This window comes from Pseudomonas mandelii, assembly GCF_024138395.1.
GTDB lineage: Bacteria > Pseudomonadota > Gammaproteobacteria > Pseudomonadales > Pseudomonadaceae > Aquipseudomonas > Aquipseudomonas mandelii_E.
The window spans coordinates 1-57,671 of the sequence record NZ_JAMYDU010000024.1; the positions used below are offsets into that span (position 1 = coordinate 1).

Annotated in this window: 50 protein-coding genes and 1 pseudogene (1 of these 51 running past the window's edge); 30 read left to right on the forward strand and 21 right to left on the reverse strand. The window is 58.7% G+C overall.

The annotated features are described in order from the left end of the window. The 3 genes from NHU87_RS23915 to NHU87_RS23925 form a co-directional block, all read left to right on the forward strand. Positions 1-317 (forward strand): hypothetical protein (locus NHU87_RS23915; protein WP_253552969.1); only part of this gene is annotated, 317 nt, incomplete at its 5' end. Positions 318-387: 70 nt separating this feature from the next. Next, a complete protein-coding gene (locus NHU87_RS23920) occupies positions 388-2,322 on the forward strand; it encodes an alkaline phosphatase D family protein (RefSeq protein ID WP_253552970.1) in 1,935 nt (644 codons plus the stop codon). A gap of 16 nt (positions 2,323-2,338) precedes the next feature. Further along, positions 2,339-2,866 (forward strand): adenylate kinase, encoded by a 528-nt coding sequence (locus NHU87_RS23925; protein WP_253552971.1) that lies wholly within the window; start codon positions 2,339-2,341, stop codon positions 2,864-2,866. Positions 2,867-3,024: 158 nt separating this feature from the next. On the opposite strand, the gene NHU87_RS23930 is transcribed toward NHU87_RS23925, so the two are convergent. Continuing rightward, positions 3,025-4,200 (reverse strand): aspartate aminotransferase family protein, encoded by a 1,176-nt coding sequence (locus NHU87_RS23930; protein ID WP_253552972.1) that lies wholly within the window; start codon positions 4,198-4,200, stop codon positions 3,025-3,027. 102 nt (positions 4,201-4,302) lie between these two features. Here NHU87_RS23930 and NHU87_RS23935 point away from each other — a divergent pair, with 102 nt between their 5' ends. The 3 genes and pseudogenes from NHU87_RS23935 to NHU87_RS23945 all read left to right on the forward strand — a co-directional run bounded on the left by NHU87_RS23935 (position 4,303) and on the right by NHU87_RS23945 (position 6,697). Beyond that, positions 4,303-5,208 (forward strand): LysR family transcriptional regulator, encoded by a 906-nt coding sequence (locus tag NHU87_RS23935; RefSeq protein ID WP_253552973.1) that lies wholly within the window; start codon positions 4,303-4,305, stop codon positions 5,206-5,208. 75 nt (positions 5,209-5,283) lie between these two features. Next, positions 5,284-6,296 (forward strand): annotated as a pseudogene (locus NHU87_RS23940) (sensor domain-containing diguanylate cyclase). After that, positions 6,293-6,697, forward strand: coding sequence for a GNAT family N-acetyltransferase (locus NHU87_RS23945; protein ID WP_253552974.1), 405 nt, complete (start codon positions 6,293-6,295; stop codon positions 6,695-6,697). Before NHU87_RS23940 ends, NHU87_RS23945 begins: the two are co-directional and overlap by 4 nt. A gap of 7 nt (positions 6,698-6,704) precedes the next feature. On the opposite strand, the gene msrA is transcribed toward NHU87_RS23945, so the two are convergent. From msrA to msrB, 3 genes are read right to left on the reverse strand one after another with little or no spacing between them, the layout of a single operon-like run. Beyond that, positions 6,705-7,412: a peptide-methionine (S)-S-oxide reductase MsrA gene (msrA, locus tag NHU87_RS23950; protein WP_253552976.1), complete on the reverse strand. Its 708-nt coding sequence runs from the start codon at positions 7,410-7,412 to the stop codon at positions 6,705-6,707. A gap of 25 nt (positions 7,413-7,437) precedes the next feature. Beyond that, positions 7,438-9,225, reverse strand: coding sequence for a cytochrome c biogenesis protein DipZ (locus tag NHU87_RS23955; RefSeq protein ID WP_253552978.1), 1,788 nt, complete (start codon positions 9,223-9,225; stop codon positions 7,438-7,440). A gap of 43 nt (positions 9,226-9,268) precedes the next feature. Next, on the reverse strand, positions 9,269-9,784 hold the full coding sequence (gene msrB, locus NHU87_RS23960; protein WP_253552980.1) for a peptide-methionine (R)-S-oxide reductase MsrB: 516 nt from the start codon (positions 9,782-9,784) through the stop codon (positions 9,269-9,271). A gap of 153 nt (positions 9,785-9,937) precedes the next feature. Here msrB and NHU87_RS23965 point away from each other — a divergent pair, with 153 nt between their 5' ends. The 3 genes from NHU87_RS23965 (at position 9,938) to NHU87_RS23975 (ending at position 13,014) form a co-directional block, all read left to right on the forward strand. Beyond that, a complete protein-coding gene (locus NHU87_RS23965) occupies positions 9,938-10,654 on the forward strand; it encodes a response regulator transcription factor (protein ID WP_253552982.1) in 717 nt (238 codons plus the stop codon). Then, positions 10,651-12,171: a sensor histidine kinase gene (locus tag NHU87_RS23970; protein WP_253552985.1), complete on the forward strand. Its 1,521-nt coding sequence runs from the start codon at positions 10,651-10,653 to the stop codon at positions 12,169-12,171. Before NHU87_RS23965 ends, NHU87_RS23970 begins: the two co-directional genes overlap by 4 nt. A 138-nt stretch (positions 12,172-12,309) precedes the next feature. Continuing rightward, a complete protein-coding gene (locus NHU87_RS23975; protein WP_253552987.1) occupies positions 12,310-13,014 on the forward strand; it encodes a hypothetical protein in 705 nt (234 codons plus the stop codon). A 78-nt stretch (positions 13,015-13,092) separates the two neighbouring features. Here the strand turns inward: NHU87_RS23975 and cyoE are convergent, their stop codons facing one another. The 11 genes from cyoE to NHU87_RS24030 form a co-directional block, all read right to left on the reverse strand. Then, the gene (gene cyoE, locus NHU87_RS23980; RefSeq protein ID WP_253552988.1) at positions 13,093-13,980 is read right to left on the reverse strand and encodes a heme o synthase; all 888 of its coding nucleotides are present in this window, start codon (positions 13,978-13,980) and stop codon (positions 13,093-13,095) included. A gap of 11 nt (positions 13,981-13,991) precedes the next feature. After that, entirely contained in the window at positions 13,992-14,327 is a 336-nt protein-coding gene (gene cyoD / locus NHU87_RS23985) for a cytochrome o ubiquinol oxidase subunit IV (protein ID WP_048396513.1), read from the reverse strand. Further along, on the reverse strand, positions 14,328-14,954 hold the full coding sequence (locus NHU87_RS23990; protein WP_253552989.1) for a cytochrome o ubiquinol oxidase subunit III: 627 nt from the start codon (positions 14,952-14,954) through the stop codon (positions 14,328-14,330). Positions 14,955-14,957: 3 nt separating this feature from the next. Beyond that, entirely contained in the window at positions 14,958-16,988 is a 2,031-nt protein-coding gene (gene cyoB, locus NHU87_RS23995; RefSeq protein ID WP_253552990.1) for a cytochrome o ubiquinol oxidase subunit I, read from the reverse strand. A gap of 3 nt (positions 16,989-16,991) precedes the next feature. Continuing rightward, the gene (cyoA, locus tag NHU87_RS24000; protein ID WP_253552991.1) at positions 16,992-17,936 is read right to left on the reverse strand and encodes a ubiquinol oxidase subunit II; all 945 of its coding nucleotides are present in this window, start codon (positions 17,934-17,936) and stop codon (positions 16,992-16,994) included. 828 nt (positions 17,937-18,764) lie between these two features. After that, the gene (locus tag NHU87_RS24005) at positions 18,765-19,274 is read right to left on the reverse strand and encodes a disulfide bond formation protein B (protein WP_253552992.1); all 510 of its coding nucleotides are present in this window, start codon (positions 19,272-19,274) and stop codon (positions 18,765-18,767) included. A 324-nt stretch (positions 19,275-19,598) separates the two neighbouring features. Then, complete coding sequence (gene moaE / locus NHU87_RS24010; RefSeq protein ID WP_253552994.1) at positions 19,599-20,051, reverse strand: molybdopterin synthase catalytic subunit MoaE; 453 nt, start codon at positions 20,049-20,051, stop codon at positions 19,599-19,601. A gap of 3 nt (positions 20,052-20,054) precedes the next feature. Continuing rightward, positions 20,055-20,297: a molybdopterin converting factor subunit 1 gene (gene moaD / locus NHU87_RS24015; RefSeq protein WP_253552996.1), complete on the reverse strand. Its 243-nt coding sequence runs from the start codon at positions 20,295-20,297 to the stop codon at positions 20,055-20,057. Beyond that, the gene (gene moaC / locus NHU87_RS24020; RefSeq protein ID WP_059406245.1) at positions 20,294-20,767 is read right to left on the reverse strand and encodes a cyclic pyranopterin monophosphate synthase MoaC; all 474 of its coding nucleotides are present in this window, start codon (positions 20,765-20,767) and stop codon (positions 20,294-20,296) included. The genes moaD and moaC overlap by 4 nt, the downstream gene beginning before the upstream one ends. Positions 20,768-21,001: 234 nt before the next feature. After that, the gene (locus NHU87_RS24025; RefSeq protein ID WP_095633365.1) at positions 21,002-22,396 is read right to left on the reverse strand and encodes a PhoH family protein; all 1,395 of its coding nucleotides are present in this window, start codon (positions 22,394-22,396) and stop codon (positions 21,002-21,004) included. A 350-nt stretch (positions 22,397-22,746) separates the two neighbouring features. Further along, a complete protein-coding gene (locus NHU87_RS24030; protein WP_253552998.1) occupies positions 22,747-23,871 on the reverse strand; it encodes a polysaccharide deacetylase family protein in 1,125 nt (374 codons plus the stop codon). A 180-nt stretch (positions 23,872-24,051) separates the two neighbouring features. Between NHU87_RS24030 and yaaA the strand changes: the two genes are divergently transcribed. The 13 genes from yaaA to NHU87_RS24095 all read left to right on the forward strand — a co-directional run bounded on the left by yaaA (position 24,052) and on the right by NHU87_RS24095 (position 42,446). Next, positions 24,052-24,831: a peroxide stress protein YaaA gene (yaaA, locus tag NHU87_RS24035; RefSeq protein WP_253553000.1), complete on the forward strand. Its 780-nt coding sequence runs from the start codon at positions 24,052-24,054 to the stop codon at positions 24,829-24,831. A gap of 821 nt (positions 24,832-25,652) precedes the next feature. Then, on the forward strand, positions 25,653-26,969 hold the full coding sequence (locus tag NHU87_RS24040; protein ID WP_253553002.1) for a nucleotide sugar dehydrogenase: 1,317 nt from the start codon (positions 25,653-25,655) through the stop codon (positions 26,967-26,969). 222 nt (positions 26,970-27,191) lie between these two features. Then, complete coding sequence (gene alg8, locus NHU87_RS24045) at positions 27,192-28,673, forward strand: mannuronan synthase (protein ID WP_437180856.1); 1,482 nt, start codon at positions 27,192-27,194, stop codon at positions 28,671-28,673. 35 nt (positions 28,674-28,708) lie between these two features. After that, positions 28,709-29,878 carry an alginate biosynthesis protein Alg44 gene (locus NHU87_RS24050; protein ID WP_253553004.1) on the forward strand — a complete coding sequence of 390 codons (1,170 nt, stop codon included), beginning with the start codon at positions 28,709-28,711 and terminating at the stop codon, positions 29,876-29,878. Positions 29,879-29,887: 9 nt separating this feature from the next. Further along, positions 29,888-31,399, forward strand: a complete 1,512-nt coding sequence (gene algK / locus NHU87_RS24055; RefSeq protein ID WP_253553006.1) for an alginate biosynthesis TPR repeat lipoprotein AlgK — start codon at positions 29,888-29,890, stop codon at positions 31,397-31,399. Continuing rightward, on the forward strand, positions 31,396-32,883 hold the full coding sequence (locus NHU87_RS24060) for an alginate export family protein (RefSeq protein WP_253553008.1): 1,488 nt from the start codon (positions 31,396-31,398) through the stop codon (positions 32,881-32,883). Before algK ends, NHU87_RS24060 begins: the two co-directional genes overlap by 4 nt. Positions 32,884-32,909: 26 nt before the next feature. Then, positions 32,910-34,499 (forward strand): mannuronan 5-epimerase AlgG, encoded by a 1,590-nt coding sequence (gene algG, locus NHU87_RS24065; protein ID WP_253553010.1) that lies wholly within the window; start codon positions 32,910-32,912, stop codon positions 34,497-34,499. Positions 34,500-34,509: 10 nt separating this feature from the next. Then, positions 34,510-35,961 carry an alginate O-acetyltransferase gene (locus NHU87_RS24070; protein ID WP_253553012.1) on the forward strand — a complete coding sequence of 484 codons (1,452 nt, stop codon included), beginning with the start codon at positions 34,510-34,512 and terminating at the stop codon, positions 35,959-35,961. 11 nt (positions 35,962-35,972) lie between these two features. Continuing rightward, positions 35,973-37,106 (forward strand): mannuronate-specific alginate lyase, encoded by a 1,134-nt coding sequence (locus NHU87_RS24075; RefSeq protein ID WP_253553014.1) that lies wholly within the window; start codon positions 35,973-35,975, stop codon positions 37,104-37,106. 196 nt (positions 37,107-37,302) lie between these two features. Next, on the forward strand, positions 37,303-38,868 hold the full coding sequence (locus tag NHU87_RS24080; protein WP_253553016.1) for an MBOAT family O-acyltransferase: 1,566 nt from the start codon (positions 37,303-37,305) through the stop codon (positions 38,866-38,868). An 11-nt stretch (positions 38,869-38,879) separates the two neighbouring features. Beyond that, positions 38,880-40,055: an alginate O-acetyltransferase gene (locus tag NHU87_RS24085; protein ID WP_253553018.1), complete on the forward strand. Its 1,176-nt coding sequence runs from the start codon at positions 38,880-38,882 to the stop codon at positions 40,053-40,055. A gap of 14 nt (positions 40,056-40,069) precedes the next feature. Then, positions 40,070-40,735, forward strand: a complete 666-nt coding sequence (locus tag NHU87_RS24090; protein WP_237884800.1) for an alginate O-acetyltransferase AlgF — start codon at positions 40,070-40,072, stop codon at positions 40,733-40,735. Positions 40,736-40,994: 259 nt separating this feature from the next. After that, positions 40,995-42,446, forward strand: coding sequence for a mannose-1-phosphate guanylyltransferase/mannose-6-phosphate isomerase (locus tag NHU87_RS24095; protein ID WP_253553021.1), 1,452 nt, complete (start codon positions 40,995-40,997; stop codon positions 42,444-42,446). 84 nt (positions 42,447-42,530) lie between these two features. Here the strand turns inward: NHU87_RS24095 and NHU87_RS24100 are convergent, their stop codons facing one another. After that, positions 42,531-45,377, reverse strand: coding sequence for an RHS repeat domain-containing protein (locus NHU87_RS24100; RefSeq protein ID WP_253553057.1), 2,847 nt, complete (start codon positions 45,375-45,377; stop codon positions 42,531-42,533). A 180-nt stretch (positions 45,378-45,557) separates the two neighbouring features. Between NHU87_RS24100 and NHU87_RS24105 the strand changes: the two genes are divergently transcribed. The 3 genes from NHU87_RS24105 (at position 45,558) to NHU87_RS24115 (ending at position 47,393) form a co-directional block, all read left to right on the forward strand. Beyond that, on the forward strand, positions 45,558-46,022 hold the full coding sequence (locus tag NHU87_RS24105) for a multidrug transporter (protein ID WP_253553023.1): 465 nt from the start codon (positions 45,558-45,560) through the stop codon (positions 46,020-46,022). A gap of 32 nt (positions 46,023-46,054) precedes the next feature. Continuing rightward, complete coding sequence (locus tag NHU87_RS24110) at positions 46,055-46,879, forward strand: SDR family oxidoreductase (protein WP_253553024.1); 825 nt, start codon at positions 46,055-46,057, stop codon at positions 46,877-46,879. Between the two features lie 163 nt (positions 46,880-47,042). Next, the gene (locus NHU87_RS24115; protein WP_253553058.1) at positions 47,043-47,393 is read left to right on the forward strand and encodes a DUF4440 domain-containing protein; all 351 of its coding nucleotides are present in this window, start codon (positions 47,043-47,045) and stop codon (positions 47,391-47,393) included. 94 nt (positions 47,394-47,487) lie between these two features. On the opposite strand, the gene NHU87_RS24120 is transcribed toward NHU87_RS24115, so the two are convergent. The 4 genes from NHU87_RS24120 to NHU87_RS24135 form a co-directional block, all read right to left on the reverse strand. Then, positions 47,488-48,339 carry an efflux RND transporter periplasmic adaptor subunit gene (locus tag NHU87_RS24120; RefSeq protein WP_301271554.1) on the reverse strand — a complete coding sequence of 284 codons (852 nt, stop codon included), beginning with the start codon at positions 48,337-48,339 and terminating at the stop codon, positions 47,488-47,490. 10 nt (positions 48,340-48,349) lie between these two features. After that, positions 48,350-48,550, reverse strand: coding sequence for a DUF1656 domain-containing protein (locus tag NHU87_RS24125; protein WP_253553025.1), 201 nt, complete (start codon positions 48,548-48,550; stop codon positions 48,350-48,352). Then, a complete protein-coding gene (locus tag NHU87_RS24130) occupies positions 48,540-50,744 on the reverse strand; it encodes an FUSC family protein (protein ID WP_253553026.1) in 2,205 nt (734 codons plus the stop codon). The genes NHU87_RS24125 and NHU87_RS24130 overlap by 11 nt, the downstream gene beginning before the upstream one ends. A 154-nt stretch (positions 50,745-50,898) precedes the next feature. After that, a complete protein-coding gene (locus NHU87_RS24135) occupies positions 50,899-52,410 on the reverse strand; it encodes an efflux transporter outer membrane subunit (protein ID WP_253553027.1) in 1,512 nt (503 codons plus the stop codon). Positions 52,411-52,695: 285 nt separating this feature from the next. Here NHU87_RS24135 and NHU87_RS24140 point away from each other — a divergent pair, with 285 nt between their 5' ends. The 4 genes from NHU87_RS24140 (at position 52,696) to NHU87_RS24155 (ending at position 56,106) form a co-directional block, all read left to right on the forward strand. Then, a complete protein-coding gene (locus tag NHU87_RS24140) occupies positions 52,696-53,664 on the forward strand; it encodes a LysR family transcriptional regulator (RefSeq protein WP_253553029.1) in 969 nt (322 codons plus the stop codon). Positions 53,665-53,998: 334 nt separating this feature from the next. Continuing rightward, positions 53,999-54,253 (forward strand): DUF6124 family protein, encoded by a 255-nt coding sequence (locus NHU87_RS24145; protein WP_253553031.1) that lies wholly within the window; start codon positions 53,999-54,001, stop codon positions 54,251-54,253. A 228-nt stretch (positions 54,254-54,481) separates the two neighbouring features. Continuing rightward, the gene (locus NHU87_RS24150) at positions 54,482-55,456 is read left to right on the forward strand and encodes a 2-hydroxyacid dehydrogenase (RefSeq protein WP_253553033.1); all 975 of its coding nucleotides are present in this window, start codon (positions 54,482-54,484) and stop codon (positions 55,454-55,456) included. Between the two features lie 140 nt (positions 55,457-55,596). Further along, positions 55,597-56,106 (forward strand): DUF2165 family protein, encoded by a 510-nt coding sequence (locus NHU87_RS24155; RefSeq protein ID WP_253553035.1) that lies wholly within the window; start codon positions 55,597-55,599, stop codon positions 56,104-56,106. A gap of 25 nt (positions 56,107-56,131) precedes the next feature. Here the strand turns inward: NHU87_RS24155 and NHU87_RS24160 are convergent, their stop codons facing one another. Then, positions 56,132-57,034 carry a DMT family transporter gene (locus tag NHU87_RS24160; RefSeq protein ID WP_253553037.1) on the reverse strand — a complete coding sequence of 301 codons (903 nt, stop codon included), beginning with the start codon at positions 57,032-57,034 and terminating at the stop codon, positions 56,132-56,134. Positions 57,035-57,289: 255 nt separating this feature from the next. Here NHU87_RS24160 and NHU87_RS24165 point away from each other — a divergent pair, with 255 nt between their 5' ends. Then, a protein-coding gene (locus NHU87_RS24165; protein ID WP_253553038.1) for a helix-turn-helix transcriptional regulator crosses the window boundary here: on the forward strand, positions 57,290-57,671 show its 5' end (the start). It continues 536 nt past the right edge of the window; the window shows 382 of its 918 coding nt (coding positions 1-382); its start codon is at positions 57,290-57,292; its stop codon lies off the right edge, out of view.

Below are 57,671 nucleotides of genomic sequence, written 5' to 3' on the forward strand. Positions count from 1 at the left end.
CTACAGCGTTACTCGCTGCTGTCAACACCTCTTTTTCTCCGCTTTCGACCGAGATGATCGAACCGTCAATAAGGCGACAACACACTGCCTTACCAACTCCTTCGGGCCTCGATGAACTGAAGCGTAACCGCTGCCGAAAACTGCATAACTCTTTGTTTACCAAGGAATTTTCCGTTTCGACTGCGCCGGAAGTGGGGCGAATTATAGGCTTTCAAAATCTGCCGTCAATCCCTGATTACGCTTTTCTATCAATAACTTGGGGAAAGCCGGAAAACAGCGCATTTCCCTTCTATATGGGAGAATTCGCCAAAATATAACGCTGCCCGGGCTTGCCTTCCCACTGCGCTATCATCGCCCGCTTCTCTGCACCAAGAGTCTTGAACCCGGATGTCCGTATCTCTGCCATTGTCTATCGATCACTCCCCGTTGCCACCAGTCCTCGTCGGCCCACTATTACGACGCCTGGAACCCACGCGACTGCTGCTGTGGCTGGTGGGGTCGCGTGCGCTAACACTGACGCTGCGTCTGCAAAGAATCGATATCCGTCTCGACGCGGGGCAATGCACGATCATCCCGGTCGGTACTCATGCCTTCGTTCATTTGATTGATGTGCCACTGGATGCCGCCCTGCCCTGCGACACGTTGATCGAGTACGACCTGCTAATCACCGATGATGGAGCTCAGTCGGGCATCCCCGAATGGGCACCTCATCTACTATATGGCGAAGCGCATTGCCCGAATTTCGTGTTGCGCTCGCGGATCGATCAATTGCTGCATGGCTCCTGCCGTAAACCCCACCATCCGGCGGCCGATGGTTTGTTGTGCGTCGATCGGTTGCTGGAGTCCGAGCCGGACGCTTGCAAGCGTCCCGCGCTATTAATGATGAGCGGCGATCAGGTGTATGCGGACGATGTCGCGGGGCCGATGTTGCGGGCAATTCATGCCTTGATCGAGCGTCTGGGGCTGTTCGACGAACACCTCGACGGTGCAGTGGTCAGCGACAGCGCCAAACTCTACGAGCATCCTGCCAGCTACTACCATCGTGCGGATTTGTTACCGGCGCTTGAGAGCAACGAGACCCTGCGCGAACGATTTTTCGGTGGAGCGCGTAAGCCGATTTTTACCAGTAGCAGCGCCGACAATCATTTGGTGACCTTTGCCGAGGTCATGGCCATGTACCTATTAGTATGGTCGCCAACTTCCTGGACACTGATCGCGCCGCACCCACCGGCACTGACGCCCGAACGACGCAAGCGTTATGCCCTGGAGCAAACGCGCATTGATGAGTTCAAGAAAGGACTAGGGGGTGTTGGGCGCGCGATGGCGCATCTGCCTTGCCTGATGATTTTCGACGACCACGATATTACCGATGACTGGAATCTTTCCGCGCAATGGGAGGAAACGGCCTACGGCCATCCGTTCTCCAAGCGCATCATCGGCAACGCGCTGCTCGCTTATATGTTGTGTCAGGGTTGGGGCAACAACCCGGACGCATTTGCCGGCATGCTGGAAAAAACCCGTCTATTGAGTGCCACTGGGCACGACCATTACCTCGACAGCGATGTTCAGGATGGCTTGATCGATGAGCTGCTGAGCTTTCAGAAGTGGCATTACGTGCTGCCCACCCGCCCTGCGCTGGTGGTGCTCGACACCCGCACTCGGCGCTGGCGCAGCGAGATGACGCTCAAGCAACCGTCCGGTCTGCTGGATTGGGAAGCGCTCAGCGAGTTGCAGCAGGAATTGCTCGATCACCCCTCGGCGATCATCGTTTCGCCGGCACCGATCTTCGGCGTCAAACTGATCGAAACCGTGCAACGGGTATTTAGCTGGTGCGGTTATCCATTGTTGGTGGACGCTGAAAACTGGATGGCCCATCGCGGTGCGGCGCAAGTGATCCTGAACATTTTCCGACACTCCCGCACACCCGGTAACTACGTGGTGCTGTCCGGTGATGTGCATTATTCCTTCGTCTACGAAGTATTGATCCGACACCGCAAGGCCGGCCCAAGAATCTGGCAAATCACCAGTAGCGGCATTAAAAACGAATTCCCGCCCGCACTGCTTGAATGGTTCGACCGCCTCAACCGCTGGCTCTACTCGCCCCGCTCGCCCCTCAATTGGCTAACCAAGCGCCGGCGCATGCGCATCGTTCCGCACATTCCCGAACACGCCGAAGCGGGCGAACGGCTGTGGAACTCGGCAGGAATCGGCCAAGTGTTCTTCAATGAAAAGGGCCAGCCGCAGGATATTTATCAATTCAATGCGGATGGATCGCCGAAGACGCGGATGATTGCGCCTGAAATTTCCGAAATGGTTGACTGACTTCGCCCGAGTTGCCATGAGCACACATCACCCGCTCACCATGAACCTCACCCGAACTCTGATCATCGGCAATTCAGGTTCGGGAAAAAGTTGGCTGGCCAAACGACTGGCCGAGCATCTGCAAGTACCCTGGATCGATCTCGACCTGATTCACTGGATATCCGATGAACACAGCATCGCTCGTCCTCGTGCCGAAGCATTGGGAATGGCACGGGTGGCGGCAAGTAAAGAGCGCTGGGTGATCGAGGGTGTGTATGGCTGGATGGTCAGTGAACTGGTGAAACAGGCGACGGCGCTGATCTGGCTATGCCTGGAGGACGAAGACTGCGTCAGTCATATTCGCCAGCGAGAAGCGAAGCGGGACGATAGCGACGAGTTACTGATAGCGCTACAGGACTGGGCGGGTAGTTACCGTACTCGCGAAGGGTCCAGTGGATTTGCCGCGCATCAGTGTTTGTTCGAAGGGTTTAGTGCTTTGAAATTTCAACTGATGAACCGGGATGAAGTCACGGCGTTCGTCAGTACGATGCAACAGGCTGACTGATCGTCCCCAATGCAACTGACACAGACACCGCTTCTGTAGGAGCTGCCGAAGGCTGCGATCTTTTGATCTTCAGCGAATCAAGTTCTGTCGAAAATCAAGATCAAAAGATCGCAGCCTTCGACAGCTCCTACAGGGGAACGGCATATATCCAGAAAATGTCAGGCCACCTTCACCGCCCGCGCCAGCCCTCTGACAATCATTTCCACTTCCCGCTCATCGATCGTCAGCGGCGGCAGCAGGCGAATGGTTTTGCCCCGTGTCACGTTGATCAGCAAGCCGTGATCGCGGGCTGCAATCAGGGTCAGGTCGCGGATCGGCTGAGCGAGTTCGATGCCGATCATCAAGCCTTGGCCACGAATCGCCAGGACGCTCGGATTGTCAGCCAGTTCCATGCGCAACCTGGCGAGTAAGCGTTCCCCCTGAAGTCTGGCGTTTTCCAGCAGGTCTTGTTCTTCAATAATCTCCAACACAGTGCAACCCACCCGACATGCCAACGGATTGCCGCCGAACGTGCTGCCGTGACTGCCTGGGGTGAACAGGTCGGCTGCTTTGCCCCGGGCCAGGCAAGCACCAATGGGAATTCCGTTACCCAGGCCTTTGGCCAAAGTCATGACGTCCGGGATGATGTCTTCGTGCTGGAACGCAAACCACTGGCCAGTGCGGCCGATGCCGGTCTGAATCTCGTCGAGCATCAACAGCCAGGCGCGCCGGTTGCACAGTTCGCGCACCGCTTTGAGATAACCGGGCGGCGCCATTTGCACACCGCTTTCGCCCTGAATCGGCTCCATCAGGATCGCCACGATGCGCGGGCCATGGGCGTGTTGCACCGTCTCCAGCGCCGCGAGGTCGCCGAATGGCACTTTAATGAAGTCCCCCGGCAACTCGTTAAACCCCAGGCGCACCGCAGGGCCGTCACTGGCGGACAAGGTGCCAAGAGTACGACCGTGAAAGGCCTTTTCCATGACCACTACCAGCGGTTGCTCGATGCCTTTATGCCAGCCGTACAGCCGCGCGAGTTTCAGCGCGGTTTCGTTGGCTTCGGCTCCAGAGTTGTTGAAGAACGCCCGCTCCATGCCCGACAGCCGAGCCAGTTTCTGCGCCAACCGCTGTTGCCAGTCGATGCTGTACAGGTTGGAGGTGTGCAACAGCAGCCCGGCCTGCTCGCTGATGGCCGCCACAATTCGCGGATGGGAATGGCCGACGTTGGTCACCGCCACACCCGCCACCGCGTCCAGATATTCACGACCGGCCTGATCCCACAAGCGCGTGCCCAAGCCTTTGCTGAAACTCAGGGCCAAGGGTTGGTAAGTGCTCATCAGGCAGGCGGCGGTCATGACATCAAACTCCATTAATTATCGGTGTTTTTGCAGTATGGTTAGCCACCTGAGCTGGATAAACACCGCAACACTTCAATCATTTTAAAGCCGAGCTTGATAATGGATTTGTTCCAGGCAATGACCGTTTACGTAAGAGTGGTGGAAGCCGGCAGCATGACCGCCGCCGCTTTGCAGTGCGAAATGTCCACGACCATGGTCAGCAATCATCTTCGAGCCCTGGAGCAACGTCTGGGCGTGCGTCTGCTCAACCGTACGACACGACGCCAACGGCTGACGGAATTCGGCACGGCGTACTATCAACGTTGTCTCGAGGTGCTGGGGCTGGTGGCCGATTCCGAACGTCTGGCCGAACAGACCCTCGACGAGCCGAGCGGCACCCTGCGCATCACTGCACCGCTGACCTTCGGCACCGAACGGCTGGCGCCTGCCTTGAGCGAATTCACCCTGCGCTGTCCGCAAGTCAAACTCGACGTCGTCTTGACCAATCAACGCCTGGATCTGCTCGACAACGGTTTCGATGTGGCGATTCGCTTGGGCACTACCGAGCTGTCCCGCATGATCGCCCGCCCGCTCATCGACTACACGATGACCCTGTGCGCATCGAAGGACTATCTGGCGCGCCGAGGAACCCCGGAAAAGCCTGCCGACCTGCAACACCATGACTGCCTGGCCTTCGCCTATCCGGCCGGAGATGACTGGCACTCGGTAGCCAAACAATGGCGCCTGAGAGGACCCGAAGGTGAAGTCATGGTGGCGGTCAGCGGGCCAATGCTGATCAATAGCTCGGCGGGGCTGCATCAAGCGGCGCGTACCGGCATGGGTATCGTGATGGTGCCCGATGCATTGGTGGAGCAGGATCTTCAGGACGGAAAACTGGTGGCCTTGATGCAAGACTACCAATTACCAAGTCGGCCGATGAACCTGGTGTACGCCCAGGACCGCTACCGTCTGCCAAAATTGCGCAGCTTTGTCGACTTTGCGCTGCAGAGGTGGGGCAAGCACTAGCCGGGGCAATACGCCATGAACTAATCTTCTCGACTGGCGAGTCACGTTGATATCAGTTCGGCAGGGAGACCGATGATGGGTGAGGCATCGAATATCGAGCCGTTGAAGTTCAATCTGTCAGATTTTAACGAAGACATGCTGCACACCATTCTGGAACTGGTCAGCGATGGCATCTGGGACTGGAATGCCAACACCGGGTTCGTTTATCGCAATCCCGGGTGGTACGAGATGCTCGGCTATACACCTCATTCCCTGGATAACAACGTGCTGACCTGGGAAAACGTGATCCATCCCGACGATTATTCACGGGTCATGGCGCTGTTCGATGACTACCTGAACCAGCGCGCTCCCGGTTATCAGGCCGAGTATCGCTGCCGCATGCAGAATGGCACTTACACCTGGATCGAAGATCGCGGCTACGTGCTGGCACGTAATGCCGACGGTTCAGTGGCACGAATGGTCGGCGCGCACCGCAGTATCGAAGACAAGAAACGCCTGTTCGAAGAAATGGAACGGCGCAATCAATCCCTCGAAGCCATCGTCGAAGAACGCACCCGGGAGTTGTCTCGGGTCAATCAGCAGTTGCAGATTCAACTCGAAGAGAATCGCAAACTGGCGGAAACCGATGTGCTGACCTCCATCGCCAATCGCTATCGACTGGAAAAAGCCCTGCCTCAGGAATGCGACCGCGCCCAACGCTTTCGCCAACCCCTGTCGCTGATCGCCATGGACATCGAGACTTCAAAAACATCAACGATCACTACGGCCACGCGCTGGGTGATGCGGCGCTGGTACAGGTGATCGAGAGCGTTAAGCACTGCGTGCGCGAAGGCGATCTGTTGGCGCGCTGGGGTGGTGACGAGTTCATCATGATTCTGCCCAATACTTCGTTGGCCGACGCCAGGGCACTTGCTGAAAGAATCCGTCACGGCCTGTCGAGTCTGCTGCCGGTCGGGGACTATCAAGTCACCATGAGTTTTGGCGTAGTGCAACGTTTTGAAGAAGAACAACAAACCGGATTGCTGGCCAGGGCCGATCAGGCGCTGTATCGATCGAAGATTGCGGGTAAGAATGTGATTTCGGGATGAATACTCCCGTGCTTATCCGTGATGTACAGCCCTCGGACGTGGAGTCCGTGCGACTTTTTCTTGGCGAGAATGGCTGGGCTCATCGTACCGGCTCATCTGAGCATTTCGCGCAGTTGATCGCTAACTCCCAACGTACAGCTCTGGCAATAAAGGACTCCCACATCGTGGGGTTTGCCCGAGGTGTCACCGATGGTTTATCCAACGGTTATCTGTCGATGGTTGTCGTGTGCGGACAAACTCGACGTGAAGGCGTCGGTCGCGCGCTGGTTGAGCATGTCATGGGCGACAACACCGCCATTACCTGGCTCCTGCGAGCAGGCCGTGAAGGCGCTTCGGATTTCTTTTCAAAGCTGGGCTTTGAAACATCGACCATCGCGATGGAACGATCGCGCTCGAAGTAGCCAGGCACTATTGACCAGCCTTCACCAACACCGGTTTCTCCTGATACCGATCCGGATACAGCTGCTTCAACTGCGCCACTTTCGGCAGGTCGTTGATCACGATGTAGGGATACGTCGGGTGCTCGGTCAAGAAGTCCTGATGTTCCTCCTCCGCCGGGTAGAAGCCGTTGTAGGTTTCCAGTTTGGTCACGATGGGTTTACTGAACGAATGGGCGGCGTCGAGTTGCGCGATGTAGGCCTGGGCGACGCGTTGCTGTTCAGCGCTTTTCAGGAAAAGTGCTGATCGATACTGGGTGCCGCGGTCCGGCCCCTGGCGGTTGAGTTCGGTGGGGTTATGGGCCACCGAGAAATAGATCTGCAACAGGCTGCCATAACTGACTTGAGCCGGATCGTAGGTGACTTCGACGGCCTCCGCATGACCGGTATCGCCATTGCTGACCCGCTCGTATTGAGCGGTGTCGGCTGTGCCGCCGGCGTAACCGGAGACGGCGTTCTTCACTCCTTTGACGTGTTGAAATACCCCTTGGACGCCCCAGAAGCAACCGCCCGCAAAAATTGCCGTTTCACTGCGCGCCTGGGTGTTCTCGTCGAGGGTTGGTGGCGGAATGATGACCGCCTCTTCGGCGCCTCCGAAAGAGAACGCTGCGCACTGACCGATAACACTGGCAGCGGCCAATCCCAGCAGGGTGCGACGCCAGTTATATAGGGTTTTCATGGCTTGTCTCCTGAGGAATGGGCTATCAACCAAACGTAAATGCATACGCCGATACACCGGGATCGAGAAACTCAATGCTGAATGTCCGGTCCTTTACGCCTGCGGTCTGGCGTACCAATTGATACAACCGCTGCTCGGTAACGCTGCCGCTGCCATCGGGCGCCACGTCGACACCATGGGCATCACCTGGGGGCTTGCCGTCAATCAACACTTTGAAACGCACCGGTTTGCCGTCAGCACCGGGGCCCAATACCAGATGCAGATCGCGAGCGTGAAAGCGGTAGACGATACGACTGGCCGGTGCGTTTGAAACGGCCCGCTCCGGACCGACAGTCCATTGACCCTCCAGGCTCCAGTCATTGAGGGCCAGTTGTGACGGCGGGCTATAGGCCGCCACCTTGTCTGGCGCCAGATCGGTTTCAGCAACGAAATGCTCCGCCCGTCGGTAGCCGACATAGGTTTCCGGCGATCGCACTTCATTCATGTTCGGGGCGAGGTGGACACCCTCGGCACGCGCATTGATCAGCCCATCCGCGACCTTCGCGGCGCCCGCCTCACGCAGCAGTTGCTGAATCACTCGCTCCGATTCGGCGTATTTGCCTTCACCAAAATGGTGATAACGAATGCGCCCCTGAGCATCGGCAAAATAGTGGGCTGGCCAGTATTGGTTTTTGAAAGCACGCCAGACCTTGTAGTCGTTATCGATTGCCACCGGATAAGTGATGCCCAGGTCTTTCATGGCTTTGGTGACATTGCCTACATCACGTTCGAAGGCAAACTCAGGCGTATGGACGCCGATCACCACCAAGCCCTGATCCCGATACTTCTCAGCCCAGGCCTTCACATACGGCAGGGTGCGCAGGCAGTTGATGCAGGAGTAAGTCCAGAAATCCACCAGCACAACCTTGCCCTTCAAGGCTTGAGCAGTGAGAGGGGGTGAATTGAGCCATTGCACAGCGCCGTCCAGCGATGGAAGGTTGCCTTCAATTGGCAGTTCGCCCGGTATCCTGGCGGTCATTTTCATGCTGCCGGTGGGTTGATTGCCGTCCCGTGGAATCTGCGACATCATCGCCCCACTGTCGGTGGGCAACCTACCGGCCAATCGGTTTACCAACGCCTGCTCGATATCGCCAGTGGATGCTGTCGAGACCCGCGCCAGAATCCCGGTATCCAGTCCCAAGGCGATCGCCACTACACCTGCCAGCATCGCGCCCCCCAAGCCTCTACGGAGCCACTCACCGGCGCCTATCGAACGCTTCATCGCGGCGAAGACTTTACCGCCCAGCAGCAGTGCCGCGGCGAGAGAGGTGGCGGCACCGGCCGCGTAAGCCAGTAGCAACAAGGTGGTGGCGACATTTGCTCCTTGCAGCGCCGCGCCAGTCAGTAACAAGCCCAGAATCGGCCCGGCGCAGGGCGCCCAGAGCAGGCCTGTGGCAACACCGATCAGCAACGAAGCGCCGGGGCGCGGCCGGGTATCGGCAGCCGCGGCTTCCGACAGCCGACCGCCGGCCGCCACCAGTGGACGCGTCAGGCGCTCGGCCAATCGAGGTAGCAACAGCGTCAGCCCGAACAGTGCAACGAACAGTAACGCGAGCCAGCGACCGTACTGATTGACTTGCACCACCCAACCGCCGCCCACCGCCGCCAATGAGGCGACGAGCGCGAAGGTCAGGGCCATCCCTCCCAGCAGCGGCAAGCCACTCTTCATAAACGGCTGCCCGGTGCGAGCGAAGACAAAGGGCAATACCGGCAGAATGCACGGGCTGACGATCGTCAGCACACCACCGAGATAAGCGAGGACCAGAAGCCACATATCGTCGACCTGCGTGAAGTAAGTGAAAGGAAATGCCCATGGATTAAGCCTGTGGCTTGAAAGTCAGCGCCAGGCCATTCATGCAGTAGCGCAGACCGGTGGGCTTCGGCCCGTCCTCGAAAACATGACCCAAGTGACCACCGCAACGACGGCAGTGAACCTCTTCACGCAGCACGCCGAAGGAGCGGTCCTGGCGGGTTGCCACCGCGTTGTCCAGTGGGGCCCAGAAGCTCGGCCATCCCGTGCGGCTGTCGAACTTGGTGTCGGAAGAAAACAACGGCAGATCACAACCGGCGCAGGCAAAAATGCCCTTGCGGTGCTCGTTGTTCAGCGGGCTGCTGTAGGCCCGTTCAGTGCCCTCTTCGCGCAAGATCTCGTACTGTTCGGCGCTGAGCATGGCGCGCCATTCGCTGTCGCTGTGGGTCACCTCGAAAACCTCTGCCGCGTGAGCCTCATCGGTCAGCGCGACGCTTGCAGAAAATTTTGGCAATACACCAATCACCAAGGCTGCAGCCCCCAGCCCGCCGCTCGCTACAAGAAACTGTCGCCGTGAAAACATGGGCCTTCTCCAAAATTTCAGATGCCTTGCATGGAACACAGCCTAGGCTTGAGTTGATCGCCAAATCCTCACGAGAAGTAAAACAATTCGTGATAACTCAGCCTCAGGAAAACCCGCACAATGTGTTCATTGCGTCACAAAGGATTGAGCTTCATGGAACAGACCAAACGCGTCCTGGTGGTCGAGGACGACCTGCATATTGCCGACCTTATCTGCCTGCATCTTCGCGATGAGCAGTTCGAGGTGGTGCACTGCGCCGACGGCGATGAGGGCATGCGACTGCTGCAGCAAGGAAGCTGGGATGCACTGATTCTCGACCTGATGCTGCCCGGCGTCGATGGCCTGGAAATCTGCCGCCGCGCCCGGGCCATGGCCCGCTATACACCGATCATCATCACCAGTGCGCGCTCCAGCGAAGTCCATCGGATTCTGGGGCTGGAACTCGGCGCCGACGATTACCTGGCCAAACCCTTTTCCATGCTCGAACTGGTGGCGCGGGTCAAAGCGTTACTGCGACGGGTCGACGCCATGGCCCGCAACCTGAAAATGGACGCTGGCAGTCTGATCAGCGATGGTCTGTCCATCGACCCGATTACCCGTGAAGTTTCCCTCGATGGCCGTCGTCTTGACCTCACGCCGCGGGAGTTCGACCTGCTGTACTTCTTCGTTCGTCAACCCGGCAAGGTCTTCTCGCGCATGGACCTGCTCAATGCGGTGTGGGGCTACAGCCATGAAGGCTACGAGCACACGGTCAACACCCACATCAACCGCCTGCGGGCCAAGATCGAAACCGATCCGGCGCAACCGGCGCGCATCCTCACAGTGTGGGGTCGTGGTTACAAATTCGCCACGAGCGGAGAGCAGCCATGAGCCTGACCCTGACCCAACGCCTGTCCCTAGTGTTCGCCGTGCTGTTGCTGGTGTGCTGCGGCACTTCGGCATGGATGCAGGTGCGCTCCAATCACATGCATGAACTGGAAGTGGTGCAGGGGTTATCGCGGGATCTGGCACAACACATCGCCCGAGACACGGTGCTGATGGACCGCAATGGCCCGATGCCCAATGCCGTACACGAACTATTCAGTCAGTTGATGCTGGTCAATCCGAGTGTGGAGGTCTATCTGCTCGACACCGGAGGCCGAATTGTCGGCAGCGCCGCGCCCGAGGGCCGGATACGTCGGGAACGGGTCGATCTGGCGCCGATCCAGCGTTTGCTCAAAGGCGAGTCCCTGCCGATTCTCGGCGACGATCCACGCAGCGTCGATGGCAGCAAGGTGTTCAGCGCCGCGCCATTGCGAGTCAACGGTCAGCCGGCCGGTTATCTCTATGTGGTGTTGCTCAGCGAAGAGCACGACCGCTTCGCCGAACGGGGCGCCACCAGCGCAGCGCTCAATACCGCATTGTTGTCCATTGGGCTGGTGGCGTTGCTGTGCCTGATTGCCGGCCTCACGGCATTTGCCCTGATCACCCGGCCATTGCGCCGTTTAACCGAGAAAGTCAGTCAGTTCGATATCAATGGCGTTCCGCCCGCACCGCCCACCTCGCCCGAGCAGGTAGAAAAAGCCGCCAGCCACGATGAAATTGCCGTACTCGACGCAGCCTTCCGGCAGATGCAAGCGCGCCTTGGCGAACAATGGCGCTCGCTGACCCGTCAGGATCAGGAACGTCGCGAATTGGTGGCGAATATCTCCCACGACCTGCGCACACCACTGGCCTCGCTGCACGGTTACCTTGAAACCCTGTCGCTCAAGGACGCCACGTTGTCACCTGCCGACCGCCGCCGCTATCTGGGAATCGCCCTGGATCAAAGCCGCAAGGTCGGCGGCTTGGCACAATCGCTGCTGGAACTGGTGCGGCTGGAGCACGGTTTCGTGCAACCGGTGCTGGAGCGCTTCTCCCTGACCGATCTGGTGCAGGACATCTTTCAGAAATTCGAACTCAGCGCGGAAGCACGCCAGATCGAGCTCAAGGCCACCTTCGCCCCCAACGTCGTGGTGGCCTGCGCCGATCTGGGGCTGATCGAACGGGTGCTGACCAACCTGTTCGACAACGCCCTGCGTCACACCCCTCAAGGCGGAGAAATCGAACTCAGCCTACGCCCTCAGGGGGCATTTATCGAAGTGACCGTCAGCGACACTGGCCCTGGCATCGCCCCCGAATTGCGCGAGGGTCTGTTCCTGCGTCCGTTCAACATTGGCGGCGCACGACGCGATGGCGGGCTGGGGCTGCGGATCGTGCATCGGATTCTGCAATTGCATGGTCGCGAGATCGAGCTGATCGATATGCCCGGACGCGGCGCGACCTTTCGCTTCTCCTTGCCGGTGGATGAGCAAACAGCGGAACAATGTGTGGTTCGTTCGATGACTATAAATTCGATGGGGAAATAATCGACAGCATTGCCAAAAATGCTGACCAGCCGCCTGTTCATCCGTGACAACGTCGCCTCGGTCCAATAGATTAGGCGGCCTGAAAAGGCCCCGTGCTTTCTCGCCTCAATCCAAGCTAAAAGAAGTAGTGAAATTTCAATGTCCGATTCCAATACCGCTGAATCCGTAGTCACCTTGTCGTCCAAAGCGGAATACGAAAACTCCATCAATCTTTCACAGCATGTGCCTCAGGCCAAGACCATCAGCGAGATGGTTCTGGACGCTTTTCAATCCACCCGGGAAAGCGACCAGATCCGCGAGTTGCGCACCGCGATTCGCCAGGCTCACGACAGCTTCGACGACGATAAAGCCTACGAATTGATGGGCGAACTCAAGCAGTTGAAAGACGCCGAAGCGGCCGACATCGCTGCCCTGGAAGACCTGAGCAGCAAATTCCCGATCAGCCGCATTCTGTCCAGCTTCAAGGACGACCCGGCGTTCCAGGAAATCGTCTATGGCTTGGCGCTGAAGGTTTTGAACCAAACTCACCAGGCCATCAGCAACCCTAGCAGCAGCAAAAGCAAGGCGGCTCGCGCCAAGAAAGAAGTCGAAGTATTTACCATCAGCAAAGACGGCATCAGCGTCACCCTCCCCCTGCGCACCCCGCGCTCGCGCCTGAACGTTGACCGTGAAGCGCTGGAGTTCCTGGGCTTCACTTTCGTCGGCGAAGGCGATGAAGCCGAGCTGGAAAGCGAAACGTTCCTGGACAATGCCGGGGCTGAGCAAGCGGTCAACCGTAAGAACATCATCACCGCGCTTCAGCAGCAAACCGCGTTCGACGGCTACAGCATCGCCGCGCAGTAACGCTAAACGCTAAACGCTAAACAAAAAAACCCCGCCATTCTCTCGAAAGGCGGGGCTTTTATTTACAGCATCCGAAGCTTAAGGCGCGTACGTCAGCAACAGCTCACTCGGCACTTTAAAATCCAGCGACATCATCACGCTCAATGCAGTGATGGTGAAGATCGAGAACACGAACAGCTTACGTGCCCAGACCGTGTCATCCACTGCCTTGTAACCTGTCCAGGCCATGTACAGCCAGTACATGCCCATGGCTGCGGCGACGGCGAGGTAGCTCATGCCGGCGTAGCCGCTGAAGGTCAGCATCAAGGTCGCCACGAGGAACGCCAGGATGTAGAGCAGGATGTGCTTCTTGGCCACCTGGATCCCGCGCTTCACCGGCAACACCGGAATCGATGCGGCCAGGTAATCGTTGAAGCGGAAAATTGCGATGGCGTAGGAATGCGGCATCTGCCACAAGCTGAACATCACCAGCAACGTCAGTGCGGCCATGTCGAAGCTGTTAGTCACAGCCACGTAACCGATCACCGGCGGCATCGCCCCCGACAGACTGCCCACCAGCGTGCCGTGAACCGACTTGCGCTTGAGGTACAGGCTGTAGAAACCGACATAGATGACAAAACCGATTACCGCGAACAGAGCGGCCAACGGGTTGGCCACCTTGTACAGCAACGCCACCCCGGCCACGCCCAGCACCGTAGCGAACGCCAAGGCCAATTTCACCGAAATCAGGCCCTGGACCAGCGCACGGTTTTTGGTGCGCTCCATCTTCAGGTCGATATCGCGGTCGATGCAGTTGTTGAACACGCAACCGGAAGCCACCACCAGGGACGTGCCGATCATCGCAGCCAGGAAAATGGCCAGATCGACATGCCCTTTGGAGGCCAGGAAAAATCCGCCTGCCACTGAAAGCACGTTACCGAAAATGATCCCCGGTTTGGTGATTTGGATAAAGTGCTTCAAGGACATCCGGACTTACCTCACTTCGCCATCATGTTGGTGTGGATGCTGAACATGATCCACAACGACAGGCCAACCAACAGGACGATGACCAGTGCAGCGAAGACAAATGCGATCACGTTGTTACGCTGGGCGGCGGAACGGTCCAGGTGGAGGAAGTACACCAGGTGCACCAGCACCTGGATAACCGCGAACGCCAGCACGATCCACAGGGTGATCGATTTCGGCAGCGACGGGTACATCACCAGACCGAATGGAATGACGGTCAGGATCACCGACAGGATGAAGCCGATGGCGTAGGACTTTACGCTGCCGTGGTTGGCTTCGTGGCCATCGTGGGAATGAGCGTTAGCCATTTACATAGTCCCCATCAGATAAACAACCGTGAATACGCAGATCCACACAACGTCCAGGAAGTGCCAGAACAGGCTCAGGCAGCTCAGGCGGGTCTTGTTGGTCGATGTCAGGCCGTTCTTCTGCACCTGATACATCATGATCGCCATCCAGATCAGACCGCTGGTCACGTGCAGACCGTGGGTACCGACCAGGGTGAAGAACCCGGACAGGAAGCCGCTGCGGCTAGGGCCGTAGCCTTCGGCGATCAACACGTGGAACTCGTTGATTTCCATGGCGATGAAGCCGGCGCCGAGCAGGAAGGTCATTCCCAGCCAGACCAACACCTGGTTTTTCTTGCCCTTGAACAACGCCAGCATGGCGAAGCCGTAGGTGATCGAACTGAACAGCAGCAGAGCGGTTTCGCCCAGTACGTAAGGCAGTTCGAAGATGTCGTGGCCCGACGGGCCACCCGCTACGTTGTTAACCAGTACCGCGTACACCGCGAAGATCGACGCAAACAGAATGCAGTCGGTCATCAGGTAGAGCCAGAAACCGAATACGGTCATCTCGCCCGAGTCGTGGTGATGGTCATCATGCCCATGTCCATCGACATGGGTGTGTCCAGCATTGGTCACTAAGTTCGACATGGTTTAAGCCTGTTCCAACGAGGTTTCAACACGGGTGGTGGTGGCTGGAACTTTCCCGGCCGCTACCAGACGCTTGTGCTGCTCGGCTTCGATGCGCTCGATCACGTCGACCGGCACCATATAGCCTTGATCATCACGTGCAGCGTGGATCACGAAGTACGCCACGGTGCCAACCAGGCTAGCGATTGCCAGCCACCAGATGTGCCAGATCATCGCGAAACCGAACACCGTCAACAGAGCACCCATGACCACACCGGTCGCGGTGTTGTTTGGCATGTGGATCGGCTCGTACCGGGCCGGGGCCTTGTACGCGGTGCCGTTTTCCTTGGCTTCGGTGAACGGGTCGATGCTTTCTGCTTTCGGCAGCACGGCAAAGTTGTAGAACGGTGGTGGCGACGAGGTCGACCACTCCAGCGTGTGGGCATTCCACGGGTCGCCGTGTTCGCACATGTTCTCTGGCTTGTTGCGATCACGCACGCTGACATACAGCTGGATCAACTGGCAGGCGATACCGACAGCGATCATCACCGCACCGAACATGGCAACGTACAGGTACGGTACCCACTCAGGGTTGGTGGTGGCGTTCAGGCGACGGGTCATACCCATGAAGCCCAGTGCATAGAGCGGCATGAACGCGACGAAGAAGCCCGAGATCCAGAACCAGAATGCAGCCTTGCCCCAACCTTCATGCAGCTTGAAGCCGAACGCTTTCGGGAAGTAGAAGGCGAAACCTGCGATGTAGCCGAATACCGCGCCGCCGATGATCACGTTATGGAAGTGCGCGATCACGAACAGGCTGTTGTGCAGTACGAAGTCAGCACCCGGGATGGCCAGCAGTACGCCGGTCATGCCGCCAATGGCGAACGTCACCATGAAGCCCAGGGTCCAGAGAACCTGGCTGGTGAAACGCAGACGGCCCTGGTAGATGGTGAACAGCCAGTTGAATAGCTTCACCCCCGTCGGGATCGAAATCAGCATCGTCGCCAGACCGAAGAAGGCGTTGACGCTGGCACCCGAACCCATGGTGAAGAAGTGGTGCAGCCAAACCATGAAGCCCAGGATCGAGATCGCGCCCGATGCGTAGATCATCGAGTGGTGGCCGAACAGTTTCTTGCCCGAGAACGTCGAGATGACTTCGGAGAAGATCCCGAACGCCGGCAGAATCAGGATGTAAACCTCAGGGTGACCCCAGGCCCAGAACAGGTTGACGTACATCATCGGATTGCCACCAAGTTCATTGGTGAAAATGTGGAAATCCATGTAACGGTCAAGCGTCAGCAGTGCCAGGGTAGCGGTCAGGATCGGGAACGAAGCCACGATCAGGACGTTGGCCCAGGTGCAAGTCCAGGTGAAGATCGGCATGTCCATCAGCTTCATGCCCGGGGTACGCATTTTCAGCACAGTGGCCAGGAAGTTGACCCCCGTCAGCGTCGTACCTAGCCCGGATAGCTGTAGCGCCCAGATGTAGTAATCCATCCCCACGCCCGGACTGTATTGCAGCCCCGACAACGGCGGATAGGCAACCCAACCGGTCTTGGCGAATTCGCCAACGCCCAGGGACAGGTTGATCAGCACCACGCCGGAAACCAGCAGCCAGAAGCTCAGGGAGTTCAGGAACGGGTAAGCAACGTCACGGGCGCCGATCTGCAGCGGCACTGCAAGGTTCATCAGGCCGGTGAAGAATGGCATCGCCATGAAGATGATCATGATCACACCGTGAGCGGTGAAGATCTGGTCATAGTGTTCAGGTGGCAAGTAGCCAGGCGAACCCTCGGTGGCCATGGCCAACTGGGTACGCATCATGATGGCGTCGGCAAAACCACGCAGCAGCATGACCATGGCGACGATGATGTACATCACGCCGATTTTCTTGTGGTCGACCGAGGTGAGCCATTCGGTCCACAGGTAGGTCCACTTCTTGAAGTAAGTGATTGCAGCGAACAGCGCCAGACCACCGAGCGCGATCATGGCGATGGTCACCATCACGATCGGTTCGTGGAACGGGACCGCTTCCCAACTTAATTTACCAAACATCGTTTACTCCTCTGCCCCGGCAGCTGAATGCGAGTTCATGTCCATTCCTTGCGTAGCGGCCACTTCTTTCTCTTTCTTCTCGTGCTTCACCTTCGGACCCGGTTTCATGCCTTCGTACTTGTCGACGATGATCTGGAACAGGTTTGGCGTCACCGAGGAGTAGAGCTCGACTGGGTTGTTCTGGCTCTGCTTGGAAAGGGCTGCGTATTCAGCTTGTTCAAGCTGTTTAGGTGCCTTTTTGACTTCACTTACCCAGGCGTCGAAATCTTCCTGAGTCGTTGCGATCGCTTTGAATTTCATACCGGTGAAACCCGCGCCGCTGTAGTTGGCGGAGATACCGTCCATTTCAGCGTTCTCGTTGGCGATCAGGTGCAGTTTGGTCTGCATGCCCGCCATCGCGTAGATCTGGCCGCCCAGAGCTGGGATGAAGAATGAGTTCATCACGGCGTCGGAAGTGACCTTGAAGTTGATCGGGGTGTGCGCCGGGAACACGATCTTGTTGACCGTGGCGATGCCTTGTTCCGGGTAGATGAACAGCCACTTCCAGTCCAGCGCGACCACTTCGATGGTGATCGGCTTGACGTCGGATTCCAGCGGTTTATACGGATCCAGGGCATGGGTCGACTTGTAGGTGATGTAACCCAGGGCAATGATGATCAGTACTGGAATCGTCCACACCGCGATTTCGATCTTGGTGGAGTGCGACCACTTAGGCGTGTAGACGGCGTCAGTATTGGAGGCGCGGTACTTCCAGGCGAACAGGAAAGTCATGACGATGACCGGCACGACGACCAACAGCATCAGCAGCGTTGCGGTGATGATCAGGTTTCGCTCATCCAGGCCGACCTGGCCCTTGGGATCGAGCAAGGTCATGTTGCAGCCTCCCAGCAACAACGTGCCGAGCAGCGGCAATAAGCCTAGTAGTCTGGGGTACCTGTTTTTACTCATCTCACGACCTCTAAAGCAGCTTGCGCAATGCAGTTGGGTTTTGATCGCCAACACTTCACCCTGCCAAGGGTTGGCATTTTTCTTGGATTGAATAAGGGCCTGCCCGCCGCGCGTCAGACGCTGTTCGACAATTGCTGGGCCTGCGGTGAGTTCTTATTCGAATTCGTGGTCAAGGGCCTTGTTACAGACCAATTCCATTTGGTGCGGATAGTCGGAAGGCACCGACACCTGGGGGTCGCATGAAGCCATCAGGCCTCTCGACACCCTAATTCTGCTCATGCACCTGAGTAAGGGTGAGCAGTGCCGGGAATTCAGTGCGGGCGATTGTAGATATGTAGCGATTCATAAACCATGTCTCATCCCGAAATAATTTATATCCGATCCGGCAACAATCATTAACGGCTTTTGCAAAAGTGCGCCATGGTATCGAAATTCATTCTCAACAAAAACACCAAAAAATGTAGGTCTACCACGCCAAGTTCAGACAGCTTCCAAGGCTCTGCGCTCGCCTTCGACCCTGCTCTACCCCCCATGGACAAGGGCTTTGGCAATTTGTCAGGCACTGTTAAAACTGCCTGTTTCGACTGACGGGCGCTGAAACCGGCAACGCCGGGAAGAGCGGGTTTTTGGTGCGAAGCGATGCCCTGAATCAGCGAATTGAAATGCTTTGCGACACTCAAGCTGTGACAACATGTCGCACACGTGTCGCACCCTTCCCTGTCGAGCTTCAAGGTCTGTTTACCTGACCTGCGAATATGCAAAACGCCCCGGCCTCTCAACGAGAACCGGGGCGTTGTTTGCTTCCTGCAACGGTACGGCGAAAAAGTCTCAGCGCAGCGTTTTGCGGTTACGCAAAGTGAGTAGCGGCACCAGCACCACGATCAGCACGAACGCCAGCAGCGCCCACTGTGCCAGGGACAAGCCGAGGATCGGCGGGTATGGCGTAGCGCAAAACCCGTCGACCTGAAAGCCCAGCGGGAAGATCTTCGCCAGCGGCAGGCCGTCGACGATCGGTTGCAGCACATCGATGCCGCAACTGACCGCAGGATAAAACTGAGTATAGACGTGATGCCCGGCCACTCCGGCGCCCGCGATGGCGCAGATCACCACCAGCGCTTCGAACAGCGTGATGCTGCGGCGGGTGCGCGTCGCCGCGCCGATAAAGGCGAACAGCGCAATCAGCAACAGCGCGTAGCGTTGCAGGATGCACAGCGGGCACGGTGCCTCGCCCAGAGCCACTTGCATGTACAGCGCACCACCGATCAGCGCCAGGCAAATAATGCCCAGCACCACCAGATAGCGCCGTTCACGTCCCAACCGCATCGTTTCCTCGCTCATCGCGTTTCCCTTTTGTGTCCGTGGATCAGCTCGTCGGCGGCTGCGCTTGCAGCTGCGGCGTCAGGCTGATGCTGTCTTCGATATGCCAACTGGCGGTAATGCGACCTTGTCGATCTGATATCGGTTGCCCGGAAGTCTACACGCTGACCCAGTCCTTGAGAGCCTTGAACGGCCCCTGATCCGGCCTTCGGGCGGGGTCTTGTCGATGAACCGTTTTGACAAGACCACCTTGGCCAACGTCGGGAATAAACGATAAACCGGTTAAGAACGGATTAACTTTCAGAGGTTTTTCCAGAGTCGAGCCCGTGAAGACGGTTCGATTGCTTACTGCTTCCAGCGATCCGCCGCCGCATGATCGCTGTCACGCCCTTGCACCCAACGCGGCCCATCACGGGTGTTTTCTTTCTTCCAGAACGGCGCGCGGGTTTTCAGGTAGTCCATGACAAAGGCACAGGCATCGAACGCCGCCTGACGGTGGGCGCTGGCGGCACCGACGAAAACGATCGGCTCGCCCGGCTCCAGTGCGCCGATGCGGTGCAACACTTCCAGCTTCAACAGCGGCCAGCGCTGCTCGGCCTCCGCGGCAATCTTGCCCAAGGCTTTTTCGGTCATGCCCGGGTAGTGCTCCAGAAACATCCCGGCGACGTCGAGGCCGTCATTGAAGTCGCGCACGTAGCCGACAAAACTCACCACCGCACCGACGCCTACATTGGCCGCGTGCATGGCGTTGACCTCTGCACCTGGATCGAACGGCGTGGACTGCACGCGAATGGCCATGGCTCAGCCTCCGGTCACGGTTGGAAAAAACGCCACTTCATCGCCATCGCTCACCGGCTCGTCGAGCTGGCAGAGGTCTTCATTGCGGGCGCACATCAGGTTCTGCTCGCTCAGCACCTCGGCACCGTCGCGTTGGGCCAGCAGCGCGCGCACATCGTCGAGCGTGGCGAAATCACCTTCGACCTTCACCGAGTCCACGCCGAGCGCTTCACGGTAACGGGCGAAAAACTTCACAGTCACGTTCATGGCTGATCCGCCTGGAAATGGCCGCTCTTGCCGCCGAGTTTCTCCAGCAGCCGCACGCTCTCGATGGTCATGCCGCGATCCACGGCCTTGCACATGTCATAGATGGTCAGCGCCGCGACGCTGGCGGCCGTCAGTGCTTCCATTTCGACGCCGGTCTGCCCGGACAACTTGCAGCGCGCCACGATGCGCACGGTATCGTCGCCTTCGGCACTGAGTTCGACCTTGACGCCGGTAAGCATCAACGGGTGGCACAGAGGAATCAGATCGCTGGTTTTCTTCGCAGCCTGGATGCCGGCAATCCGCGCCACGGCGAACACGTCACCCTTGGGATGGCCGCCACTGACGATCATTTGCAGGGTTTCGGGCAGCATGCGCACCAGCGCTTGGGCTGTTGCTTCGCGAAACGTCACGGCTTTTTCAGTGACGTCGACCATATTGGCGCGACCTTGGGAATCGAGATGAGTCAGCACAGGGTTACTCCTGATCAGGAGCATCGATTGTAAACCTGTGGGTCAATTTTTCGCACGTTTGATTATCGGATCGACATGCTCCTGTAGGAGCGAGGCTTGCCCGCGAAAGGAACGATGCGGTCTGTCAGGCGAACTGCGTTATCGTTCTTCGCGGGCAAGCCTCGCTCCTACAAGGGATTTGTGTCGGGAATAAAAAACCGGGCGGCTTTGGGCCGCCCGGTTCTATTGAAGCGATTACAAATGCGATTCGGCGTATTCGGCCAGAATCGAGCGTGGCACCCCTTGCAGGGTGATGTGCACACCGTTGGGGAAGTCCTTGAAGCGTTCGGTCAAGTACGTCAGCCCGGAGCTGGTCGCGGACAGGTAAGGGGTATCGATCTGCGCCAGGTTGCCCAGGCACACCACTTTGGAACCGGCGCCGGCCCGGGTGATGATGGTTTTCATCTGGTGCGGCGTGAGGTTCTGGCACTCATCGATCAGGATCAAACTCTGCTGGAAGCTGCGGCCTCGAATGTAGTTGAGGGATTTGAACTGCAACGGCACTTTGCTGAGGATGTAGTCGACGCTGCCATGGGTGCTTTCGTCGTCCATGTGCAGAGCTTCAAGGTTGTCGGTGATGGCGCCGAGCCAAGGCTCCATTTTTTCCGCTTCGGTGCCGGGCAGGAAGCCGATTTCCTGGTCCAGCCCCTGCACGCTACGGGTAGCGATGATGCGCCGGTAGCGTTTGCTGACCATGGTCTGCTCGATGGCCGCCGCCAGGGCCAGGATGGTTTTACCGGAACCGGCAGCACCAGACAGGTTGACCAGGTGAATGTCCGGATCAAGCAACGCGTACAGCGCCAGGCTTTGATAGATGTCACGCGGTTTCAGGCCCCAGGCTTCCTGGTGCAACAGAGGCTCCTGATGCAAATCGAGGATCAGCAACTTGTCGACCTGGATTTCCTTGATCCAGCCGACAAAGCCCTGTTCGTCGATGATGAACTCGTTGACGTGTACGGCCGGCAGGTTGTCGATCAGCTGCACCTGGTGCCAGGTGCGGCCATGATCCTGCCGGGTTTCGACTTTGCTCACCCGATCCCAGAACGAACCGGTCATGTTGTGATAACCGTTGGGCAGCAACGAAACGTCGTCGACCAACTGGTCGGTGCTGTAGTCCTCGGCCGCAATCCCGCAAGCCCGGGCCTTGAGGCGCATGTTGATATCTTTTGTGACCAGCACCACGGGCAGTTTTGCATCGCGCGCGCGCAGGTCGATCAACTGGTTGATGATGATGTTGTCGTTCAGATGCTCGGGCAGAATGATGTTCGGCTCAGTGCGCTTGCTCATCAGAATTGACAGCAAACCCTTGGGCCCACTCTTGCCGCGCTGGATCGGGACGCCGAGTTCGACGTCTTCGGGGCTGGCATCGCCCAAAGTTTTGTCGATCAGGCGAATCGCCTGGCGGCATTCCGCGGCAACGCTGTGATGCCCGCTCTTGAGCTTGTCCAGCTCTTCAAGCACGGTCATCGGGATGGCGACGTGGTGTTCTTCGAAGTTAAGCAGGGCGTTTGGATCGTGAATCAATACGTTGGTATCGAGTACATAAAGGATTGGCTGGTTGGAAGAAGGGCTACGTCCGTGATCATCCATACTCGGTCACCTTTGTGGGAGCCAGTCGACGCAGTACCATGACAGTGCTGCGCCTCGAAGTGGCCACCGAATTCACCCCGCCCTACCTACAAAGAGCGGACGCAAGTGAACTGCACCAAGCTGGGTCTTGGAAGACGCCACCTGTGTTGCAGGTTTCGGCGGTCTGTCTTCGTAATACTCCAAAACCTGTGACAGAAAAAAGCACTTTGACGTTTTTTTGAAGTTTATTTTTCAGAGTGACGAATAGCCCTTGGCGTGCAGGCAATGTGCCGTTAAAGTCGGAAGTCCGCCTGCACCGATTTATCTGCAAAAACCGCCCCTCACCCAATGTTTACGGCCTTCTGCCGTTTTCAGCGAAACACGTCCTGACAGTCTGCCCAACCGATCCCGCTTGGCGCCGTTTGCGTAATGAGCCAAGGCATCGCCGTTTTCAGCGCATCCTGCTTCACATTGAAGTTGATCACCCCATGCCGCCACAGCAGCATCAGGGTTAACACCCGTTGTGCGCTCTGGCTGCCCTTGAGCTTGCCGGCGCCGTCCTGGGCATCGATATCCCACAATGCCACCTGCAAGCCCTGAGACGTAAAGAAGCCCTCGGCATCGGATCGCCGCTGACCCTCGGGCGGGCGAAACAGCGGTACGTAATTCTCCGGCAGCTTGCCTTTGACCAGCTCGACGCTGCGTCGCACCGAGCCCTGCCAGTCTTGCCAATGGCTGTGGGAGCGGAACTCCCAGCCTTGCACGCCAACGCATTGCTGCGAATAAGTCCCTTGCAGACTGGCCACCGAACGTTCGGCCAAACGGGCCTGAATGTCCTTACCGAGGACGAAGAACGTAGCGCTCATGTTCGATTTGCGCAGGTACTCGGTGGCCCAGGCGGTGTTATCTGGCGTGACCTTGGCGGCGCTGTCGAAGGTCAGCAGGAACAGACGATCATTCATGGTCTCGCCATTGCGCTCATAGTCGCCAAAACGATCGACTTCACTACTGGTCTGCGGAAACAGCGCGGCCTTGCGCAACTGCTCGTCCAGGTACTGGGCGTGGAACAAGCGGCTCGGCTCGGCCCACTTGATGTAATAGCTGTCGTCGCTCACCTGAAACTTCGCCGCTTGCTCACGCAAGGTGGGCATGTCCTCGACCAGGAAACAGAAGGAAGCATCCTGATCGCAACTCTGCTGGGCGAAGTTGTAATTGGTCAGCAAACGCTGCCACATGCGCTGGCGCAGCTGGTTGACCGACTCCAGATTGAGGGTGCGCAGGCCCAGGCGTTGAGCCAGGCTCGCTTCATCCAGCGATTCACTGGCCAGCAGAACGCGAGCAAACATGAGGATTTCGGCCCGCGAGGCAACGTCAAACAGCGTCGGGCTGCTGAGCTGCTCAGGCCAGGTGCTGCGATCAAGCGTCGCCACATCGCCCGGCGCCGCCATGGCGCCAAAGCTCAAGAGCCAGGCCGAGAAAAGAAAAACGATACGCAATGGGATGTCTCCATAACAAAACCCGCGCGGCACTATAGCCGATCGCCGGCCCCCTGATCGTTCCCACGCTCTGCGTGGGAACGATCAGGGGGCCCACCATCGATCACCTATGGGCTTGATAGCTGGAGTCAACACAGACAACCCCCTAGAATCGCCGCCACGATTAAAGGAGACGACTTCATGCTGATGGTGATTTCCCCCGCCAAGACCCTCGATTACGAAACACCGCCGGCGACCCAGCGTTTCACTCAGCCGCAATACCTCGATCATTCCCAGGAGCTGATCCTGCAACTGCGCGACCTGACGCCGGCGCAGATCAGCGAGCTGATGCACGTCTCCGACAAAATCGGCGGCCTTAATGCCGCGCGTTTCGGCAGCTGGACCCCAGCCTTCACCCCTGACAATGCCAAGCAGGCCTTGCTGGCATTCAAGGGCGATGTGTACACCGGCCTGAATGCCCAAACGTTCAGCGAAGCCGACTTCGATTACGCCCAGCAGCACTTGCGCATGCTCTCCGGCCTGTATGGCCTGCTGCGCCCCTTGGACCTGATGCAGCCCTATCGGCTGGAGATGGGCACCAAACTGGCCAATGCCCGTGGCAAGGACTTGTACGCCTTCTGGGGCACACGGATCAGCGAATGGCTGAACGAAGCCCTGGCCGATCAAGGCGATGACGTGCTGCTGAACCTGGCTTCCAACGAGTACTTCTCGGCGGTCAAACGCAGTGCCTTGAACGCACGCATCATCAATACCGAGTTCAAGGATCTGAAAAACGGCCAGTACAAAATCATCAGCTTCTACGCGAAAAAGGCCCGCGGGATGATGAGTCGCTTCGTCATCGAAGAACGCATCAATGACCCGGTCGCACTCAAGCAGTTCGACGTTCAGGGTTATCGCTACAGCGCCGAACAGTCTAAACCGGACAATCTGGTGTTCCTGCGCGATCACGCGCCGGAGTAAAAGAGCCTGCACTCAATCAGCGCACGACATCGATAACTTCGTCGTGCGCCACTTCCCTTGTTCCTCAAAAATCCCCCGCCTTTTCGTCGCCTTGTTGACGCCAAAAAACCAGCACTTCATTTTCTAACTTTTGTTTCACTCGACAGCTAGCAAATTTTTCGGTAGTGGCACTGAAAATTTTTATTCGTAGTGGCAAAAAAATATCCTGAGCAACAATAAGCCCATATATAAAGGGCGAAACGGCAAGTGCTATCACTATGAAAGCAGTGCCATCTTTTTCAATATTTCAAGAAATTTCAGCATTCGCGATGGGCGGACAGGAACTATGTCCAAATGCGCCGCTCATACCACCGGTAACGATTCTCTCGGTGATTGTGCGAGATAACTTACACAGACAAGAGATTCATGTAGCGAAGTTGTCATACATACTTGGGCTTACTGATCGCTTATTTGGGCAACACATGAAGGACAGGAGATAAAGCAGCATTTGTATCCCCTACAAGGCCACGGCTGCGCCCCTATAAACGTGCTCACCTGAGCACCCAACCGCTTGATCTACGGGCTTTCGGGCCTGGCATTGAGCGCGCAAGACCTTTGCACGGAAGTCTTCAGAAAAGAGGATCGGCTGCATAACAGGGCACGTCATAACAATAAGGCCTGGCTGCGCACATCTTGAGTGCACTTATTTAGACACTCGGAACTTAGTATGCCTGCACACGGCATTGTGGCGCCTTTAAGTCGCACTTGCGAGTGCACTATGACCGCTGAACACCATTAACTCCGGCCATGTAATGGCTTGAATAAATACAGAGGTAATTGCGATGCGCATCAGCATATTTGGTTTGGGTTACGTCGGCGCAGTATGTGCCGGTTGCCTGTCTGCACGGGGCCATGACGTCGTTGGCGTCGATGTTGCCAAAGACAAAATCGATATGATCAACGCCGGCCGTTCGCCGATCGTTGAACCGGGTTTGGGCGAACTTCTGAAGAAGGGTATCGAGACGGGCAAATTGCGCGGCACGACCAACTTCGCCGAAGCGATTCGCGACACCGACCTGTCGATGATCTGCGTCGGTACGCCGAGCAAGAAGAACGGCGATCTGGAACTGAACTACATCGAAGCCGTGTGCCGCGAGATCGGTTTTGTCCTGCGTGACAAGACCACCCGCCACACCATCGTGGTTCGCAGTACCGTCCTGCCGGGCACCGTGGCAAACGTGGTGATCCCGATCCTCGAAGACTGCTCCGGCAAAAAAGCCGGTATCGATTTCGGCGTAGCGGTCAACCCTGAGTTCCTGCGTGAAAGCACCGCGATCGCCGATTACGATCTGCCGCCAATGACCGTTATCGGCGAGTTCGACAAGGCTTCGGGTGACGTTCTGCAGTCGCTGTATGAAGAACTGGACGCGCCGATCATCCGCAAGGACATCGCCGTTGCCGAGATGATCAAGTACACCTGCAACGTGTGGCACGCCACCAAGGTGACCTTCGCCAACGAGATCGGCAACATCGCCAAGGCCGTCGGTGTCGATGGTCGCGAAGTGATGGAAGTGGTCTGCCAGGACAAGACACTGAACCTGTCCCAGTACTACATGCGCCCAGGCTTTGCGTTCGGCGGCTCTTGCCTGCCTAAAGACGTCCGCGCCCTGACCTACCGCGCCGGTTCCCTGGACGTGGAAGCACCACTGCTCAACTCGCTGATGCGCAGTAATGAGTCCCAGGTGCAGAACGCGTTCGACATCGTCTCCAGCCACGACAAGCGCAAAGTCGCCCTGCTGGGTCTGAGCTTCAAGGCCGGCACCGATGACCTGCGCGAAAGCCCACTGGTTGATCTGGCGGAAATGCTGATCGGCAAGGGTTACGACCTGAGCATCTACGACAGCAACGTCGAATACGCCCGTGTCCACGGTGCGAACAAGGATTACATCGAGTCGAAGATCCCTCACGTCTCGTCCTTGCTCAACTCCGACTTCGACGATGTGATCGCAAACTCCGACGTGATCATCCTCGGCAACCGTGACGAGAAATTCCGCGCCCTGGCGCTGGAAGCTCCACACGGCAAGCAAGTGGTCGATCTGGTTGGCTTCATGTCTCAAGCCACCAGCGTCAGCAAGCGCACCGAAGGTATCTGCTGGTAACACGCCTGTAGGAGCTGTCGAGTGAAACGAGGCTGCGATCTTTCCTGGGGCACTTGAGTCCTGAGTGAACCCAAAGACAAAGATCAAAAGATCGCAGCCTGCGGCAGCTCCTACCGGGATTTCTGGCGTCATCCAGAGCGGGTGTCGCCAGTTTTCACAGGCCTGCCTTAACCCCATCGGGCCACCCCACAGGCTCGCCCGAGATCGAGACGGATGCAGATTATGCACAGGCTAAAGCACGGCCTACTTCAGGCCGCCGGTTGGCTGTTTTACCTAAGTTTACTGATGGGCATCGCCATGGCGCTGCCTGCGTCCACGTTCGACTCCGAGTCGAAGGACTTCATCTTCCTGATCGGTATCGTCGGTATTTGGCGCTACTCGATGGGTGCCACGCACTTTCTGCGCGGCATGCTGTTTCTGTACGTGGTCTACCCGCACCTGCGGCGCAAAGTGCGCAAGCTGGGCAAAGCGGCAGACCCGTCCCATGTATTTCTGATGGTCACCAGTTTCCGTATCGACGCCCTGACCACCGCTCAGGTCTACAGCTCGGTAATCCGCGAGGCCATCGACTGCGAACTGCCGACCACCGTAGTCTGCTCCATCGTCGAAATGTCCGATGAGCTGCTGGTCAAGAGCCTCTGGAAACGCATGAACCCACCGCCACGGGTCAAGCTCGACTTCGTGCGCATTCCCGGCACCGGCAAACGCGATGGCCTGGCCTACGGTTTCCGCGCCATCTCGCGCCACCTGCCGGACGACCGCGCCGTGGTTGCCGTGATCGATGGCGATACCGTGCTGGCCGAAGGCGTCGTGCTCAAGACCGTGCCGTGGTTCCAGCTGTTCGGCAATGTCGGCGGCCTGACCACCAACGAGTTCTGCGAAGTGCGCGGCGGCTACATCATGAGCGAATGGCACAAACTGCGATTCGCCCAACGCCACATCAACATGTGCTCCATGGCCTTGTCCAAGCGCGTGTTGACCATGACCGGCCGGATGTCGGTATTCCGCGCCACCGTGGTCACCAACCCGGACTTCATCGCTGACGTGGAAAGCGACTCGTTGCAGCACTGGCGCCTGGGCCGCTTCAAGTTCCTGACCGGTGACGACAAGTCGAGCTGGTTCAGCCTGATGCGTCTGGGCTACGACACGTTCTACGTGCCGGATGCCGCGATCCATACCGTGGAACACCCGCCGGAAAAGAGCTTCATCAAGGCCAGCCGCAAACTGATGTTCCGCTGGTACGGCAACAACCTGCGGCAGAACTCCCGCGCCCTGGGCTTGGGGATGAAACGTCTCGGCCTGTTCACTTCGGTGGTGCTGTTCGATCAGCGTGTATCGATGTGGACGTCCTTGCTGGGCCTGACCGTGGCAATCCTCGCCACCTTCAAGTACGGAAGCGCGTTCATCCTGGTTTACCTGCTGTGGATCGGCATCACCCGCCTGATCCTGACCGTGCTGCTGTCCTGCTCCGGTCACCGGATCGGCCCGGCTTACCCGGCGATTCTCTATTACAACCAGATCGTCGGCGCGCTGGTGAAGATCTACGTGTTCTTCCGCCTCGATCAACAGTCCTGGACTCGCCAGCCCACTTCTCTGACCCGTGATCTCGCCAGCTTTCAACGTTGGTTCAACACTTGGTCGTCTCGGACCATGACCTTCTCCGCCGGCAGCATTTTTGTCGCCGTGCTGCTGCTGATGGTCTGACCGAACTCGCCTGAATTAACTAGGAAATCGCCCATATGAATACCGCCGTCAACTCCAACGTAGTGCACGAATCCGAAGCCCAGCGCCAACACGCTCGCGTGAAAATCCCGGCCAAGCTGCGTTTCTTCGGTCCAGACCGGACTCCGGTTGAAGCCCGACTCATCGACCTTTCCGCTGGCGGCCTGGCGTTCAACGCCGGTCAGCTGCCGCTGAAAGTCGGCGATGTGCACAAGGCCCGCCTGCAATTCGTGATCGATAACCTCGGCCTGGCCATGGACGTGGAATTGCAAATCCGTTCCGTCGATCGCCAGACCGGTCGCACCGGTTGCCAGTTCCAGAACCTGGAACCCCGGGACATTTCCACCCTGCGCCACCTGATCACCTCGCACCTGGCCGGCGACATCGTCAGCGTGGGTGAAATGCTGGCGACCCTGCAGCGCGACAACTTCACCAAGGCGCGCAAGGACAAGGACGGCGGTCACGGCATGACGCCGCTCGGCCGTCTGAAAGCGGTGACCTTCAGCGCCGGTATCTTCGTGGTCGGCCTGGTGGCGTTCGGTTTCATTTTCAAATCGGTGTACGGCATGTACTTCGTCAGCCACGCCCAGGCCGGTCTGGTCAGTGTGCAGGGGATGAACATCACCATGCCGCGCGACGGCACCGTGCAGAGCCTGATCAAGGCTGACGGCGTCGCCGCCAAAGGCGCCCCATTGGCGACCTTCAGCACCAGCATGCTCGACGTACTCAAGGGCCATCTGGACGAAGGTCAGCTGCAACCGTCCAAGGTTGAAGAACTGTTCGGCAAGCAAATGACCGGCACCCTGACATCGCCGTGCGATTGCACCGTGGCTCAGCAATTGGTGGCTAACGGTCAGTACGCCAGCAAAGGCGATGTGATCTTCCAACTGGTGCCGCGCAACACCGAAGCCAACGTTGAAGCACGCTTCTCCTATCGCCAGTTCGGCGACGTGCGTCCAGGCACCACCGTCAGCTTCCAGATCGCCGGCGAAGACCAAACCCGTACCGGCAAGATCGTCAGCAGCACCAGCCTGAAAAGCGCCGACCTGTCATCCGACATCCGCGTGCAGATCAAACCTGACGAGCCGCTGGACAGCGCCTTCGCCGGTCGTCCGGTGGAAGTGAACAGCACTCGTGGCCCGAACCTGAACTGGCTGATCAACAAAGCCATGGCCGCCGGTCTTTAAACAGAGGACATGCCCGTGACCCTATTCAGTCTCCTGAAAACACCGCGAACCCTGTGGGAGCGGGCTTGCCCGCGATTGGAACAACGCGGTCTTTCTGAAGTACCGAGTCGCCTGAATCGCGGGCAAGCCCGCTCCCACAGTGGTTATGTGGTGTGCTCACTCGCGCTGGCCGTGAGCCTGGCCGGTTGCGCCGGCCTGCCCGACCAGCGTCTGGCCAATGAAGCCCTCAAGCGCGGCGACACCGCGCTCGCGGCGCAGAACTACCAGCAACTGGCAGACCTGGGTTATAGCGAAGCTCAGGTTGGCCTGGCCGATCTGCAGGTCGACAGCCGCGACCCGGCGCAGGTCAAAAAGGCCGAGGCGACTTACCGCGCCGCAGCTAGCGTCTCGCCGCGGGCTCAGGCTCGCCTGGGTCGTCTGCTGGTGGCCAAACCCGGCGCCACCGAAGCCGAACACCACGAAGCCGAAGCACTGTTGAAGAAAGCCGCGGCCAATGGCGAAGGCAACACCCTGATCCCGTTGGCGATGCTGTACCTGCAATACCCGCACAATTTCCCGAACGTCAACGCACAGCAGCAGATCAGCCAATGGCGCACCGAAGGCAAACCGGAAGCGGGTCTGGCGCAAGTGCTGCTCTATCGCACCCAGGGCACGTACGACCAGCACCTGGATGACGTGGAGAAAGTCTGCAAAGCGGCGTTGAACACCACCGACATCTGCTACGTCGAACTGGCCACGGTCTATCAGAAACGCGGCCAGCCAGAGCAACAGGCCGAACTGATCAAGCAGATGCAAGCCGCTCAAAGCCGTGGCGCCGTCTCTGCGCAACGGGTGGACAGCGTGGCCCGCGTGCTGGCCGATGCGAGCCTGGGCAAGACCGACGAGAAAACCGCTCAGTCGCTGCTCGAAGGCATTGCACCTGGCTACCCGGCATCCTGGGTCAGCCTGGCACAACTGCTCTACGACTTCCCTGAACTGGGCGACGTCGACACGATGATGAAGTACCTGGACAACGGCCGCGCTGCCGACCAGCCCCGCGCCGAACTGTTGCTGGGCAAGCTCTACTTCGAAGGAAAAATGGTGCCGGCCGACGCCAAGGTCGCCGAAGAGCACTTCAAGAAAGCCGTTGGCCGTGAAGTCGCCGCCGATTACTACCTCGGCCAGATTTACCGTCGTGGTTACCTGGGCAAGGTCTATCCGCAGAAAGCCCTGGATCACCTGCTGACCGCTGCGCGTAACGGCCAGAACAGCGCCGACTTCGCCATTGCCCAACTGTTCTCCCAAGGAAAGGGCACCCGGCCCGACCCGGTCAACGCTTATGTCTTCAGCCAATTGGCGAAGGCTCAAAACACCCCACAAGCCAATGAGCTTGCGCAAACCATCGAAGCGCAACTGCCGCCTGACCGGCTGGCCGAGGCCCAACGCCTGCTGAAACAAGAGCAGGCCATTCGTAGTGCCGTGAGTCCGGACACGCTGGAACTGCACGCCCTGCAAGAAGAAGACGGCGAGGAATCCCTATGAAGCTCAATCCATTCGTGAAGGCCGGTGTTGGCCTGACATTCGCCCTGCTGTGGTCGTGCCCGACCCTGGCTGCCCTGACCGAAGACAAGAACTTTGGCCTCGAAGTCAAAGTTACCGGCCAGTCCGAAGACGACCGTGACTTGGGCACTGCCAGCGGCGGCGACGTTTCCGGCGTCGGTCTCGACCTGCGTCCATGGGTATACGGCGAAAGCGGCGCGTGGAGCGCCTACGCCATGGGCCAGGCCGTGACGTCCACCGACATTATCGAAACGGACACCCTGCAACAGTCCGACAGCGACGGTACCCAGACCACCGACAATGGTGATCGCAAAACCAAGAAGAACTACCTGGCGATGCGTGAGTTCTGGGTCGGCTACAGCGGCCTCACGCCCTACCCTGGCGAGATCCTCAAGCTCGGTCGCCAACGCCTGCGCAACGACGACGGCCAATGGCGCGACACCAACATCGAAGCCCTCAACTGGACCTTCGACACCACCCTGTTGCGCGCCAACGTCGGTATCGCCGAACGCTTCAGCGAATACCGCACCGACTTGAAAGAGCTGGCACCCAAAGACGAAGATCGCCTGCACGTTTTCGGCGACGTGGCCACTCAATGGTCGCCGGGTAACTGGGTCGGCATTCGCGGTCATCACACCCACGATGACGGCAAGCTCGACTATCCGGAGCCGGGCGTGGCCGGCGATTCGCTGGACAAAAAACAGAACGGCGACATCAGTTGGCTCGGCCTCACCGCCGACAGCGACGCCTACAACTGGCGCAACACCAACACCGTCAACTACTGGGGCAGCATCACCGGCATGAGCGGCGACACCGACACGGTCAACCCGCTGAACGCCGATGGCACGCGCCCGACCGAAGCCAAACGCGGTGAAGACCTCAATGGCTGGGCCACCGATATCGGCCTGCGTTTGCGCCTTGATCCGCAGTGGCAAGTCGGTGCGGCGTATGCCCGTGCCAGCGCCGAGTACGAACAGACCGGCCTGGAAAGCAATCGCTCGAACTACACCGGTACACGCTCGCGGGTTCACCGTTTCGGCGAAGCGTTCCGTGGCGAAATGAACAACATGCAGACCGCTACCCTGTTCGGCTCGTGGATGCTCAACGACGAATACGACGCCAGTCTGATCTACCACAAGTTCTGGCGTGTCGACGGCAACAAGCCGGTGGGCAGCAATGGCATCAACGCCGTCGAAAACAACACCGACGACGTGACCGGCGCGATCCTCTCCAGCACCTCCCTGCCGCTGGAAGATGGCAACAAAGACCTCGGTCAGGAAATGGACCTGGTGGTCACCAAATACTTCAAGCAAGGCCTGCTGCCGGCGTCGTTGAGCCAGTCGATCGATGAGCCTTCGGCACTGGTGCGGTTCCGTGGCGGTGTGTTCAAGCCTGGCGATGCGTATGGCAAAGAAGTCGACTCGTACATGCACCGCGCGTTTGTCGACGTGGTCTGGCGCTTCTGATGCAAACCGCGAAGGGAGTGCCCGACATGAACAGTGCCAAGAAAGGCTCGATCAGCCTGCTGGCCGGCGCGCTGCTGCTCGCCAGCGCAGCGGCCTTCGCCGCCGTCGAACCGGCCCAGCCTGTGCAAGCGGGAAAATCGACGACCATGGCCAAGGGGCTGCAACAGGCCAAGACCTACACCGTCAGCAGCGCGCCAACCGCGCCGCTGGACCTGGCCGCGCCGAAACTGCCGGACACCTCTGGCTACACCGCGGAAGCCATCGCCGAGAAAATCGTGCGCACCAAACCCGGCAAAATCAGCGTGCGCCGGATGATGCAGGAAAACGCCCTGAAGGACTTCATCGGCGGCGACAACAAGATGGCCGAGTGGGTGGTGCGTCAGCATGGCATCCCGCAGGCGATCTTCATCGACGACGGCTACATGAACCTCAAGGACCTGGTGAAGAAGCTGCCCAAGCAGTACTTCAGCGAAACCTCGCCGGGGGTATTCCTGGCAAAGTTGCCGATCGTGGTGGGTAACAAGGGCATTCTGGAAATCGACAAGCAGACCCAGGAATTGCGCCTGTCCCAAGAGGCCGGTTCGTTCCTGGTCAACGACGGCCAGTTGTTCGTGCGTGACACCAAAATCACTGGCTGGAGCGAGAAGGCAAACGGCCCGGCGGCTTTCAAGTCGGCCAAGGAGTTCCGTCCGTTCCTGCTGTCCTGGGGTGGCACCGAGACCTACATCGCCAACAGCAAGATCGCCAGTTTCGGTTACGCCAACAGTAAGTCTTACGGCGTGAGTATTTCCCAATACACGCCGAACATGGCCAAGGTGCTCAAGCGCCCTGAACCGACCGGCTGGATCGTCGGCTCCGAGTTCTCGGACATGTGGTACGGCTTCTACTGCTACGAAACCCGCGACTTCGTGGTCAAGGGCAACACCTACAAAGACAACATCGTCTACGGCATCGACCCGCATGACCGGTCGCATGGCCTGATCATCGCCGACAACACGGTGTACGGGACCAAGAAGAAACACGGGATCATTATTTCCCGTGAGGTCAACGACAGCTTCATCTTCAACAACCGCAGCTACGACAACAAGCTGTCGGGCGTGGTGATCGACCGTAACAGTGTGAACAACCTGATCGCCTACAACGAGATCTACAAGAACCACACCGATGGCATCACCCTCTACGAGAGTGCTGACAACCTGCTGTGGGGCAACAAGGTGATCAGCAACAAGCGCCACGGCATCCGGATTCGTAACAGCGTGAACATTCGCCTGTACGAAAACATCTCGATGGCCAACGGCCTGACCGGTGTCTACGGACACATCAAAGACCTGACCGACACCGACCGGGACATCAAGCTCGACCCGTTCGACGCCCAGGTGTCGCTGATCGTGGTCGGCGGTGAATTGGCCGCCAATGGCAGCGGACCGCTGTCCATCGACTCGCCGTTGAGCGTGGAGTTGTATCGCGTGTCAATGCTCGCACCGACCAAATCCAGCGGCATCAGCTTCTCGGGGATTCTCGGCGAACGCCAGGATGAAATTCTCGACCTGCTGGTGCGCCAGCAGAAAGCCGTGCTGATCGACCCTGTCGAACGCCAGACCGAAATGCGGGACTGAGGATAATTTTATGCACCCACACTTGATCAAATTACTCAGCCTGTCGGCCCTGACCGCGGGCATTCTCGCGGCCAGCACTGGCGTACGTGCCGAAGACGCCAAAGCACCCAGCTTCAAGGCCGAGGATTGCTGCAGCCTGTGCCCCGCCGCTCATGATGCGAAGAACTACACCACCCGCTATCAGCAGAACTTCACCACACTGGTGCAGGCCCAGGGCGATTGGCTGTTCCGTACGCAAGAAGACTTGCGCACCGAGTTCGACACCACACCCGCCGGCTACAAACGCCTGAAACAACTGCACGATGCGTTCAAGAGCAAAGGCGTGGAACTGGTCATCGTTTACCAGCCGACCCGTGGCCTGGTGAACCGCAACAAGCTGAACCCGGCAGAGAAGGCGAGCTACGATTTCGACAAGGCGCTGAGGAACTACAAGACCATGCTCGGGCGTTTCGCGCAGATGGGCTACGTGGTCCCGGACCTGTCGCCGCTGACCAACGAATCGCTGCCCGACACCTTGCCGGCTCACGATTTCTACTTCCGCGGCGACCAACACTGGACGCCGTATGGCGCCCAGCGCACAGCGAAAATTGTCGCCGAGAAGGTCAAGCAATTGCCGGCCTTCGCCGACGTTCCCAAGCGTGAATTCGAGACCCATAAGTCGGGTCGCATGGGCAAGACCGGAACGTTACACAACATGGCGGGTCAACTCTGTGGCACCAGCTACGCGATCCAGTACATGGATCAGTTCACCACCGAGCCAAAGGGCGAAGCGGGCGATGGCGATCTGTTCAGTGATTCCGGTAATCCGGAAATCACCTTGGTCGGCACCAGCCACAGTGGCAAGAACTACAACTTCGCCGGTTTCCTCGAAGAGGCCATCGGCGCCGACATCCTCAACGTGGCGTTCCCCGGTGGTGGCTTCGAAGGTTCGATGCTGCAGTACTTGGGCAGCGAAGAGTTCCAGACCAAACCACCGAAAATCCTCATCTGGGAATTCTCGCCGCTTTATCGCCTCGATCAGGAAACCATCTACCGCCAAATGATGGCGCTGCTGGACAACGGTTGCGAAGGCAAAGATGCACAAATGAGCGCCAGCGCCACGCTGAAACCGGGCAAAAACGAATTGATGGTCAACAGCAAGAACCTGGACCTGCGCAACAGCAGTCATCAGGTCGATATCCGCTTCGCCGACACCTCGGTGAAAACCTTGCAAGCCACCCTCTGGTACATGAATGGGCGCCACGAGGACATCAAGATCGAGAAACCGGAAACCTCCGATACCGACGGGCGTTTCGCCTTCGAGTTGCGCACGGACGAAGACTGGGCCTCGCAGAATCTGCTGGCCGTCGAAGTCCAGGGACCTGAAAAAGCAGGTACTGCGCCGCAGAAAGTCGAAGCGAAAATCTGCAAACGCAACGTGTTCTCCGGCAACGGGCAGCGTATCGCTCAAGCCGGGCAATGAGGCTACCTCTTATGAACTGCATGCAAACCCGAACGCTGAAAAAGTTACTCGCGCCGTCCCTGCTGACGCTGGCGATGTTCGCCGGCGCCACCCAGGCCGCCGCGCCACTTCGCCCGCCCCAGGGTTACTTCGCGCCAATTGAAAAAGTCAAAACCGGCGGCAAGAGTGAAGGCTGCGACGCGATGCCGACGCCCTACACCGGCGCCCTGCAATTTCGCAGCAAATACGAAGGCTCCGACAAGGCCCGTTCGACCCTGAACGAGGCATCGGAAAAAGCGTTCCGCGACACCACCGCCGACATCACCAAGATCGAACGCAGCACCAGCAAGCAGGTGATGAAGTTCATGCGTGACGGTCGTCCGGAACAACTGGAATGCACCCTCAGCTGGTTGACTGCCTGGGCCAAGGCCGACGCGTTGATGTCCAAGGACTTCAACCACACCGGCAAGTCCATGCGCAAATGGGCATTGGGCAGCATGGCTTCGTCCTATGTCCGCTTGAAGTTCTCTGACTCGCATCCGCTGGCCAACCACCAGCAAGAGGCGCAAGTGATTGAAGCCTGGTTCAGCAAAATGGCTGATCAGGTAGTCAGCGATTGGGACAACCTGCCGCTCGAGCAAACCAACAACCACTCGTACTGGGCCGCCTGGTCGGTGATGGCCACGTCGGTCGCCACCAACCGCCGCGATCTGTTCGATTGGGCCGTCAAGGAATACAAGGTCGGCGTCAATCAGGTCGACGCCCAAGGCTTCCTGCCCAACGAACTCAAGCGCCAGCAACGCGCCCTCGCCTATCACAACTATGCCCTGCCGCCACTGGCGATGATCGCCAGTTTCGCTCAGGTCAACGGTGTGGATTTGCGCCAGGAAAACAACGGCGCCTTGAAACGCCTGGGTGATCGCGTGCTTGCAGGCGTGGAAGACCCGGATGAATTCGAGGAGAAGAACGGTAAAGAGCAGGACATGACCGACCTCAAGGTCGACTCGAAATTCGCCTGGCTCGAACCGTTCTGCTCGCTCTACACCTGCACGCCGGATGTGCTGGCGCAGAAACACAAAATGCAGCCGTTCAAGACCTTCCGCCTCGGCGGGGATTTGACCAAGGTCTACGACCCGGCCAATGAAAAAGGCAACAAAGGCTCCTGACCCTGTAGGAGCGAGGCTTGCCCGCGAATGCCACGACGCGGTGCAACTGATGAACCGCGTCATCGTTCTTCGCGGGCAAGCCTCGCTCCTACAGGAATCGCGGCGGCATTGAATGCAATACATCCCCCAGGATTTTGATGGGGGGTTTGGGGGGGCCGTTGGCCCTTGACTGTTGGTTAAACATGGAGAGATCGGGATGGTATTTTCATCCAACGTGTTCCTGTTTCTGTTCTTGCCGATCTTTCTCGGCATGTACTACCTGAGCGGAATACGCTATCGCAACTTGCTGCTGCTGATTGCCAGCTACGTGTTCTACGCCTGGTGGCGTGTGGACTTCCTTGCGCTGTTCGCAGCCGTCACGCTGTGGAACTACTGGATCGGCCTGAAAGTCGGTGCGGCAGGCGTTCGGACCAAACCGGCCCAGCGCTGGCTACTCTTGGGCGTCGGGGTGGATCTGTGCATCCTCGGCTACTTCAAGTACGCCAACTTCGGCGTGGACAGCATCAATGCGATGATGACCTCGGTCGGTCTGTCGCCGTTCATCCTGACTCACGTGCTGTTGCCGATCGGGATCTCGTTCTACATCTTCGAGTCCATCAGCTACATCATCGACGTCTACCGCGGTGATACCCCGGCAACCCGCAACCTGATCGACTTTGCCGCATTCGTGGCGATCTTCCCGCACTTGATCGCGGGCCCCGTGTTGCGTTTCCGTGACCTGGCCGACCAGTTCAACAACCGCACCCACACCCTCGACAAGTTTTCCGAAGGTGCCACGCGGTTCATGCAGGGCTTCATCAAGAAGGTCTTCATCGCCGACACCCTGGCGGTGGTGGCCGACCATTGCTTCGCCTTGCAGGACCCGACCACGGGCGATGCCTGGCTCGGCGCCCTGGCCTACACCGCGCAGCTGTACTTCGACTTCTCCGGCTATAGCGACATGGCGATTGGCCTGGGCTTGATGATGGGTTTCCGCTTCATGGAAAACTTCAAACAGCCGTACATCAGCCAGTCGATCACCGAGTTCTGGCGTCGCTGGCACATCAGCCTGTCGACCTGGTTGCGTGACTATCTGTACATCACCCTCGGCGGCAACCGTAAAGGCACGCTGATGACCTATCGCAACCTGTTCCTGACCATGCTGCTCGGTGGTCTGTGGCACGGCGCGAACATCACCTACATCATCTGGGGTGCCTGGCACGGCATGTGGCTGGCGATCGAAAAAGCCATCGGCCTGAACACTTCGCCGCGCAGCTTCAACCCGGTCCGTTGGGCCCTGACCTTCCTGCTGGTGGTGATGGGTTGGGTGATCTTCCGCGCCGAAAACCTCGACGTCGCCGGTCGCATGTACGGCGCGATGTTCAGCTTCGGCGAATGGTCGCTGTCGGAACTCAACCAGGCCAACCTCACCGGTCTGCAAGTGGCAACCCTGGTGGTGGCTTACGCAACCCTGGCGTTCTTCGGTCTGCGTGATTTCTACACCAACCAGCCGCCGGTCAAGACCAAGCCTGCCGCGACCACCGAGACCGATGGTCCTGCCGCGGCTACGCCTGGAATGATCAAAGCCGTACCGGGCGACAACCCGGGCAGCATCCACGAACCGGGCTACACCGTCGGCGTTGAAGCGACTGTGCAACCGGCCTACTGGACCGCTGACTGGTCCCGTTACGTGATGCGCGCTCTGGTACTGCTGCTGTTCATCGCCTCGATTCTCAAACTCTCGGCGCAAAGCTTCTCGCCGTTCCTTTACTTCCAGTTCTGAGGGATCTGACTATGACCCGCTCATTACGCATCTTCTACATCGCCCTGTTCCTGGTGACCTTGCTGGTCCTGGGCGTGTGGTCGGTACGCAGCTTTTTCGGCTTCAGTACCAATGCCGATGCAACCGTGCTCAACGGTCGCTGGAGCAAAGCCGTCGAGACGCACTACGACGAGGAGTTCCCGATCAAGCGCCTGGGCACCAACCTTTGGGCCGCGCTGGATTTCAAACTGTTCAACGAAGGTCGTCCGGGCGTAGTGCTCGGTCGCGATCAGTGGCTCTACAGTGATGAAGAGTTCCACCCGATCGTCAACGAAGAGTTGAACCTGCAGGGCAACTACGCGCTGGTCGAAGGCGTGCGCCAGACCTTGAAAAAGCAAGGCGTGCAACTGGTGATGGCGATTGTCCCGGCCAAGACGCGTCTGTACCCGGAACACCTGGGTGAAGAGAAGCCGGCGAGTATCCACGCCAATCTGTACAAGGATTTCCACGCTCGTGTGGCGGCCAACAAGATCCTCGCCCCTGACCTGCTCGGCCCGCTGCAAAAGGGCAAGCAGGACGGTCAGCAGGTGTTCCTGCGCACCGACACCCACTGGACCCCGGAAGGCGCGCAAATCGCTGCCCAGACCTTGGCCAAGACCATTGCCGACAAGGCTCCGCTCAGCGGCGAACCGCAAAACTTCGTCACCGAACCTGCGGAAAAGGTGACGCACAAGGGTGACCTGCGGTTGTTCCTGCCGCTGGACCCGCTGTTCGAAAACCTGATGCCGGCGCAAGAGCCTTTGCAGAAGCGCAACACCGTGGCTGCGCAAGAACAGCCTGCCGGTGACGACGCTCTGTTCGCCAACACTGAAGTGCCGGTGGCTCTGATTGGTACCAGCTACAGCGCCAACCCGAACTGGAACTTCATCGGTGCGCTGAAAGAAGCGCTGCACAGCGACGTGGTCAGTTACGCCGAAGACGGCCACGGCCCGATTCTGCCGATGCTCAGCTACCTGAAAAGCGATGCCTTCAAGAACAGCCCACCCCAGGTGCTGATCTGGGAGTTTCCTGAACGATATCTGCCTGTGAACAACGAAATCGGTGACGCCGACCCGCAGTGGGTCGCAGAGCTTAAACAAGCCGGCGCGCGCCAACAAAACGTAGCTGCAAACACTAAATCCGAGACGCCCGACCGGGCGCAAAACTGAAAGAGAGGTACACCATGACTTTCACTACTACTCCTCGCCGTCTCGCTGCTCGCTCCATCAAGGCAGTTGCCCTCGTCGCCGGCATGAGCGTGCTGTCGATGCAAGCCTTCGCCGGTGATGGCGCGCTCTACGGCCCGACCGCACCGAAAGGCTCCAGTTTCGTGCGGGTCTTCAACGCCGGTAACGCTGAAGTCAGCGCCACTGTTGGCACCACCAACCTGAGCGAAGTCGCGCCGCTGTCCAGCACCGACTTCAGCTTCATGCCGGGCGGCGATTACAGCGCCAAGGTCGGTAGCCAGACCCTGCCGGTGAAACTGGCCGGCGACCACTATTACACCCTGGTCAACAACGCCAGCGGCGCACCACAACTGATCGAAGAGCCGCCGTTCAAGAACAAGCAGAAATCCCTGGTTCGCGTACAGAACCTCAGCGACAAGGCCCTGACCCTGAAAACCGCCGACGGCAAGACCGAAGTGGTCCCGTCCGTAGCGGCCAAGGGCCGTGGCGAGCGTGAAATCAACCCGGTGAAAGTCAGCCTGGCACTGTACGACGGCGCCACCAAAGTCGGCGACGTGAAACCGGTTGCCCTGGAACGTGGTGAAGCCGCGGTGCTGTACGTCACCGGCAGCGGCAGCAGCCTGTCGCCAGTGTGGGTAAAACGCCCGGTTTCGACGCGCTAATCAATTTACCAGGACGGTGATCCCCCTGTAGCAGCTGGCGAAGCCTGCGTCCGGCTGCGAAGCAGTCGTAATCCAGGCAACTCGGTCTTTCTGAATGACCGCATTGCCCGGATTCACGACGGCTACGCCGCCGAACGCAGCCTCGCAGGCTCGGCAGCTGCTACAGAATCAGTGAACCGACCTGATTACGGAACAAGAACAAGAGTGAAACGACAGAACGCAGTAGCTCTGACCCATTCGATTTTAAAGGAGTAACAACATGATTCCGGTGATCTTGTCAGGTGGTAGCGGCTCACGTCTTTGGCCGCTTTCGCGTAAGCAATTCCCCAAGCAATTCCTCGCCCTGACCGGTGAACACACGCTGTTCCAGCAAACCCTGGAACGCCTGGTGTTTGAAGGCATGGATACCCCGATCGTGGTCTGCAACAAGGATCACCGCTTCATCGTCAACGAGCAGCTGAGTGCCCGCAACCTGGACACCCAGCGCATCCTCATGGAACCGTTCGGTCGCAACACCGCGCCGGCCGTGGCCCTGACCGCGATGATGCTGGTCAATGAAGGTCGCGACGAGTTGATGCTGGTGCTGCCAGCCGACCACGTGCTGGAAGATCAGAAAGCCCTGCAACGCGCCCTGGCCCTGGCCACTGTGGCTGCCGAACGTGGCGAGATGGTGCTGTTCGGCGTGCCGGCGACCAAACCGGAAACCGGTTACGGCTACATCAAATCCACCAACGATGCGCTGCTGCCGGAAGGCGTCAGCCGTGTCTCGCACTTCGTCGAAAAACCTGACGTGAAACGCGCCACCGAATTCGTCCAGTCCGGTGGTTACTTCTGGAACAGCGGCATGTTCCTGTTCCGCGCCAGCCGTTTCCTCGAAGAACTGAAAAAGCACGATCCGGACATCTATGACACCTGCCTGCTGACCCTGGAACGCAGCCAGCAAGACGCCGACACTGTCGATATCGACCCTGCCACCTTCGCCTGCTGCCCGGACAATTCCATCGACTATTCGGTGATGGAAAAAACCCAGCGTGCCTGTGTGGTGCCACTGACCGCTGGCTGGAGCGATGTCGGTTGCTGGTCGTCGCTGTGGGAAGTCAATGCAAAAGACGCTAACGGTAACGTCACCAAAGGCGACGTGGTCATCCAGGACAGCAAAAACTGCATGATCCACGGCAACGGCAAACTGGTGTCGGTGATCGGTCTGGAAAACATCGTAGTCGTCGAAACCAAGGACGCCATGATGATCGCCCACAAGGACAAGGTCCAAGGCGTGAAACAGATGGTCAACACCCTCAACGAACAGGGCCGCAGCGAAACCCAGACCCACTGCGAAGTCTATCGTCCGTGGGGCTCCTACGACTCGGTGGACATGGGCGGCCGCTTCCAGGTCAAGCGCATCTCGGTCAAACCGGGCGCGTGCCTGTCGCTGCAAATGCACCACCACCGCGCCGAACACTGGATCGTCGTCAGCGGCACTGCCGAAGTGACCTGCGATGAAAACGTGTTCCTGCTGACTGAAAACCAGTCGACCTACATCCCGATCGCCTCGGTCCACCGCTTGCGCAACCCGGGCAAGATCTCGCTGGAAATCATCGAAGTGCAATCGGGCAGCTACCTTGGTGAAGACGATATCGAGCGGTTTGAAGATATCTACGGTCGCTCCACCCCGATCGAGCGCGGCGTGTCGGTGAAAACCATCGCGCAGTGATTGACCGGTAACACAATAAGCCCCCGTCCAGCCCGCTGCGTTCCCTATCCGCAGTGGGTTGGATGGGGGCTTTTTTTTCTTGCGTCAGCCGTGAGCTGACTTGGACGTCTCATTAAGTGATTGTCGTCTTCCGGCGTAAGGCTTGGGCGCGACAAGTTCAATGAAATCCTGCTGTCGGTTCAAGGTCTGAACCACCGCTTGCGTCTGCGTCGAAACTTCAGCGACTTTCTCGAAGGTTTCCGGATCAGCGCTACCGGAACTAGCGAATTCAATTTTGATTGCCTGCATCCTGAACTCCAGCATATCGATCACGGCGGGTATTTCATCGTAAGCCCCGCTAAGCGATGTCGCGTTCAGCCCTTGCGATGCGTGGTAAAACTCCCGACTTGTCTTGATCAGACCTGGCGCTTGCGACCCCAGCTTACTGCCGACCTTTTCGACCACCTTATCAACAACTGCGGTGATGATTTTCCCCCCTAATTGCTTTCGCCCTTCACTTGTCCGCGGGTCAACTGCAGCCAGCTCAAGTTTGGCCGTTGCAAGACTGAGTTTCTTTTTGGGTTCAACGCTCTCGATGAATGCCTTAGGGTTCATTTCGTTACCCTTGAAGTTGATCGGACGCTCCAGTTGATAGGTGTCCACCACCTTGGAAATCAAAGCATCTGCCGCCTTGGAGCCGACTACCGCCCCGACCTTGGCCCCCAGCGCTACGCCTGCCCCCCCAGCTATCAACCCACCCAAGCCACCGCCTGCCGCAGCTCCAACCGCCTTACCGGTTGCACTGACAGCACTGCTGGCAAGTTGGGTAACTACCCGTCTGCCCAGAGCTTTGAACCGATGCAGCGGATAGGCGTGATTGAGTATTGAATTCTTGAGATCCGAAACGGCTCCTCCAACCGATGAGACCAAGGTTTGCTGCTTATCCAGGCCCTCGTTCAACTCCGAAGTTTCAGTCTTTCCACCGCCGTCGCTATCGACATAAGTCATGGGCGAGTTACCGACCATCTGATACAGGTTCGGCCCATCGACGAACCCCTTGGGATCGGGATTGAGCCAGCGCTGCAACCACGGCGCGTAATAACGCAGACCATAGTAATAAAGCCCTGTGGCATCCCGTTCCTTGCCCGAATAACGAATGGTTTTGTAACTTGCTTCAACGACGCCCGTTCCGGCAAACCACGCGGTCTCGCCGAAGGGATAGTAGATTTCCTGACTAATGATTCGCGCATCATCGGCGAGTTCCAGGGTGCAAGAGTTCAGGTGATCAACGAGGTTGTAACGGTATTGATTTTTGGGCACGCCGGACGATGGATCCGTCTCCCAGTGCCATACCCGAACGCTGTTGAGGCCCGCCTGAGCGGTGATGACTTGCAGTACTTCCCCCATGCCACTGTCGGTACGAAGTTCAAGCCCCGGCAAATAACGCACTTCAGCCACCACGGTGCGGGCATTGGTATTGAGGGAGCGGATTTTACGCACTCGCTGGCCACCGCCATCGTAGACATAGAACTCCTGATCATTGATCCCGGAAACGCGCTCCACCGGACTGACCGATTGCAGTTGATTACGCAGATCCCACGTCAGAAACCGGCCCTGATCCAGCGCCAGTAGATTGCCCCTGGCATCGAACGCGGCAGCGATTTCTTCTTCGGTGGGTGGCACCCCGTTGCGCCAGGGCAGACAGCGATTGCTGTAGCGGGCGGCCTTCAGTTCACGCCCCGGGCCTTGTGCGCCAACGTGGGCCAGCTTCAACAGATTGCCGCCTTCGTCATAGCGGTAGGTCTGCCGGTAGTTGCTGACCGCCGCCGGATCGACCCGTCCCATCGATGCTGGTCCCTGGTTGGCACTGCCCGCCTCCCAGCCAAAGGCCTCAATCAACTGGTAAAAGCTGTCGTAGCTAAAACGACTGAGCGGCTCGATACGCTGATTGGCAAAGTGACGCACGGGCAGCGCCTTGTCTTCGATGCTGAGGACGTTGCCCATTCGGTCATATTCGTAGATCAGATGCTGCAACAATCGAGCACTCGCATCCTGCACCCGTCGCTCCATCAATAATCCGTCTTCAGCTCGGTAAACCAGAGCGGTTTGCACAGCGTTGCCGGCAATTTCGTGCGCAACTTGCCCTTGGGCGTTGTACTGAATATCACTGACCAGCGTCTGCCAGATAGTCAGCCCCTGAAGTTGCAAGCGCGCCTCACGCAAGCGACCGTCAAGGGTCAGGCTGAAGGCCTGACGGTTTTCCCTGGCGTCGACCTGTTCCAGCACATCGCCCAGCGGGCCGAAACTCCACGTCGAAACAGCCCCCTCCCCCGGCTCAAGCAGCCGTTGGCGATCGGCTTCCAACTCCGGCCAGTCAGGCGTAACAGGGTCCAGGGTGAAGTGACGAACTTGCTTCACGCATTGGCCGATGATCGAAAATGCCTCGAACAGCACCGTCCCGGCGGGATCGTCATGACGGATCAACTGCCCGCATTGATTCTGCTCACGATGGTCGGGACCGCCATAGGCCATGCGTTCAACAGACCTTCGCGGCTCGGTTAGGCCCTGCTCGAACACTGCCACGGGACGGAGCAGGTCGTCGTATTCAACTTCACGTCGTGTACCTCGGCTGTCCCATGCCTGCAAAATCTCGTCACCCAGACCGCGCAGGCTCAGCTGCAATCCAGCATCGACGCTGACGGTACAAAGCGCATTGCCGGACAGCGAATGCACGGTCGTTGAGTTGGCGGGTGTCAGAGGATCTTCATCCTGCAATGCCCAAAGCCGCGGATCCCACTGTTTTATCGGATGGCCCGCAGCATCATGGGCAGTGCGATTGATGCGTGCTTCGCTGGGCAGGTTTACGACGGCGCGCCAATAGTCCACCGAACGGATCAACAAGCCACGCGAGTCGACGACGGACAATTTTGGTGTTTTGTGGTGCATTCCCATCGTCAAGGCCTGCATGCCTGTCTGTCCTGTTTGCCAATCGACATCTAACCGTTCGTGGACATGCCCGGCTACTATCAGAAATGACAGTACCGACCAACGGCCATCGATCTTGCTCCACGAATGTCCATTCCCGCGCCCCTTCGGTAGGATGGTGTTCATGAGTTCAAGGAGCGTTCACACATGTTCATCGGCGTCCTGCTGGTCATCACCTGGCTGATCCTGCTGCTGCGCTACCCGTCCAAGGCCGTGCCGGTTTCCATGGCCGCCGCTGTCGGATTGGGCCTGGTGGCGGTGTGGGTATTCTGGCTGGACGCCCGCGAGGTCAAGCAACTGGCGCGCCTTGAGCTGCGTATCACCTATGCGCCCGAACACTGCCCGGCGGATCGGCCCTTGAAGCTGACGATGAACAACGGCAATGACGTGCCGCTGACCGAACTGCGCTGGCGAATCGCCGCTTATGCTCCGGGCGATACGGTCAATCTGGCTGACAATCAATATGCTGCACCGCGTTATCGCGGCCCCGGCGAATTGCAGGCCGGAGGCAACTGGGAAGACTGCTTGCCAATGCCGCCTCTGCGCCCCGGTTATCGCCCGCAAACCCTGGAGTTTCGCGCAGAGCGTTTGCAGGGTAGTTTCTCCGACTGATCCCTTTCTTCTTTTTGCACAAGGACCGCGCCATGCCCGTTGCGTTGATTACCGGTTGTTCCAGCGGCATTGGCCGCGCCCTCGCCGACGCCTTCAAAGACGCCGGCTACGAAGTCTGGGCCAGCGCCCGCAAGGCTGAAGACGTAACCGCTCTGACCGCCGCCGGTTTCACCGCCGTGCAACTGGACGTGAATGATGGTCCGGCCCTCGAACAACTGAGCGAGCGGATAAATCAGCAGTGCGGCGGCCTTGATGTGCTGATCAACAACGCCGGTTATGGCGCTATGGGGCCGCTGCTCGACGGCGGTGTTGCGGCCATGCAGCGGCAGTTCGAAACCAACGTATTTGCGATCGTCGGCGTCACTCGCGCGATGTTCCCCATGCTGCGTCGCGCCAGGGGTCTGGTGGTGAACATCGGCAGCGTTTCCGGGGTTCTGGTCACGCCGTTTGCCGGCGCCTACTGCGCCTCGAAAGCTGCGGTGCATGCCTTGAGCGATGCGTTGCGCATGGAATTGGCGCCATTCGGCGTGCGGGTCATGGAAGTTCAGCCTGGCGCTATCGCCTCCAGTTTCGCCAAGAATGCCGGTCAAGAGGCTGAGCAACTGATCACCGAGCAATCGCCGTGGTGGCCGTTGCGCGAAGGTATTCGTGCGCGGGCGAAGGCGTCTCAGGACAAACCGACGCCGGCCAGTGAATTTGCCGCCGGTTTATTGAAGGCCGTGCAGCAGAATAAACCGCCGCGTCTGGTGCGTTTGGGTAACGGCAGCCGGGCGTTGCCGTTGATGGCGGGGTTGTTGCCAAAAGGGTTGCTGGAGTCGGGGTTGATGAAGCGGTTCGGGTTGCGCGGGCAGCTTTGATACCGTGGCGCCCCTATCGCGAGCAAGCTCGCTCCCACAGGGATCGCGCAAAACCTTGTGGGAGCGAGCTTGCTCGCGATGACGTCAGAACAGTCTCTGCAAAATTTCAGGAAACAACATGACCGACTACACCGAATACTTTGACGAAGTGATCTAGGCCCACATAGCCATCGAGCAATGGTTGGCCGAGACGCGGGACGAGTACGAGCTTGAGCAACTGCTGACGCGTTTTTCGCAGCAGTTTTCCATGATCTCGCCGTTGGGCCGGGTGCTGGATTTTGAGGCATTGAATGAATTGTTTCTGCTGGCGGGCGGGCAGAAGCTTGGGTTCAGGATTGAGCTCAGCGAGTTGCGAGGTATCGCGCTGTATGACGGTGGTGCAGTGGTGAGTTATCGCGAGCAACAGACCGACGCAACGGGGCTGCATTCTGATCGGCGATCCTCGGTGGTGTTTGAGAAACAGGCCGATGGCAAGGTGGTTTGGCGGCATTTGCATGAGACGTTTTGCAATTGAATAACCCCAAAAGATCGCAGCCTTCGGCAGTTCCTACAGGGAGACCACATTCACTGTAGGAGCTGCCGAAGGCTGCGATCTTTTGGTCTTGCTGTTACTGCTTGACCACAACAGTGCAAGTAATCCCCGCCGCCAACAGCACGCCCTCCGGCACTTCATCAATGTGAATCCGCACCGGCACCCGCTGGGCCAGACGCACCCAGTTAAACGTCGGGTTCACATCGGCGATCAGCTCGCGGCTTTCCGGATTGTCGCGGTCGTAGATGCCCCGAGAAATACTTTCCACATGGCCCTTGAGCACTTCGCCGCTCATCAGTTGCATGTCAGCTTTGTCCCCCACGCGCACATGCGGCAGTTTGGTTTCTTCGAAGAAGCCATACACCCAGAACGAGTTCATATCGACCACGGCCATTTTCGCTTCGCCGATGCGTGCGTAGTCACCGCGATGGACGTTGAGGTTGGTCACATAGCCGTCCACCGCCGCGCGCACTTCGGTGCGTTTGAGGTTCAGCTCCGCCGCTTCCAGTTGCGCCTGGGCGTGCTGGTAATCGGCCAGGGCCGAGTCAGCGATGTTGCTGGCGTCGTCGCGGTTTTCCCTGGAGATCACCAGGCTGTCGAGGTCAGCGCGGCGATGGGCGTTGACCTTGCGCATCTCCCACGTGGCTTTGCGCGAAGCCACCAGCGACTGCGCCTGTTTCACCGCGATGCGGTAATGCTCGGGGTCGATGCGCATCAGCAAATCGCCCTTCTTCACTAGCTGGTTGTCGCGCACCGGCACGTCCACCACTTCACCGGTAACGTCGGCGGCGACGTTGATGATGTCGGCGCGCACTCGGCCGTCGCGGGTCCAGGGCGTGTTCATGTAATGCACCCACAGGGTCCGGCCGATCCACAGGGCAAGGGCCAACACCAGCAGGGTCGCGAGCAGGCTGAAAAGCTTTTTCATCAAGATGTTCTCAACGATAAACAGTCAGCGCCAGGGCGCCGAACAGACAGGTAAACAGACTCAGGCGCAGCAGCGCCGGGTGCCAGAAGAAGCGGTACAAATCGAACCCGGACAGCAATCGATCCAGCGCCCAGGCCAGCGCCGCCGCAATGAAAAACATCAGGGTCATGGTCGGCATGTACACGCCGTGGAAGGCGATTTCACGAGGCATGTTCAAGTCCTTGTGGCTTGGCAGTGGCGGCGGCATTTATGTAGTCCGCGAGTGGCGATTGCGGGTCGAGCAGCGAGGTGCGGATGAAGTGCAGGTAGCTTTTCACCCGGCGCAAGGCGGAGGTATCGAAGTGCGGCGCGAAGGGCTCGTCGGTGGCCTGCACGCAGCTGATCGCATGATCGACCGCGACCAGCGCACGCTCCAGATTGCTCTGACTGGGTTGCAGAAACAGTCGCACCAGCGAACGCCCCATCACCCGGATGGACTGGCGCCATGGTTGGGATTCTGCGTACGCCGGATGCACCGGCAAAATCGCCTGCTCCTTGCGCAACTCGATGATCGCGTGACCGACTTCCAGTACCACCAACATCCAGCGCAGCAAGTCCCGTTGCACCTGCGGCTGTCCCGCGGCCAGACCATAAGCCTGATGCAAAAGATCGCGAGTGCGACTTTCGAAACTCGACGCCAGGCCCTTGAGTTTGCTGCTGATCGCGTACACCACTTGCCCGCGCAAATCCTGCTCCAACCGTCGCCATAACCAGCGGCTGTTCGGCGGTAAAATGATCGCCCCGGCCGCCGCGCACACCAGCATGCCCATGATCATGGCGATGTAGTCGTTGATGAACGCGTAAGGGTTGTAAACCGTGAGGTTGTCCGGCACCGAACCGGTGCTGAAGAAGATCAGCAACCCCAGGCCAACCCCGGCGTATTGCGGCCGTGAAGTCAGGAACGCGCCGAACACGATTACCGGCGCGAGCATCACGCACAGCAATGGAAAACCGTCGATCCAGGGGAAGATGAAAAACATCTCGACGAAGCCGATCAACGCCCCAAATAAAGTCCCGCAAGCCATCTGAAACGCCATGCGCTTGGGGTTCGGTGTCGCCGCTGAAAGGCCGACGGTGGCGGCAGCGATCAAGGTCATGGTCGCCCCGCTCGGCCATGCCGTGGCCACCCAATAACTGCCGAGCACCACGAGGATGAATGCTGCGCGAATGCCCGATGCTGCCGAGGCCAGCCAGTTGGTTTGCGGGGTGAAGGGCTCGTCCCAACGTTCCCGTTCGTGGCTGTGATCGGCCAGCGACGCGTGGGTCTGTGCATAACTGTGCAGGTCGTCGACAAAGCGATAAAGCAGCTCGTAGGCGGTGTGAAAATCCAGTTGCTCGGCGTCGCTCGGATGACTCTCCTGAAAGGTCGTCCGCAGGCTGCGGACGCGCGCCGGCAGGTTTTCCTTATAGGTCGCCAACGCGGCGGCCAGACGTGCAGCGTCGGGGCTGGTCAAGGCGCGACCGCTGAAACCGTCGAGTACTTCGGCCAGGTCCTGCAACCCCGGTTTGATCGCGGCGACAACGTGATCGGTGGCGCTGCTGCGCAGGCGTTCGAGCAACTGATGCAGCGCATTGAAGCGCGTGGTGATGCCCATGAATTCGCTGTTCAAACGACTGAGCCGACCGTTGCGCCGACGCATGTGCGGGTCTTCGAACACCGTGACGCTGCGCAGCCCTTCCAGCCCCACCGCCTCGGCGATAAACCGCACGTTGTTCGCTTCAAACGCCTCGCGCCGGCTTCGACCGCGCAAGCCATCGGTGACGAACAAGGCAAATACGCCGAAGCGCTGATACAGGGCATTGCGCATCGCGGCGCTCGCGGTTTGCGGCAGGATCGCGGCGCTCACCAGCGTCGAGCAGAGAATCCCCAAGGAGATTTCCAATACGCGCCAGACTGCCGCCATGAACGCGCCGTCGGGATGAGCCAATGCAGGCAGCCCGACCATCGCCGCCGTATAACCGGCGAGCACAAATCCGTAGGCGCGGAAGTTGCGATAACGCGCCGCGCCGGCCGAGCAGAGACCGACCCAGATCGCCAGCGAGCCGAGGAACAATTCGGTGTTCTGCGCAAACAAGGCAATCAACGCGACCATCACCGCCGACCCGGCCAACGTGCCGAGGAAGCGATAGAAACTCTTGGCGAACACTTGGCCGCTTTGCGGTTGCATGACGATGAACACGGTGATCATCGCGGTGCGCGGTTGCGGCAGCTCAAGGCGCATGGCCAGCCACAGGGTCAGGAACGCCGCGAACAGCACCTTGAAAATGTACACCCAGGTCACGCCGTCGCTGCGTGCCCAGTCGAAGAAACCCCGGCGCCATTCAAGGGAATACAGCCAGCGCAAAGGTGCGGGCATGGGAGTCATGGAATTTTGCTCATAAAGATTCGGTTAAGACGTAGAACCTGTGGGAGCGGGCTTGCCCGCGATGGCGGTGTGTCAGGCGCCATCAATGTCGGATGTGATGACGCCATCGCGGGCAAGTCGGATCGCCGCACCGCCGCTCCCACAGGGTTTGTATTCAATTCGAGAGGCTGTTAATAAGGGCCGGGGTTTTCGGTTCAGCTGTCTGGCTGGCGGTCGGCACATCGTTGCCCGCACCGAGTCCACCGCCAAGCGCCGTCACTAGCTCGGCATGAGCACTCAAACGCGCAGCCTGAACCTGCTGCTGCACTTGTTGCTGCTTGAACAACAACGTCTGCGCATTGAGCACGTTGAGGTAATCGGTGAGCCCGCGCTGATACGCGATCATCGCGATGTCGTAGGTCTTCTGCGCCGTGGCCACCGACTCGGCGGCGAAGGTTTGTTGCTTGTCCATCGACTCGCGGCGGATCAATTGATCGGAGATATTCTTCAGCGCGTTGACCAGCGTCTGGTTGTACCTCGCCACCGCGATGTCATAACCCGCCGAGGCTTCGCCCAACTCCGAGCGCAAGCGGCCACCATCGAAGATCGGCAACGAAATCGCCGGGCCGACGCTGTAGTTGAGCTTCTTGCCGGTCAAGAACTCCAGCGCCCCACCGCCGGTGGCCATGTAGCCGAGGCTGCCGACCAGATCGACGTTGGGGTAAAAACCGGCATGGGCAACATCGATACCCCGCGCCAGCGCCGCCACTTGCCAGCGACTGGCGACCACGTCCGGACGCTGGCCGAGCAGTTGCGCCGGCAAAGACGACGGCAATTTCAGCGCCGCGCCCAACGACAACGTCGGCCGTTGCAACTGCGCGCCCTCCCCCGGCCCCTTACCGGCCAGCGCGGCGAGTTGGTTGCGGCTTAGGGCAATTTCCTCGTCCAGCGCATCGATTTGCCGATGGGTTTCCGGCAACGGCGTTTCGGCCTGGCTGACTTCGAAATGCGTGCCGATGCCGCCATCCAGACGTTTTTGCGCCAGGTCGAGAATTTGCTGTTGTTGCTTCAAAGTCGCCGCGACGATGTCCCTTTGCGCGTAATGCAACGAGAGCTCGATATAGGCGCGCACGATGTTGTTCTGCAATTCGAGCTGGGCCTGCCGTGCTTCGGCGGCACTCATGTGCGCCATGTCCACGGCGCGTTCGGTGGCGTTGCTTTCGCGCCCCCAAAGGTCGAGGGCATAGCTGAAACCCAGCGCGGCGTTGTTGTCCCAGGTGGTGGTGTTGGCCAATTCGCCAGGGCCGTAGAACTGATCGGTGGGCCAGTTGTGGCGCTTGAGGGTGGATTGGCCATCGATCTGCAACGACTCGGCGGACTCGGCAATGCCGGCCATGGACCGCGCCTGACGCACTCGCGCCGCGGCCATGGCCATGCTCGGGCTGCCTTGCACGGCGAGGTCGATCCAGCGGTTCAGTTGCGGGTCGCCGTAGGCTTGCCACCATTGGGTGGTGGGCCAGTGAGCATCCTGCGCGGCGTTCTGAATGGCGTCGTCGGTGGCCAATGAATTGGCCTCCAGTGCCGTGCCTTGTGGGGCAATATTTGCGGTGCCGATGCAGCCGCTAATTGCCAGGGTTAAAGCCAAAACACTGAGCGTCTTGAGCGCTCTGTTGATGCGACGCGGCACTGCTGCGATTTCCTGAAATAGAGGGGGATCCTGTAGGAGCGAGGCTTGCCCGCGAAGGCGATATCACAGGCACCATCGCCGTCGACTGACAAGACGCCTTCGCGGGCAAGCCTCGCTCCTACAAGAACAGGCGCAATTCTAGGGGTGGGCCTTGTTGGCGATAAGCCGGGATTCCTGTGAATCTTTGTTACCGTTAACGCGATAATCCCTTGGTCGCATCTTTAGTCGTCTGTAAAGAATCAGCAACTTCGTGTCACAATTTGCCATTCGCCAAGAGAGCACCCCATGGACACTTTGCAAAACATGCGCGCCTTCAGTTACGTGGCCGAGGCCGGCAGCTTCACCGCCGCCGCCGTGCAACTCGACACCACCACGGCCAACGTTTCGCGCGCGGTCTCCAACCTGGAAGCCCACCTGCAAACCCGTCTGCTCAACCGCACCACCCGCCGCATCGCCCTGACCGAAGCCGGCAAGCGCTACTTATTGCGTTGCGAGCAGATCCTGGCCTATGTCGAAGAAGCCGAAGCCGAAGCCAGCGACGCCCACGCGCGCCCGGCCGGGCAACTCAAGGTGCACACCATGACCGGTATCGGTCAGCACTTCGTGATCGACGCCATTGCTCGCTACCGCAAAACCCACCCGGACGTGACCTTCGACCTGACCATGGCCAACCGCGTGCCGGATCTGCTCGACGAGGGCTACGACGTGTCCATCGTGCTCGCCAGCGAACTGCCGGACTCGGGCTTCGTCTCCCAACGGTTGGGCATCACCTACAGCATCGTTTGCGCATCGCCCGCCTATGTAAAAGCCAACGGTTGCGCGCACAAGCCCAGCGATCTGCTCAACCACGCCTGCCTGCGTCTGGTGAGCCCGGTCATCCCGCTGGAAAAATGGACCTTCGACGGCCCTGAAGGCCAGGAAATGGTCACCATCAACAGCTCACCGTTTTTGGTGAACTCCGCTGATGCGATGAAGACTGCGATCACCAGTGGCATGGGCGTTGGCGTTTTGCCGGTGTATGCGGCGATTGAAGGACTGCGCAACGGCACGCTGGTGCGGGTGATGCCGAACTACCGCTCGCAGGAATTGAATCTGTATGCGATTTATCCGTCGCGGCAGTATCTGGATGCGAAGATCAAGACGTGGGTCGAGTACTTGCGTGGGTCGTTGCCGGAGATATTGGCGGCGCATCAGGCGGAATTGGCGGCGTATGAATTGAGTGGGAGCTTGGGTGGGGTTCGGTTGGCGAATTGAGCTACAGACGGTCCTACAAATCGCCAATGTTCTGGGATGTTTCCGACGAGTTTTGACGGTTGGTATGTGGGACGGGAGATGGGTAGGCTTTGGGGGTCGCTGACGAATCAGCGATCAGGTCTGGAAAACCTGACATCCTTTACACACACCTCATGGCATACTGCGGCGCTTTTTTGTGCACGCAGTTCCTTGTTATGGCGGCTGTGCGCGGGAGACCTTCGGGTCTGCCGGTTTGGAAGGTGTCCGGTTTTTCCAGTCCGCGCGCAGTTGCCACCTTTTCGTCTGGAAAACGGAAGGTGGCGACCCTAATACACCGTCCATAGGAATAGCCCTCATGTTTAAGCCAACACCGAATCCGCCCCACACTCCCAGCCATCTGTTCACCGTCGCCCCTAACGCCAATACCGAAAACCTGTTGGCCTACGCCAGCGAATCCCTCGCCTCGGCAAGCGTCATGGCCAGTGACTTCGCCGGGTTTCTCGAAGGCACTCATCGCAACACCATGCTCGGCATCCAGCAGGTCATCATGCTGGGCGAACTGGCGGTGAATCGGGCGCTGGATAACCTCGACGTACCGCCACACAGCTGATCCCTTGTAGGAGCGAGGCTTGCCCGCGAAGGCGTTGTGACATTCACCATTGATGTCGCCTGACACACCGCCATCGCGAGCGATCCGCAAGAAATTGGTTGGCTGTCAGGCCGCCTTCGCGGGCAAGCCTCGCTCCTACAGTTTTTCCGGCAATCCCAGCGCTCGCAAAATGTCCGAGAAGAATGTTAGCGTGCTTGGCATTCACCACCGCCCGACGAGCCGCCTCCAATGAAAAAAACCGTCCTCGCCTTCAGCCGTATCACCCCACCGATGATCGAACGTCTGCAACAAGACTTCGACGTGATCGTGCCGAACCCGAAAAACGGCGACATCAACGCCCAGTTCAATGAAGCCCTGCCCCATGCCCACGGCCTGATCGGCGTGGGTCGCAAACTCGGTCGCGCGCAACTGGAAAACGCCAGCAAACTGGAAGTGGTCTCCAGCGTCTCCGTCGGCTATGACAACTACGACCTCGCTTACTTCAATGAACGCGGGATCATGCTCACCAACACCCCCGACGTCCTCACCGAAAGCACCGCCGACCTGGCCTTTGCCTTGCTCATGAGCAGTGCCCGCCGGGTTGCCGAGCTGGACGCCTGGACCAAGGCCGGTCAATGGCAAGCCACCGTCGGCGCGCCGTTGTTTGGCAGCGATGTGCATGGCAAAACCTTGGGGATTGTCGGCATGGGCAACATCGGCGCGGCCATCGCCCGGCGCGGTCGGCTGGGCTTCAACATGCCGATTATCTACAGTGGCAACAGCCGCAAGACCGAACTGGAACAGGAGCTCGGTGCACAGTTCCGCAGCCTCGACCAGTTGCTGGCCGAAGCCGATTTCGTATGCCTGGTGGTGCCGCTCAGCGAAAAAACCAGACACTTGATCAGCCACCGTGAACTCGCGCTGATGAAACCGGGCGCCATTCTGGTGAACATTGCCCGCGGCCCGGTGGTAGACGAACCGGCGCTGATCGAAGCGCTGCAAAACAACCGCATTCGCGGCGCCGGGCTGGACGTTTACGAGAAAGAACCGCTGGCCGAATCGCCATTGTTCCAACTGAAAAACGCCGTGACCTTGCCGCACATCGGCTCCGCGACTCACGAAACCCGCGAAGCCATGGCCAACCGCGCACTGGCCAACTTGCGCAGCGCCTTGCTGGGTGAGAGGCCGCAGGATCTGGTGAACCCGCAAGTGTGGAAAGGCTGACTAATAAGGGCAGACGTTTCAAACGCCTGCCTGCTCACTACATACTTTGCAATTCAGTCCACCGTCGTAAAACAGACACACACGATAGACTCTCCTTACTTACCCGCCCTTACGGGACTTAGCTATGGAGAGCATAAATCTTGAACCCGCCAACAACCGATCAACTCATCAGGTATAGCAAAGTCATATTAATGGCTTATATCAGCTTCTTTGGCTTGCTGGTGATGTACAGCAACTTCACCGACTATGCATCCAACTATGAATATGTCGGCCACGTCCTGAGTATGGACACCACGCGAGAGAACCTGAACCTGAGCTACAGGGCAATCACTTCGCCCCTGCTCCACCATCGAATCTACTGGATCATTATCACTCTGGAAGTCATTTATACTGCTTTCTGCCTGCTAGGCGCTTATCATCTTTATCGAAAGACCGATGCCAGCGCCGAAGAGTTTCATGAGGCAAAGAAGTTCGCGATCATCGGCTTATTGATCGCCATGTTCGTCTATTACATCTGCCTGCAGGTGATCGGTGTGGAATGGTTCAACATGGATGAATCACAAACCTGGAATGCCAAGGACTGGGCCCGACACATTGTCGACTTTATATTGCCGTTACTGATTTATGTGGCCATCAGGATCGAGCGCTGAGCTGTTCAGCGCTCGATCGGGCACCTCACGCCAATTTGCCGTTTCCTTGCACCATCGACGCCTTGGGTTTACGGAACACCAGCACATTCCCCAGCATCACCAACACCAGCCCCACCAATGCCGGCGCGGTCCATTGATAGCCTTCGACAAACGCCGACACATTCAGCGCCACCACTGGAAAGAGTACGGTGCAATACGCCGCCCGCTCCGGCCCCATGCGCCCGACCAGCGTCAGGTAAGCGGTGAAGCCGATCACCGAGCCGGGAATCACCAGGTACAGCAACGACCCGATGTAGCGGGCATTCCATTCCATATCGAACGGGATGCCTTTGACCAGGCACCACACCGTCAACATCGCCGCGCCGTAAGCCATGCCCCAGGCATTGGTGGTCAGGGGTTTCAGGCCGGCCTTCTGTTGCAGACTCGACAGCATGTTGCCCGCCGAGAAACACAAGGTGCCGAGCAACGCCAAACCCAACCCGAGCAAGGTTTCCGGGCTGGCGGTATGACCGGCCAGCTCTGGCCAGAACAACAGACCCAATCCGAGCAAACCCAGTGCACCGCCCATCAATACATTGCGAGCGATTTTCTGACCGAAGAACACCCGCGCATTGAAGGCGTTCCACAAGGTCGCGGTGGAAAACACCACGGCGACCAGACCGCTGGGGATCCATTGGCTGGCGGTGAGGAAACACATGAAATTGATGCAGAACAGGCACAGACCTTGCGCCAGGCAAATCAGATCTCCGCGACGGTTCATCACTTGCAGGCGCCGGCTGAGCAGCAACATCACGAACAGCACCAGCGCAGCGAGGCCGAAGCGATAAACGATCGACACCGGAATCGCCACCACGCCCAGTTGCCATTTCAAGGCGATCCAGGTGGTGCCCCAGATCAGCACGGTCAGTAGATACAACGAAAGGTTCATGGTGAAGACTCCTGAATAGGCCTTCAGTGTCCGACGCGAAACCCTTTTGCACTTGCATAAACTTGCGCTTTTGTCGGCCGACGGGCTGGCAGGTCAATGTCTACGGAGTACGATGCAAAGCGTTGGAGAGAACCGATCATGGCCGCACAAGTGTCCTGTCTCGCAAATACGTTCCTTTTTGACGAGGGGCTGTTGCCGTCAGGCAAGGCGCCGCGACGAGTCATAGCCCGCTATGGCGAGGAGTGGCAACGCAGCATGGCGGAAACAGACACCGTCAAAAGGGAACCGTATTTGCGAGACAGGACACTCGATACCCTGCAAGTCTTTCAAGCGCTTAACCGCTCGCCCAATGCTCGCCTGGAGCACAGCGCCGAGCTCGGTGACGGCATGGCTGCGGCTTTGTGGAATAACCACCATGACGCCCAGGACTACGAAGCGCCGAGCCATCACACCTTGTCCTGCTACATCGCCGGCGGCACCGGCACCTTTCGCCGCGACCAGCCAAGTAACAAGGGGGGCCCGGACAAGCTGTGCATTCTGCCGGCAGACCATCAGTCAGGCTGGGTGATAAACGGCGATATTCGCCTGGCCCACCTGTATTTCAGCCCCGAACAATTTGCCCTTGGCTGCGTCACGC

Bases quoted from the DNA above. Each gene is read 5' to 3' on its own strand.
- NHU87_RS24070 (WP_253553012.1), top strand. From the start codon at position 34,510: ATGCACCCACACTTGATCAAATTACTCAGCCTGTCGGCCCTGACCGCG.
- NHU87_RS24100 (WP_253553057.1), bottom strand. From the start codon at position 45,377: ATGGGAATGCACCACAAAACACCAAAATTGTCCGTCGTCGACTCGCGT.
- NHU87_RS23935 (WP_253552973.1), top strand. From the start codon at position 4,303: ATGGATTTGTTCCAGGCAATGACCGTTTACGTAAGAGTGGTGGAAGCC.
- alg8 (WP_437180856.1), top strand. From the start codon at position 27,192: ATGCACAGGCTAAAGCACGGCCTACTTCAGGCCGCCGGTTGGCTGTTT.
- NHU87_RS24145 (WP_253553031.1), top strand. From the start codon at position 53,999: ATGTTTAAGCCAACACCGAATCCGCCCCACACTCCCAGCCATCTGTTC.
- NHU87_RS24090 (WP_237884800.1), top strand. From the start codon at position 40,070: ATGACTTTCACTACTACTCCTCGCCGTCTCGCTGCTCGCTCCATCAAG.
- NHU87_RS24005 (WP_253552992.1), bottom strand. From the start codon at position 19,274: ATGAGCGAGGAAACGATGCGGTTGGGACGTGAACGGCGCTATCTGGTG.
- NHU87_RS23970 (WP_253552985.1), top strand. From the start codon at position 10,651: ATGAGCCTGACCCTGACCCAACGCCTGTCCCTAGTGTTCGCCGTGCTG.
- NHU87_RS24120 (WP_301271554.1), bottom strand. From the start codon at position 48,339: ATGAAAAAGCTTTTCAGCCTGCTCGCGACCCTGCTGGTGTTGGCCCTT.
- NHU87_RS24050 (WP_253553004.1), top strand. From the start codon at position 28,709: ATGAATACCGCCGTCAACTCCAACGTAGTGCACGAATCCGAAGCCCAG.
- cyoA (WP_253552991.1), bottom strand. From the start codon at position 17,936: ATGAGTAAAAACAGGTACCCCAGACTACTAGGCTTATTGCCGCTGCTC.
- NHU87_RS23920 (WP_253552970.1), top strand. From the start codon at position 388: ATGTCCGTATCTCTGCCATTGTCTATCGATCACTCCCCGTTGCCACCA.
- algK (WP_253553006.1), top strand. From the start codon at position 29,888: ATGCCCGTGACCCTATTCAGTCTCCTGAAAACACCGCGAACCCTGTGG.
- NHU87_RS23990 (WP_253552989.1), bottom strand. From the start codon at position 14,954: ATGTCGAACTTAGTGACCAATGCTGGACACACCCATGTCGATGGACAT.
- NHU87_RS23955 (WP_253552978.1), bottom strand. From the start codon at position 9,225: ATGTGGCTTCTGGTCCTCGCTTATCTCGGTGGTGTGCTGACGATCGTC.
- algG (WP_253553010.1), top strand. From the start codon at position 32,910: ATGAACAGTGCCAAGAAAGGCTCGATCAGCCTGCTGGCCGGCGCGCTG.
- NHU87_RS24160 (WP_253553037.1), bottom strand. From the start codon at position 57,034: ATGAACCTTTCGTTGTATCTACTGACCGTGCTGATCTGGGGCACCACC.
- NHU87_RS24080 (WP_253553016.1), top strand. From the start codon at position 37,303: ATGGTATTTTCATCCAACGTGTTCCTGTTTCTGTTCTTGCCGATCTTT.
- NHU87_RS23925 (WP_253552971.1), top strand. From the start codon at position 2,339: ATGAGCACACATCACCCGCTCACCATGAACCTCACCCGAACTCTGATC.
- NHU87_RS23975 (WP_253552987.1), top strand. From the start codon at position 12,310: ATGTCCGATTCCAATACCGCTGAATCCGTAGTCACCTTGTCGTCCAAA.
- NHU87_RS24095 (WP_253553021.1), top strand. From the start codon at position 40,995: ATGATTCCGGTGATCTTGTCAGGTGGTAGCGGCTCACGTCTTTGGCCG.
- NHU87_RS24085 (WP_253553018.1), top strand. From the start codon at position 38,880: ATGACCCGCTCATTACGCATCTTCTACATCGCCCTGTTCCTGGTGACC.
- cyoB (WP_253552990.1), bottom strand. From the start codon at position 16,988: ATGTTTGGTAAATTAAGTTGGGAAGCGGTCCCGTTCCACGAACCGATC.
- cyoE (WP_253552988.1), bottom strand. From the start codon at position 13,980: ATGTCCTTGAAGCACTTTATCCAAATCACCAAACCGGGGATCATTTTC.
- NHU87_RS24125 (WP_253553025.1), bottom strand. From the start codon at position 48,550: ATGCCTCGTGAAATCGCCTTCCACGGCGTGTACATGCCGACCATGACC.
- NHU87_RS24130 (WP_253553026.1), bottom strand. From the start codon at position 50,744: ATGACTCCCATGCCCGCACCTTTGCGCTGGCTGTATTCCCTTGAATGG.
- NHU87_RS23945 (WP_253552974.1), top strand. From the start codon at position 6,293: ATGAATACTCCCGTGCTTATCCGTGATGTACAGCCCTCGGACGTGGAG.
- NHU87_RS24110 (WP_253553024.1), top strand. From the start codon at position 46,055: ATGCCCGTTGCGTTGATTACCGGTTGTTCCAGCGGCATTGGCCGCGCC.
- cyoD (WP_048396513.1), bottom strand. From the start codon at position 14,327: ATGGCTAACGCTCATTCCCACGATGGCCACGAAGCCAACCACGGCAGC.
- NHU87_RS24060 (WP_253553008.1), top strand. From the start codon at position 31,396: ATGAAGCTCAATCCATTCGTGAAGGCCGGTGTTGGCCTGACATTCGCC.
- msrA (WP_253552976.1), bottom strand. From the start codon at position 7,412: ATGAAAACCCTATATAACTGGCGTCGCACCCTGCTGGGATTGGCCGCT.
- NHU87_RS24140 (WP_253553029.1), top strand. From the start codon at position 52,696: ATGGACACTTTGCAAAACATGCGCGCCTTCAGTTACGTGGCCGAGGCC.
- msrB (WP_253552980.1), bottom strand. From the start codon at position 9,784: ATGTTTTCACGGCGACAGTTTCTTGTAGCGAGCGGCGGGCTGGGGGCT.
- moaD (WP_253552996.1), bottom strand. From the start codon at position 20,297: ATGAACGTGACTGTGAAGTTTTTCGCCCGTTACCGTGAAGCGCTCGGC.
- NHU87_RS24040 (WP_253553002.1), top strand. From the start codon at position 25,653: ATGCGCATCAGCATATTTGGTTTGGGTTACGTCGGCGCAGTATGTGCC.
- NHU87_RS24075 (WP_253553014.1), top strand. From the start codon at position 35,973: ATGAACTGCATGCAAACCCGAACGCTGAAAAAGTTACTCGCGCCGTCC.
- moaE (WP_253552994.1), bottom strand. From the start codon at position 20,051: ATGGCCATTCGCGTGCAGTCCACGCCGTTCGATCCAGGTGCAGAGGTC.
- NHU87_RS23965 (WP_253552982.1), top strand. From the start codon at position 9,938: ATGGAACAGACCAAACGCGTCCTGGTGGTCGAGGACGACCTGCATATT.
- NHU87_RS23930 (WP_253552972.1), bottom strand. From the start codon at position 4,200: ATGACCGCCGCCTGCCTGATGAGCACTTACCAACCCTTGGCCCTGAGT.
- NHU87_RS24025 (WP_095633365.1), bottom strand. From the start codon at position 22,396: ATGGATGATCACGGACGTAGCCCTTCTTCCAACCAGCCAATCCTTTAT.
- NHU87_RS24150 (WP_253553033.1), top strand. From the start codon at position 54,482: ATGAAAAAAACCGTCCTCGCCTTCAGCCGTATCACCCCACCGATGATC.
- yaaA (WP_253553000.1), top strand. From the start codon at position 24,052: ATGCTGATGGTGATTTCCCCCGCCAAGACCCTCGATTACGAAACACCG.
- NHU87_RS24105 (WP_253553023.1), top strand. From the start codon at position 45,558: ATGTTCATCGGCGTCCTGCTGGTCATCACCTGGCTGATCCTGCTGCTG.